Origin of the sequence: Kocuria sp. ZOR0020, assembly GCF_000800955.1 — a bacterium.
In the GTDB taxonomy this organism is placed as follows: Bacteria; Actinomycetota; Actinomycetes; order Actinomycetales; family Micrococcaceae; genus Kocuria; species Kocuria subflava.
Genome location: NZ_JROX01000047.1, coordinates 1 through 49,373, shown reverse-complemented (window position 1 = coordinate 49,373; position 49,373 = coordinate 1). Strand labels below are relative to the sequence as shown.

Genomic DNA, 49,373 nt, shown 5'->3' with positions numbered 1-49,373 from the left:
CCCTGTCGCGGACCGCGAGAATCCGCGACCACCTGGCGATCCTCGCCGGACGGTTCGCCGCCGATCGCCTCCGCGCTCTCGCCTTGGCGCAGGGCAAGATCGCGACAACCGTCCCGCAGGTGTTGTTCGTCTGCGTGCACAACGTCGGACGCTCCCAGATCGCCAGCGCCCTGCTGGCCCACTACGCCGGCGACCGGGTCGAGGTCCGCTCGGCCGGGTCGCGGCCCGGATCCGAGGTCCACCCCCTGGTGATCGACGCGCTGGCCGAACGCCACATCGACCTGTCCGGAGCCTTCCCCAAACCACTGACCGACGACGTCGTCCGCGCAGCCGACTACGTCATCACCATGGGCTGCGGCGACGCCTGCCCCATCTACCCCGGCAAACGCTACCTGGACTGGGAACTGGCCGACCCCGCCGAGGAGACACCGGAACGAATCCAGGAAATCGTCGACCAGATCGACGACCGCGTCCGCGCCCTGTGGACCGAGATCCAGAACTGACGACGGCCCACCGGGCAAGAACAGAAGCACTCGGAGCCGCCAAGCGAAACTGCGATCCCCGCCATCTCCCGCTAACAGTCACAGGCGTGGTGACTGTGCCGGGTGTGGTGGCTGTGCCTGTTGCTGTGCCAGGGGCGGTGATGACGCTGTCCACGTCATCGGGTGAGTGCGCCAGGAGGTTCGCCACCAATGGCGGGAGGAATGTGGTCTTGCCGCTGCCCGGTGGGGCTTGGACGACTGCCGAGCCGCCAATGAGGGCCCGTTCTGTCTCTGATTCGAGCTCGGCCACGGGCAAACCGGTGCCGATATGAGTCAGGTCGAATGGGAAATGGGCCATGGCTCCAGTGTGTCAGGGTGGCTGACTGCTCTTGGAGCTCTCAGCCCTGGGATTGCGCATCTGACGTTTGCTCACGTTCTGGTCACATTGGTGGCTTTTTCTCCGGTTTGAGGTCATCTGGAGCTTGTGTTGTCTGACTCCCACGGGAAACTTGAACCATGACTCACCACCAAGGACCTGAGAGGAACAAGACTCCAGGTCAGATGCCTCTTCCGTCACTGGATGCGGTGCTCCCGGATCCCGTGACTGGTGCTGGTGCTGGTGACTGCCCGACCACTGCTTTCACCCGGGCGGGCGATGCCCCCACGGGCATGGGACCGAATACTGGGATGGGGTCGAATACTGACTCGGCTGAGATTGCAGATCGACTTCTCGACTTGGGAGCACCGCAGACAGATCACCATCAGAAGGCCGCCGCGTTGGTTGCGGGCATCACGGCGGATGTTCGTCGGGAGGCCTCTGCCCGCGGTCGACTGCTCCGCCGGGTGGCATCTCTCCACTCAGTTGCCCTGCAAGCCACACGGCAGATCGCGCAGGATGACGCCACCGCCCTGGAGCAGCACAGTCAAGGCAAAAGCACCCGCGCCACGGACACGGCCACACCCGCAGAGCTGGAGCGCTGGGCGGAGGAGGACACTCGCCGATTGGTCACGGGTGAGCTGGAACTGGCCTTGAAACTTCCTCGGGGTTCGGCCATGGAGACTCTGCGGCAAGCTCTGGTCCTGGCCCATCACCTGCCCCACGTACTGGCGCAGCTGGAATCGGGAGAAATCCTGTGGACGCAAGCACGGGTGATCCTTCAGCAGTGGTCGGCGCTGACCAGCACGTATTTCCCATCAGTTGCTGCAGGTCTGTCATCAGAATCAGGCGATTCAGCTGATGGACAGGACACCGGCGCAGGGGACGAAACAAAGAGCGCCCCACCAACGCCCTCAACAGACCCACTCCAGGCCGCCGGGGACCGGTTGGTTCAGGAGATGTTGGAACGTGCCCAGCAGTGTGGTGCATCCAAGTTGAGGGCGTTTGGGCACCGTCGTCGTCATGGGTTGGGAGCGCCGGCCAGCGAACGCGCTCATGCGCATGCCCGGCGGCAACGCTCTGTGTGGGTGGAACCCGAGGAGGACGGCATGGCCCACCTCCATGCCCTGCTGGATGCACCCACCGCCATGGCGGTGTGTGACCGCATCGACCAATTGGCGCAGTCAAGCGGCCCTTCTGCTCACGCCTCACAGGCACATCGCATGTCGCCGGTACATCTGTCGTCACCGGCATCCTCTGCGGCAGAAACGCCATGCTCGCCGCCTGCACCAGCGGATTCAGCCCCGTCACGCACGGACCCGGTATTGCCCGCCACCCCGGATGTAGACAGTGGTGTCCCCTGTGACACCCGGGCCTTGCCGGAGCGTCGCGCTGACGTCCTTGCCGATCTGCTGTTGGAGGCTGAACCGTCTGTGGAGTCAGGGCTGCAACGAGGTGTCCGGGGCCAGGTGTCCGTGATCGTGCCGGTGGAGCACCTGGTGACGGCTGATCAGACACTCAAGCGCGCGGTGCACGAACGGGGGTCAAAGTTGGTTGCGGAATCGACGCCAGCCTCACCGGGGACGCCGTCGACTCCACCGGAGTCGACGTCCGCTCCGGAGTTGGTTGGATATGGTGCCATTTGCCCGTCCACCGCGGTTGAGATTGCCGCCGGCAGTTCGTCGTGGTCCAGGTTCCTCACTGACCCTGCCACAAGCCAGGTCACCCAATACAGTCGGGACACCTACACGGTTCCAGCCGGTTTGCGGCGCATGCTGCAGGTACGCGATGCCACGTGCAGATTCCCTGGATGTCGACGACCCGCCATGCGCTGCGACATCGACCACACAGTGGCCTGGGAAGACGGCGGTCTCACCGATGCCGAAAACCTCTCCCACCTGTGCCGCACCCACCACATGCTCAAACACCAAGGTAGTCCGTTCGGGAGCTGGGCCGTTGAGCACAGCGGGACCCCAGACCGGACCACGCCAGCCACAGGAGTTGGTGCTGGTGTTCCTCATGGGGCCGACGCCGGGGCGGGTGCTGGTGCTGGTGCTGGTGACATTGTGTTCACTTCGCCCTTGGGCACAAAGCGCGCCAGCAGCCCCGAGCACACACTGTTCCTGGATTCAGCCAAGGAACCTCCGCTCAGGGCACCCCTGAGTCCTGACAACTCGAGCACGGCAGACCCCACCCCTTCCCCACCCGACGACGATCCACCCCCTTTCTGAGGCAGAGTCACCCCAGAACCCACGCCAGGACGGGACACCTAACCCATTGGCATGGGCCACCCATGACAAAGCCCAGCCCCGAAAGAAGAGCTCACTCCGGCGGGTGTCCACGCTCGTATCTGCAAGAGGGCATCATGGTCTCTGTTCCGGCACCCCGCGCAGCCTCAGCACCCGCGTGAGTTACGGCACACCAGGCACACCCCGCCGCCCAGCTACACCCCGGCACCCCAGCACCCCTGGATGCTCCGGATCCCCAACGTAGGATCGGGGACGTGACTGATGCAGCCTCCAACTCCACCCAGCCCACTGACCCCACCGGCAGCAATTTCCCGGAGCAGGTCTCCGAAACCTTCGACCCCACCCAGTGGCGCGTGGTTGACGGTTTCGAGGACCTGACCGACATCACATACCACCGTGCCGTGGAACGTGACCATGCAGGCCGGGTGACAAGGGACCTCCCCTGGGTACGCATCGCCTTCCACCGTCCGGAGGTGCGCAACGCATTCCGCCCGGGGACGGTGGACGAGCTCTACCGCACCTTGGACCACGCCCGCATGTCCTCGGACGTCGGGGCGGTGCTGTTGACCGGCAACGGTCCGTCTGCCAAAGACGGCGGCTGGGCCTTCTGCTCCGGCGGTGACCAGCGGATCCGCGGTCGCGACGGTTACCACTACGCAGACGGTGAGACCGCCGAGTCCATCGACCCTGCCCGGGCTGGTCGCCTTCACATCCTGGAGGTGCAGCGTCTGATCCGCACCATGCCCAAACCCGTGATCGCCCTGGTCAACGGTTGGGCAGCCGGTGGTGGACACTCCCTCCACGTGGTCTGTGACCTGACCCTGGCCTCCCGTGAACACGGCAAGTTCAAGCAGACGGACGCCACCGTGGGGTCCTTTGACGCCGGCTACGGCTCCGCCCTCCTTGCCCGCCAGGTGGGGCAGAAGTTCGCCCGCGAAATCTTCTTCTTAGCCCGCGAATACTCAGCGGAAGACATGTTCCGCATGGGGGCCGTCAACGAGGTGGCCGATCACGCCGACTTGGAGAACCTTGGCATCGAGTGGGCCAAGATGATCTGCCGCCAGTCCCCCCAAGCCATGCGCATGCTCAAATACGCCTTCAACCTTCCCGACGACGGCATGGTCGGCCAACAGGTTTTTGCCGGCGAAGCCACCCGCATGGGCTACATGACCGATGAAGCAGTTGAGGGCCGGGACGCCTTCCTGGGCAAGCGCGACCCCGATTGGTCCAACTTCCCGTACTACTTCTGAGATGAGCATTCGCCCACCACTCACCAAGGACTTGCCACCGGACACCGTGAAGCTGGACGGCCCAGACTCGATCCGTCAGCTTGGCGGTGTCCCAGGCCTGGTCACTGCGCTGGAAGGTGTGCTGAGCAGGGAGGGGCCGGCCGTCGTCGTCGCAACGTCAGGCAGTACGGGGCGGCCCAAGAAGACTGTGCTGAGCACCCGCGCCTTGCGCGCCTCCGCCGAGGCCACAGCTGGACGCACCGGTGGCCACGGGCAGTGGCTGCTGTGCCTGCCGCCGCACTACGTGGCTGGGGTGCAGGTTCTGGTGCGTTCAGTCCTGGCGGGAACCACACCGGTGGTCATGGAGGAGGGCCCCTTCACCGCGCAGGCCTTTGCCCGCACCGCAGCGGCCATGGATCACCCCATCCGCTACGTGTCCCTGGTCCCCACACAACTCCAGCGTCTGGTGGATGCCGCCGACTCCCCTGGCGTCCTGGCGGCGTTGCGCTCCTTTCACGCCATCCTGCTGGGCGGGTCAGCCGCACCGCCCGCGCTCCTGGACGCAGCGCGGGCACTGGGCGCCCGTGTGGTCACCACCTACGGCATGTCCGAGACCGCCGGCGGCTGTGTCTACGACGGCGTCCCCCTCCCCGGGGTGCAGGTCCACCTTGAACGCACCCCGAATTCTGGGAATCCGCCATCTGATCCGAGAACAGCACAGGACCCCGAACAGACGTCAGTTCCTGAGGGGCACCTCACCCCCGGGCGCATCTGGTTGGGAGGCCCCATGGTGACCGACGGCTACCTGGATGACCCCCAGCAGACTCATAGTCATGTGTTCTCCAGCCTCCCGGACGCAACTGACACCGCCAACACCTTGAGTGCCACTGCCGCCATACGCGCGAACACCAACACCTCACCCAAGAGCACGGCCCCATCCCCCACCCCCATGCACTGGTACCGCACGGATGACCTGGGTGTCCTGAAAACAACAGAGGCCACAACCACCCCACGCCTTCGAGTGATCGGTCGCGCCGATGACGTCATCGTCACTGGCGGCCTCAAAGTTTCCGCCGCCGTCGTCCGCTCACGGATGCTGGAGCACCCCGGGGTGCGCGACGCCGTCGTGGTCCCGGTGGCTGATGACCAATGGGGGCAGAAGATCGTGGCAACCGTGGTGCCTGCAACCTCGGTGCCGGCTGCCGAATCCAGCACACTGCCGGACGAGCTACGCAGCATGGTCAAAGACGCCCTGGGCAGTGCGGCTGTCCCCAAACAGATGCTCCTGGTCTCCCACATCCCCCTGCTGCCCACGGGCAAACCAGACCGGTCCGCGGTGGCGGAGCTGTTCGTGGAAGAATGACTCGGTCCCTGCGGCGCGGCCACCACCGCCCACCCGCTGACGGGACTGCGGATCCGCCCCCATCACCGGCGAGCACCCCGGTCCGCACCCTCGTTTCAGGAAGGTCGCCCGTGGCAACTGCTGCCCAATGGATTGAAGGCGCACGGCTGCGCACCCTGCCCATGGCGTTGGCGCCCATCATCGCGGGTACCGCGGCGGCGCAGTCCACGTGGGGGGCCAACCTGGGCATGGCCTTCCTGGCGTTCCTGGTGGCGCTGTTCCTGCAGGTGGGCGTCAACTACGCCAACGACTACTCCGACGGCATCAAAGGCACCGACGACAACCGCGTTGGCCCCCTTCGCCTGGTCGGTTCCAAGGCCGCCACCCCCAAGCAGGTGCTCTACGCGGCCCTGGGGTGTTTTGCAGCGGCTGCCATCGCCGGCCTGGCGTTGATTGTGCTCTCCCGGCAGTGGTGGTTCATCGTGATCGGGATTTCTGCAGTGTTCGCGGCCTGGGGGTACACCGGCGGCAAACGTCCCTACGGCTACCGCGGCTGGGGCGATGTTGCAGTGTTCATCTACTTCGGCCTGGTGGCGGTCTTGGGGACCACCATCACCCAAGCCGGCAGGCTCAACATCGACGCCTGGATTGCAGCCATCGCCACCGGCCTGTTCGCCTGCGCGCTGCTGATGGTCAACAACATCCGGGACATCCCCGGTGACCGCGAAGTCGGCAAACGCACCCTGGCCGTTCGCTTGGGTGATCACCGTGCACGAGTGGTGTTCGCCGCCGAACTGGGCCTGGCCTTTGCCCTGCACCTGTTCCTGGTGCCGTTCAACGGTTTCATGCTCCTGGTGTTCCTGTCCGTCCCCATGGCCGTGATGGCGGCCCGCACCGTGCTGTTCACACAGGAGCGCAAGGCCCTGATCCCGGTGCTCAAGGAATGCGGCATCCTGAACTTGATCTGGTCCCTGCTCTTCCTGCTGGCCGTGCTGGCCCGTCAGTGGGTCTGAGGCTCACCTGAGCCACCTCACCGAACAGGCCGCACCGCGGTGTTCACAGCGCCTTCAGGAACGACGACGTTCGCCGGACTCCCCCGTGTTGATCTGCACCTGGTCGGTGGAATCCACGTAGCTGTCCTCAACGTCCGCGTCTTCATCCGCCAAGGTGTCCTTGCGGATCTTGGGTGAACGCGAAATCCAGCGCGTCAGGTCCCGGCTGGCGGCGATGTGCAACTTGGGGAAGAAGATGTAGCACACGGCAAACGCGATGATGATGGCCGCCAAACCGGCAAACAAGATGCCCAGGCGCAACCACAGCCCCAGGGCGAACACCAGAATCAACAGACCAAGACGCAATGCGGAGTACTTCAAAAAGTTCACGCCAGCAGTCTAGTGCCGGTCCCTGGACATCCCCCGGACGGGCCCGGAAGTGTGAGCCCGGCTGCTGCTGCGTTGAGTGGTCAGGATTCTGGCTCGTCAGCGCTGATGGACCAGGATCCTGACCACTCAACGCGACAAGTCCCAGAAGGGAGTGTTCAGCCAGACGGTTGTTGCAACGGCCAACGATCATCCCAGGCACCCGGTGCTTGGGACCAGGCCGCCACGGCGTCGGGAAAATGGCCCGTCAGGACATCCTCAATGGTGACCTCATCCAGCACACTGCGCAGGGCAGCACGCACGGCCACCCACACCACGGGCAGATGAGTGGCAGGCCCCGTGTATTCGGTGTCTGAGGGTCTCATGCCGCGCACCCCGGTCAGAGGCCCGTCCACGGTGCGGATCACGGCCCCCATGGTGATCTGATCTGCCGGCTCGGCCAACCGATAGCCACCGGAAGCACCGCGTTTGCTGACCACCAGGCCACCGCGGCGCAACTGACCCATGACCACTTCCAGGAACTTGGCCGGCAGGTCCTGCCGTTCGGCCAGGGTTGCCACGGGCACTCCGTCCACCCCTGCAGCATGCGCCTCAGCCAGCATGAGCAGGGCGCGAACGGCGTATTCGGAGCGCGCGGAAATCTCCATGTGACGATTGTTTCACGATCTTTGACCAGGAGTTCTCGGCCTGGTTGGCTCCTCTTGACTCAAACCCCACACATTCGATGGGAATTGTGGGAAAGCCCGCCCGGCACCGCCGGCGCACGTTCAAGGAGGTGCCCTGTGCGCACTCTGGTCCTGATTGCCCTGGTGGGCTTGGCCGCACAACTCGTGGACGGCGGGCTGGGCATGGCCTACGGCGTCACCACCTCCACGCTGCTGCTGATGATCGGCGCCAACCCTGCGGCTGCTTCCGCCACGGTGCACCTGGCAGAGGTGGGCACCACGCTGGCCTCAGGGCTCTCCCACTGGAAGTTCGGCAACGTGGACTGGCGTGTGGTGGCCAAGATCGGCTTCCCCGGCGCAGTGGGCGGATTCCTGGGCGCCACTGTGCTGTCCACCCTGGATGCCTCCGTGGCCCGCCCCGTGATGAGCAGTGTCCTGCTGGTGTTGGGCCTCTACATCCTCTACCGCTTCACCTTCAAGGGCCTGCGCAAGGATCGGCTGGGGCGCAAGATCCCGGCCAAGTTCCTGTCTCCGTTGGGGCTGTTCGCCGGGTTCATCGACGCCACCGGAGGCGGCGGATGGGGCCCTGTGGGAACACCAGCCCTACTGGCCGATGGCCGCCTGGAGCCCCGCAAGGTGGTGGGGTCGGTGAACACCGCGGAGTTCATGGTCACCCTGGCCGCGTCCCTGGGCTTCCTGCTGCATCTGGGTTCGCAAGGCATCAACTTTGCCTGGGTGGGCGCCCTGCTGATCGGCGGCGTGATCGCTGCCCCCATCGCCGCCGCCTTGGTCAAGGTCATCCCCGCCCGGGTCCTTGGTCCTGCCGTGGGTACGTTGATCGTGCTGACCAACACCCGCACCCTGCTCTCCGCTGATGCCTTGGCCGCCCCGGCACTGGCCAGCCGCATGGTGCTCCTTGCCATCGCCGTGATGGGCGCGGCTGCGGTCGTCTATGCCATCCGAGCGCATCGCGCCCAGGTGCGGGCCGACGTCGTGGCTGCCGGCGCCGGTGATCCAGGTACCCCGGCCGCCGATTCGCTGGTGGCTGACCAGCCCCGGCGCGGCAGGACACCCGTTGGGTAAGCAATATGATTGATGCATGATCCGAGCAATTGCAATCATCGGCGTGGCCGCGCTGGCAGTGGGCGTGATCATTTACTCGTTCTTCGACTGCCTGCGCTCCGACCCCCGGGACATCCGCGGCATCCGACGCGGTCCGTGGATCGCGGTGATCCTGCTGCTTCCGGTGATCGGCGGCATCCTCTGGTTGGCTCTGGGGCGCCCCCGCTACGCACCGGCCAGTTCACAGCCCGCCCGTGGCAAGGGGCCCGACGACGACCCCAACTTTCTGCGTCAACTCGATGAGAAGCGGCGCTCCGAACAGGCGGATGCTGAACTCGAGGAATGGGAACGGCGTCGTCGAGCAGGAGGGGTTGCACCGAATGGCTCAGACGACGCCGCCGCCTCCGGTGGCTCCGCGGAGGAAGGAACCGGCTCCCCCGGGACCGACGCGGCATCGGGCTCCAGCTCCACCACCCCGCACGACAGCCACGATCAGCCTGATGATGTCCCCGGGGACGAACACCCCGATGATCCACGGTAGTCGTAACAAGAACTTGGGCATGGAAAAGGGCCTCACCGCTGATCGGTGAGGCCCTTTTCCATGCCCAAGTTGCTGTGCAGCCTCAACTCACAGACCTGAGTAGGAGTGCAGACCGTCAAACAAAGTGTTGACCACAAAGTAGTTGAACAGGATGCACAGGAAGCCCACGATGGACAACCAGGCCGAACGCCGCCCCGTCCACCCACGGGTGGCGCGGGCGTGCAGGTAGGCCGCGTAGACCACCCAGATCACAAAGGTCCAGACTTCCTTGGGGTCCCAGCCCCAGTATCGACCCCATGCGTCACGGGCCCAGATGGCACCGGCCGCCAGGGTGAAGGTCCAGAAGACGAATCCCACGCTGTTGAGGCGGTAGGAGAAGTTCTCCAGGGTCTGCGCGGAGGGCACGATCTTCAGGAAGGCCCAACCGCTGGGCCCACCTTCCAGAATGCGCTTCTCCCGCCGATCCTGGATCAGCTGCAGGATGGCCAGGGCAAAGGTGATGGCAAAAATGCCCATGGCCGCCACCGCGATGGACACGTGGATCACCAGCCAGTAGGACTGCAGCGCCGGCTGCAGCGGTGACACGGGGGTGGGATAGGCGATGGTGGCTGCCGTGAGCATCAAGGTGACCAACCCGGAGATCAGCACGCCCACGAACCGCAGGTCCTTGATGATCAACATGACCAGGTAGACCGCCACGATCAGCAGGGCGCCCGTGGTGGAGAACTCGTACATGTTGGACCACGGCACGCGGTTGGCCGCAATGGCGCGCATGATCACGGCAGCCAGGTGGATCACGAAGGCCAAGACCATGAGCACCACGGCCACGCGTGCTGCCGGTCGGCGGTGATCGTTGTCCGCATAGGACATGCTGGAATCGGCAACCTGGCCCTCCAACGCCGAGGAGCGCTGTGCGCGCCACCCTGCGCGGGATCCGGACCCGGAATCGTTGCGCTCATCCCGGGACGTGGTTGACCACTGCGCTTCTGCGGCACCGTCAACTTCACCGGAGGATCCCGTCAGGGCGGAGGATCCGGAGCGAGCACCGGCACCGGCACCGGCACCCACCAGCGCCTCGGAACGCTGCTCGGCACGCTCTTCGCGCCGCTCAGCCTCCTTCAACGTCTTGGAGTGGGATGCCATGTCCCACGCAAAGGCGATGAACACAAACATGTACACCACCGCGGCCATGAGCATGAACAGCTCGGACCACGTCCCGAGTGTGGTGTCTACGGGTGTCATGGGGTCAGTCATGGGGTCATTCTCTCACTTTCGGTCCGGGCTGCGTGTGCTGTTCGGCAACGTCACTGCACGGATGCCTTCTGCCGTGCAGCGGTGGTGGTCAGATGGGAGTCACGGACGCCGATCTGCTCCCATTCGGCGGTGAAGAGCTCCACCAGGTTCTCGGCCTCGGCCTCCAGGCGCGGGTCCTCACCGCGTGCCAGCAAGCCGTACTCCAGGACAACCCGGGGGCCCGCTTCAGTCCCCACGGTGTTCACCCGCACCCACGCACGGCGTCGGACGATGAACAGGGACATGATCAACCCCAGGAAGGCCAGGCAGAAGGAGATGAACACACCACGGGTTCCGGGGTCGTAGTGCAGATCCAGTCCAACGTAGCGCTGGGTTTCCAGGTACTCCACTGTTCCCAAGCCATTGGGCAGTTCCACCCGCGGGTTGGCCTCGGAGAGCATGACCGGACCGTTGCTGGTCATGGGGGATGCAACCTCGTTCAGGTTGCTCACATCCAGCACGTACACATTCTGCGGGGTTCCGTCATCCAGTCCCAGGTCCCCGCTGTAGACGGAGAGCACCAGCGCAGGATTGCCCAGATCAGGGTCCGCAGAGGTCAGCTGACCGGTGGCCTCGTCCGTCCACGCGGTCGGCAGGAAGGTTCCGGTCAGCCCCAGCTGCTCAGGTGAGGAGTCCGGGACCTTGAGCGTGAAGGGGGAAATGTTGGAGGTGTCCTCCGGGACCGTCACCACGGGCCCCTCGTAGGCAATGTTGCCGTCCCCGTCCGTCACCCGGACCACCGGAGCGTAACCGTTGCCGATCAGGTAGGCACTCACGCCGTCGACGTCGATCGGCCGGTTCACGCTCAGCACCTCCTGGCGGGGTTCCTCCCCGGGTGCATCGGTGATGGTCACATCCGATTCGTAGTGCAGCGGGATGCCGTAGGAGGCAGGGTCTGAGGTGTCCCGGTTGTACTCCACCCGGAAGTCATCCACCCGGATGGTGAAGGGATCCAACCAGTCGGCGTTGAAGTTGGAGCCCGGTGTGAAGGAGTCGTAGCTGATCAGCGAGTTGGCAAAGGTGTCCCCCACGGTCAGGATCTTCTGCCCCATGAACCCGAACAGGGATCCGTAGGCCACAAAGATCAGAATGCCCACCATGGCCAGGTGGAACAGGATGTTGCCCACCTCTTTCCACATCCCACGCTCTGCCCCCAACGACGGCGCATTGGAACCCAGGTCCCGCACGTCCACCCGGTAGCGGCGCTTTTTGAGGATGGCGGCCACCCGCTCGATCACCTGGTCGGCCTCCGGGGCCGGTGCGCCGTCACGGCCTCCCAACTCCAGGGAACGGGCCACTGGCAAGCGCTGCAGGCGTGCCGGTGTGCGGGGTGGTTGTGCACGCCACGCCTGCCAGTGCTTGCGCGCGCGCGGGATCACGCAACCCACCAGGGAGATGAACAGCAGCAGATAGATGGCGGAGAACCAGACGGAGGAGAACACGTCGAAGAACTGCAGCCGGTCCAGGACGGGGCCGGTGGTGGGGTTGGCCTCGATGTAGGAGTTCACCGCTGCCACGTCCTGCACGCGCTGCGGGAAGATCGAACCGGGTACCGCGGCCACTGCCAACAGCAACAGCAGGAACAGGGCAGTGTTCATGCGCGTCAGCTGGGACCAGGCCCATCGCAACATGCCCACCACACCCAGGGCGGGGACAGCCACCTCGGAGGTGCCCGACGTCGACTCCGGGCCACTGCCGTGCGCCGTAACACCGCCCTGCTCGGCACCCGTACCGGATCCCTTGCGGCGGCCCCATTTCTTGGGTGCACCTGACGAGTCACCGGGTGCACCCAAGTCCTTGCGCGCATTGGAGTCCCTGTACGCACTGGAGTCTCTGTGCGCGGAAGACCCGGCGGGGGTCTGCGACTCATCGGGTTGCTCTGCTGGGCTCACGTCACTCCTGCGGGCCATTACCGCGTTCCTGAATCTGTGTGTGGGCGCAGGCCATGGGGCCCGCGGAAGCTGGGATGCTGCATCAAATCACCGGCACAAAATCTTGAACCATCTCCGCCTGGAACCAGGAGACGAATGCCGTCCACAGACCAGTCATCAACAAGATGCCGATCAGGATGAGCATGGCCCCGCCGATCCGCTGCAGCAGCACCCGGTGTTTGCGCATGAAAGTCAGTGCACCCATGCCACGCCGGAATGCCAGGGCAATCAGCAGGAACGGGACTCCCAACCCCAGACAGTACGCCAGGGTCAGCACAGTGGCTTTGCCAACGGAGGCACCACCGCTGTAGGCCAGCAACTGAACGGCGGCAAACGTGGGTCCGATGCAGGGCGCCCAACCCAAACCAAAGGTCACTCCCAACAGCGGGGCACCCCACAACCCGGGAGGTGGCTTGCGGTGAATCTTGCGCTCGCGCTGAAAGATTCCGAACCCACCCATGAACACCACGCCCATGAGCACCACCAGAGCGCCCAGGACAACCATCACCCAGTTCTGTCCGCGCAACCACGGCAAGGCACCCAACTGGGCCAGCACCACGGACATCAGCACGAACACCGTGGTGAAGCCTGCAATGAACAGGGCTACGCCGGCGAACATGCGCCCGCGCTTCTGCTGTTCCAGGTCCGCCCCGGTCAACCCGGTCACGTAGCCCAGGTAGCCGGGCACCAGCGGCAGCACGCACGGGGAGGCAAAGGAGACCAGCCCGGCCAGAACGGCCACTGGAAAAGCGGCCCACATGGAGCCGTCCAGGATCAGGGAGGCGAACTGATTGCCGTCCGTCACGCGCTCACCACGTCATCCAGCAGTGCCTTCAGAATGGACGGCTCCGCAATGCCCAGCACGCGTGAGGCCACCCGCCCTTCGGCATCCAAGATGATCGTGGTGGGAACAGCCTGCGGTGGGACGAACGTGGACAACGCCAGGAGGACGCCGCCGTCGCGGTCCTCAAAGGACGGGTAGGGGATCTCAAAGGTCCGCTCAAAGGCCTCCGCCGTGGCCTGTTCATCACGGACGTTGACCCCGTAGAAGGTGATGTCACCGTCGTGTTCATGGGCCATCTCCACCAGGTCCGGGGCTTCCTTGCGGCACGGGGCGCATCCCGCGTACCAGAAGTTCAACAACGCGGGTTTTCCGCGCAGGTCCTGGGCAGTGACCTCCGTGCCGTCAAACAGCGTGCCCGTGAACTCCACCGGCTCACCACGGTCGGAAGCGGCGTACTCGGTCACGGAGCCGTCCCCGGCAATGTAGCCGGTGTCCCCACCTGCATTCGCCTGCTCGGTGAGGTTCTCCTCCTCCGGGGTGCACGCAGCCAGCACCACAGCGGTCAACCCCGCACCCGCAGTGGTCAGAACAGCGCGTCGGCTCAGCCGCCACGACGACGACGCGGGAGAGTCGCCGGAGTCAGCGGACACGCCTGTGGAAGAAGGCACACCGGTTGAGGACGGAACACCCGCAGAACGCGGGGAAGTGCGTGGCACAGCAACATCACCTGAAAGATCGGCAGGGGGGTTTCAAGGGTATCATGAACCCGGAAGCTGGTTGATTCCTGGGTAAAGGTGGGCAGCGGGTTCGCTGTAGACCACACGCGGCGGCAGCCCGGCGTGGACGTCGTCAAAAACCATGGACGTCAAAGATGCCAAATTGCACTGGCGGGCGCGGGGATCATGCGGCAGGAACTTGCCCTCTGCGGAGCGACGCGCCATCCAGATGGGCAGCTGGTGGGACACCAGAACGGCCTCAGCGCCATCACCGCCGATCTCCACGGCACGCCGGGCAGCTTCCACCACCACTTCCGCCATGCGCGCCACCTGGCTGCGGTAGGTCTCACCCCAGGAAGGGCGCAGGGGGTTGACCATGTACGGCCAGTGGGCCACCCGGGCCAGCTGGCTGCCGTTGACGTGCAAGCCCTCAAAGTGGTTCTTGGGCTCGATCAGTCGTTCATCCGGGTGGATCTCCAACTCCAGCTCACGGGAGACCGGAGCCGCAGTTTCCAACGTCCGCGTCAGGGGTGAGGCCGCCAGATACACCAACTTGGCACCCTGCTCACGCCGCTGCGCCAGGGCCTGACCGGCAACTTCAGCCATCTGGTGCCCAAGATCGGAGAGGTGAAAATCCGGCAGACGTCCGTAGACAATGCGATCCGGATTGTGAACCTGTCCGTGGCGCAACAGGTGCACGGTTGCCGAGGACGGCGCGTTGAGTGAAGACATGAGGGTCATTCTCCCAGACCTCGCCGCCCTGCCCGAACCCGCGTCAGGGCCGGGCCCCTCCAGGGACGTATCGTGGATCACATGACAGAGACGTACAGGAAGTACCAGCGCTTGAGCTCCAAGCCCCTGGGCAAAAAGATCTTCAGTGTGGCTTTCGCCCAGTTCGCCCCGTACTTCTGGACGGTGCGTCCGCAGGTGCGTGAGGTCCGGCCAAACCATGCCGAGCTCAGCATCCGCAAGCGCCGGGCAGTGCAGAACCACATCGGCACGTTTCACGTGATTGCAGTGGCCAACGGGTTGGAGGCGGCCATGGGTCTTCTGGCGGAGGCCACCGTGCCGGAGACCAAGCGCTGGATTCCACGAGGCATGGAACTGTCCTACCCCGCCAAGGCCCACACGGACCTGCTGTGCGTTGCCGAATCGGATCCCGGGCACTGGGATGCCGGCGGAGACGTACCCGTGAAGGTCAGAGCCATGCGCACCGATGGCGTTGTGGTGGTGGAGGGAACCATCACGCTCTACGTGTCGGACAAGCCGCGCACGTGATCCGTGTGCGCACGTCCGGCGGCTCACCAGCCGTGGCTTCAGCCTTGGTTGCGTTCACGCAGCAGCCGCGTGAGTCTGCGCGGATCGATCTGCCAGAAGTCCCGTTGCACGCCGTCAATCAGCAGCACGGGAACTTCCACGGACCAGCGATCCCGCTCTGAGCCTTCCGGCAGGCTGGACAGCAGCAACTCCGCCCAGTCCACGCCGTGCTCCCCCGCCACACGTTCCACCACAGCCAAGCCGTCAATGCACAGGTGGCAGCCCGGCGTCGTGATGAGCTGAACGGGGACCGAGCCAATGGGTGAGGGCACAGGATCCGCTGGTGAGTTCATGCCCAGCATCCTAACCAGCCGCCCTGACCCGGTGCGCATCTGCCGCCAGAGGCCACCAGGGGCCTCCAGCCAGCAGTTAGGAGGGCAGCGCCGGTACGCACATGACCAAGAAACTCGGCTTCAAGCGGCTGTTTGCGTACCGGCGCTGTCTTTTGCGTGCTGCACGCCAACCCGGCCCTCAGCCGCACTCAAGCCGCACCTAAACCGGCAGCGCAAAAGCCGTGGGTGGGACACTCTTCAGGAGTGTCCCACCCACGGCTTTCACCGGCTGTAGCGGGAAGCGCAGACCCACAACAGATCTGCGCCCAAGATCACTTCTTGTTGCGGCGCTGGTGGCGGGTCTTGCGAAGCAACTTGCGGTGCTTCTTCTTGGACATACGCTTGCGGCGCTTCTTGATGACGGAGCCCATAGACGATCCTCACTTGTGTCTGGTCGGCCCGGCCCGCCATGGCAGTGTCACGTGCGTCTTCATGAGCTCAAACGGCTCACGACGGCGGTTCACCGGGTGGAACCGAAAGGCCACCGAATGGACCTTTCGAAGATTGGTTCCCCGGAAGTCTACCCGTTTCGGCTGCAACGGCGTTATTCGGGGGTCTCACCGCCCTCAGCCGGTTCGGCGTTCATCCCGCCCGGCAGCGAAATCCTCCGGGATGTCATCGTCAGCAGGTAATGACTGAACTGCTGCGGAATCACCGGGGGTGTCGACGTCGTGCCCGGAGTTGCGGGCCACCTGCAGGGCAACGGCCTCCTTGACCGGGCTCTGCTCCGCCGTGGAATCCGCAGGTTGCGCACCGTTGGACCACACGCGCCCGGAGGCCAGCGGCCCTGTGGTGGGACCAACGGTCTCCATGCCGTCGGTACGCGGGGCGCGCTCGGGGTCCACCCCGGCCTCCACGTACTGGTACTCGATGTGTTCCTCCACCAGACGCGCAGCCAAGGTGTTGTCCCCGGCCAGCACGGCGGAGAAAATCGCCTGGTGCTCGGCACGGATCCGGTCCACGGTTTTGGACCACAGCGGAACGTGGCCCACCAGCGCCATGGTGTATTCGTAGATCGAATCCCGCAGCGCGGACATCAAGGCTGCCACCAAGGTGTTGTCCGCGGATTTCACCAGGGCGATGTGGAAGCTCACGTAGAGGTGGTGGAACTCCTTGAGGGAGATGTCATCCCGCCCCATTTCACGCAGCAGAGTCCGCAATTCCGCCATGGCCGGGGAACGGTGATCCGCGTTGGTCAGCGCCCAGGTTTCCAGCAGGACACGCGTCTGCACAATGTCCCGTAACGGGTAGTCCGCGGTGGCCATGTGCAACTGGAGAGCGGGGCCCGCAGAGGCCGCGGGCTCCCGCACCAACATGGGCAGGATGGTCTTGCGGCTGCCTTCATACAGCCGCAAGACACCCTGCGCTTCCAGGATCTTGAGGGCTTCACGCATGGTGCCACGGTTCACGCCCAGAACTGAGGCGAGATCCTTGTCCGACGGGAGTTGCTGACCCAGTACCAGGTTCCCGTCAAACAGCTCGTTCTCCAACCATTGGAGGACTCTTCTATGCGTGGCCATGCCCTTTAGCCTACGTGCATCGCAGCAATCAGATGACTCCCTGCGCAAGCATTGCGTCAGCCACCTTCATGAATCCCGAAATATTTGCACCTGCAACGTAGTTCCCGGGCAAACCGTAGTCCTCAGCACTTGCAGCACAGTTGTCGTGGATGCCGCGCATGATTTCGCGCAGGCGGTCATAGGTGTAGTCAAAGCCCCACGAGTCACGGGAAGCGTTCTGCTGCATTTCCAGTGCTGACGTGGCCACGCCACCTGCGTTGGCCGCCTTGCCCGGGGCAAAGAGCACGTCTGCGTTCTGGAACAACCGGGTGGCCTCAGCCGTGGTGGGCATGTTGGCACCTTCAGCCACTGCCACCACACCGTTGCTCAGCAGCGCCTTGGCGTCCTTGCCGTGCAGCTCGTTCTGCGTGGCACAGGGCAGGGCGACGTCGGTGGAGACCTCCCACACGGAGCCCTTGCCGGAGGGGATGAACTTGGCGGAGCCGCCACGGCGCTCGACGTATTCGTTGATGCGCCCGCGCTCCACATCCTTGATCTGCTTGAGCAGATCAAGATCAATGCCCTTGGGATCGTGCACGTAGCCGCTGGAGTCAGAGGCGGTGACCACGTTGGCTCCGAACCGCTGCGCCAATTCGGTCGCGTAGATGGCCACATTGCCGGAACCGGAAACGGAGACAGTCTTGCCGTCCAAGGTGTCATTGCGGGAGGCCAGCATGTCCTGGACGAACATGACGGTGCCGTAACCCGTGGCCTCCGTGCGCACCAGGGAGCCACCCCAGGACAGACCCTTGCCGGTCAACACACCGGATTCGTAGCGGTTGGTGATGCGCTTGTACTGGCCGAACAGGTAACCGATTTCACGCCCACCCACGCCGATGTCACCGGCGGGAACGTCCGTGTACTCCCCGATGTGGCGGTAGAGCTCGGTCATGAAGGACTGGCAGAAGCGCATGACTTCCTCATCCGAGCGCCCGGCCGGGCTGAAGTCGGAACCACCCTTGCCGCCGCCAATCGGCATGCCGGTCAGGGAGTTCTTGAAGATCTGCTCAAAGCCCAGGAACTTGATGATGCCCAGGTACACCGAGGGGTGGAAACGCAGCCCGCCCTTGTACGGGCCGAGGGCGGAGTTGAACTCGACCCGGAAACCACGGTTGATCTGCACCTTGCCGGCATCATCAACCCACGGCACACGGAAGATGATCTGACGCTCGGGCTCGCAAATCCGCTCGATCACGGAGGCATCCAACAGCTCCGGACGCCGCGAGACCACCGGGCCCAAAGATTCCAGGACCTCGTCCACCGCCTGGATGAACTCCTTCTCACCGGGGTTGCGCTTGAGAACGGCATCGCGCACTGGCTGCAGTTTTTCGTCCACCTCAGACACCTTTCGTGGGGGTCAGCTCTGAATCAGGGTGGGGCAATCGAGCGCGTGACCCGCCGATGCACCCCCAGCAGTCTGGCAGACCAGCCGCCCGGGGGACAGTTGAGGGCTCAGGCCTGCTGCCGCAGGAGCGTCACACGGGTGACTTTGCGTGTCCGTTTCACCCGGATCGTCCACGACGACGACGCAGAACCTGCGCCAACAAACCCCTGCTGCGCGGTTGCTCATCAGACTGGAGCACCACGTGGGGATCAAGCACCGGCACGGACGGCGTGTGAGGTGCCCCGTCAGGCTGGAGAACAACCTTGGACGGGCCGGCTTCTGCCTCGCGTGGAACTGAACCTGTCTGGTCTGAAAGCGCACCTCTCTGGCCTGAAACCGCGCTTGATGGGCGCGGAACCACCCGTGTCTGAACCGGATTCGAGCCTGTTTGGTTGACCTGGTCAGCTGCCGTGAGTGCTGCGAACTGCTGCAGCCACTGCCGGATGGGCTCCAAACCTGCGGCATTGACCCGGTACAGGCGGCGCTGACCGTCCGCACGCTGCTCAACCAGTGCGGCTTCGCGCAGAATACGCAGATGTTTGGAGACCGTGGGCTGGGAGGCACCAACCTCCTCCACCAGATCCCCCACCGGGCGCTCACCCGTGGAGAGGGCCACCAACAGGGCACGACGCGTGGGATCGGCCAACACCGCAAAAATCTCAGATGACATCATGGCCAGACTATCGGCCGCACCCACTCGTCAGGGGCGACTCAACGGCATCCGGGGTGTCAGTCGTACCAGGGGTCCAAACCCCACTGGGGGAACACTTCACGGCGGGTGGCCATGACCACACGGTCGGTGTCGTCGTCGGGATCGAATCCGACCTCCCAGGACCGCCACCACAGATCCACCCGGTCCCCCATGTACTCCTGGGGCTTGCCGCCGTAGTTCTCTTTCACATAGTCCCGCCAGGTGGGCGGGATCGGAGTGGTCACGGGCAATGGTTTGCCACTGACCACCGCCACCAGGTGGGACCAGGACCGGGGGACGACGTCGTAGCAGTCGTAACCGCCACCGCCGGTGGCGATCCATCGGCCCTCACAGAACCGGTCTGCCATCTCCGCCACGTTCAACATGATCTCCCGCTGACCGTCAATGCTGACGCGCAAGTGCGTGAGGGGGTCGGACAGGTGGGAGTCACAACCGTGCTGGGAGACGATCACCTCCGGGCGGAACTGCTCAACCAACGCCGGCACCACAGCGTGATAGGCGCGCAACCATTGGGCATCCTCCGCCGTGGGCGGCATGGCGATGTTCACGGAGGTGCCCATGGCTTCCCCGGTGCCGATCTCATTGGCAAACCCCGTACCCGGGAACAGCGTGGTCCCGGATTCGTGGATGGAAATGGTCATCACGTTCGGGTTGTCAAAAAAGATGGACTGCGTGCCGTCCCCGTGGTGACCGTCCACATCCAAGTACAGCACCCGTTTGACGCCGTTGTTCAGCAGATGCTGAATGGCTACAGCGCAGTCGTTGTAGACACAGAAACCACTGGCCTTGTCCGCAAACGCATGGTGCATGCCACCACCAAAATTCACCGCCCGGACCACCGTCCCGTCCAAGATGGCTTGTGCACCCTGGAAAGAACCACCGGCCAATCTGGCGGAGGCCTCATGGATTCCGGCGTAACCAGGGGTGTCCTCAGTACCCAAACCGCTGTCCGGGCGGGACAGTGTGGGGTCCTGGCTGACCTCACGCACCGCGGTCACGTAATCCGCCGTGTGCGCCAACCTCAAGTGGTCATCCTCAGCCACCTCCGGGACCTCCACAGTCACCGAATCCCGACGATCCAAGCCGTACTCCTGGACCAGGCGCCACGTGGCATCAAGCCTGGAGGGGTGCATGGGGTGGTATGAGCCGAAGTCATAGTTCAGCAACTGTGGGCTCCAGAAGAGCCGAGTGGGCTGCGAGGCTACTGTTGGCTGGATCACACCTTTATTAGACCATCCGAGCCACCTTTGATGTGACAAAGTTCCCAGTTCTGCACACAGTTGACGCGCTTGCCTGGTCACTCGCAGGCCAGAACCGGTCACTCGCAGGCCAGAACCGGTCACATGCAGGCCAAAAGCAGTCACATGCAGGCCACATCCGACTCCCATGCCCTCATCCTGGGGTCATACTGTCACCCGTATCGTCACACGATCCGGTGGCAGGCACCGGTGACACCATCCGGTGCACGTCATCCGGACCACGCCAATCGGTGCGCACCACCCGGTGACCACCACCACGGCCACACCCCCACATCCTCCAAGGAGCCCAGGTGCCACAAACCCTGGGGGCCCGCGTCCCCTCCGCAGAAACCACACGAGTACGTGGCGCGCTGGGTGCTACCCGCGATCTGGTGGATCGTCTGGCCCAGTCCTCACCGGCACGACTGGCCGTGCTGGTGTTCGCAGGCGTCGTCGTGGTCTTCACCCTGCTGCTGTGGCTTCCGGCCTCCTCCCAAGGAGAGCGTGCCACCAGCTTCACAGACGCCCTGTTCACCGCCACCTCCGCCGTGACGGTGACCGGCCTGACCGTGGTGCCCACCGCGGAGCACTGGTCGCTGACCGGGCAGGTCATCATCCTGTTCGCCATCCAGATCGGCGGCCTGGGCACCCTGACCATGACCTCCATCCTGGCCATGGCCATCGGCCGCCAGCTGGGGCTGCGCTCCAAGCTGATCACGCAGGAAGCCCTGAACGTGGGCCGGCTCGGTGAAGTCGGCTCGCTGCTGCGCACCGTGGCCATCACCTCCGTGGTGATCGAAGGCACCCTGGCACTGATCTTGACCATCGGCTTCCTGGTGGCCGGTGAAAATCCCGCCACAGCCTTGTGGCACGGGGTCTTCTACTCCATCTCGGCTTTCAACAACGGTGGGTTCACGCCGCACTCGGACGGTCTGGTCCCGTACTTCGACACCGCTGCGCACACGTGGCTGATCCTGTTCCCCATCACCCTGGGGGTGCTGTTGGGTTCCTTGGGCTTTCCCGTGATCCTGGTGCTGCGGCAGGTGGGATGGTTGAAGTTCTCCCGCTGGAACCTCAACACCAAGCTCACCGTGGTCACCACGTTCATCCTGACCTTTGTGGGGTGGGTGCTGTGGACGGCGTTCGAGTGGAACAACTCCGCCACCATCCAAAACGAATCAGCCGGTCACAAGATCTTCCAAGGGTTCTTTGCCTCCACCATGATGCGTTCGGGTGGATTCAACCTGGTGGACATGAGCCAGGTGGAACCGGTCACCCTGCTGCTCACGGATGCCCTCATGTTCGCTGGTGGTGCTCCCGCTTCCACAGGCGGCGGCATCAAGGTGACCACTCTGGCCGTCGTCGTACTGGCCATCCTGGCCGAAGCCCGCGGTGAGCGGCATGTGATCGCCTTCCACCGCACCGTCCCCGAATCCGTGCTGCGTATTGCCATCTCCGTGATTGCCATGGGGGCCACCATTGTTCTGGTGGCTTCCGGGCTGCTGCTGGCCATCTCCGGGCAGCCGCTGGACCGTGTGGCGTTCGAGGTGATCTCCGCCTACGCCACCTGCGGCCTGTCCACCGGGCTCTCCGCGGAAATGGGGGCCGCAGGCAAGGGAGTCCTGGTGGTGGTGATGTTGGTGGGGCGCATCGGAACCACCACGGTGGCCACGGCCCTGGCACTGCGGTCACGGCGTAGGTTGTACCAGTACCCGGAAGAGAGGCCCATCATTGGGTGATCGTCACAGCAAGTCCCATGAAGTTCCCGTGCTGGTGATCGGCATGGGCCGGTTCGGCACGGCCACCGCCCTGCAGCTGGTCAACCAGGGCCGGGAGGTCATGGGCGTTGAACGTGATCCGTCCCTGGTGCAGAAACTGGTGGGGCACATGACGCACATCGTTCAGGCCGAGGCCACGGACATTGATGCCCTCCGGCAGCTCGGAGCGGCCGAGTTCCGCCACGCCGTGGTGGGTGTGGGCACCTCCGTGGAGTCATCCGTGCTGATCACCGCCAACCTGGTGGACCTGGGTGTGGAGCGGATCTGGGCCAAGGCCATCAGCAAGTCCCACGGCAAGATCCTCTCCCGGATCGGTGCCCATCACGTGATCTTCCCGGAGGCCGACGCCGGACGCCGCACCGCCCACCTGGTCTCCGGGCGGCTACTGGACTACATGGAGTTCGACGACGACTTTGCCATCGTCAAGATGCACCCACCCCGTGAAACCCAGGGCTTCACGCTGGCCGAATCGGATGTCCGGGCCAAGTACGGGGTCACCGTGGTGGGTGTGAAATCCCCCGGTGAAGAATTCAGTTACGCCACACCGGGGACCACCGTGACATCCAGGGATACGCTGATCGTTGCCGGGCACACTCAGTTGATCGAACGCTTCGCCGCCCGACCGTAGGTCAACACCGGCTTCGGTGCCAAGCCTGCGTCGGCAAGCAGGTTTGCAAGGGAGTTCGGCATGTCCGCTCGATCACGTCAGGTACTGGTGGTGTCCGTTGCGCTGGCCGCAGTCCTTCTCCTGTTGGCGCTGGTCCTCAACTGGGACCGGGTGCGCGGCTATGAGCAGCGTCTTGAGGAAAAGGTTGCGGTGGGCTCCGCCGCGGACAGCCCGGAGCCGGCAGCCACCGCGGTACCTCCGGCCGCAGTTCCCAGTTCTGGTCCGTTGGACATCACCGGCCAGGAGGCCTTGAGCGAACGCACGACCTTGTACTCCCTCTCAACACCCCTGGTGGCCACGCCCGAGACCACAGACGGCCCCACCGTGATGGTCACCTTGCCGGAGGGTTACGACCCTTCACAGAAGTACCCCGTGCTGTATCTGCTCACCGGCACCGCCGAGGGTGAATCTCCTTCCGGTTGGTACGACGAAGCCTCCGTGGAGGATGCCACCACCGGTTTGAACGCGATTGTGGTGGCACTGGATGACGGTTGGTACGGCTGATACACGGACTGGACCGTGCCCAGTGATGAGCCCCGTGCCTGGCGTACCTTCCACCTGGATCAGATGATCCCGTGGGTGGATGCCACGTTCCCCACCATCAACTCCCCCTCCGGTCGCGCCGTGGCAGGGGCCTCCGCTGGTGGGTTCGGGGCCATGACCTACGCGGAGGTGCGGCCAGATCTGTTCGGAGACTGCCAGCGCACCACCCAGGCCAATTGGGATGACCAGGACCCCTCCCTGAACACGGAGTCCCTGGCAGGCAAGCCCCTGTGGGTGTACTCGGGCTCCGGGGATTATTACGAGGCTCAGCTGCAGGAGACGTCACAGGAGTTTGCGCAGGCAGCCACGTCCTCCGGTGCGCAGGTCACCGAACGTACATACGCGCAACTCAACGACGACGGCGCCGACACTCCTGTCGGTGAGTGCACCGAAGGTCATGAGTGGAGCTGCTGGTCCATATCCTTGAAGGACTGGACTCCTGAGCTGCAAGCGTTCTTTGATCGCGGCTGACGCACTGCCCCGCTGGGGATGGTCTCCCCCGTTGTGAGGAGACAAGTCGGCACCATCGGCTGAGGTGGCGCCGACCGGGCCTCTCTACCGTGGACGGTGAGACCACCGGAATACGAGGAGCAACGTGACCACCTCCCCCGTTCATCCCCGCAACCACCCGCCGCGCCTGCCTGCGTGGGCACGGGTACTGATCCCGGTGGTGGTGTTCATGCCTCTGGCTGCCAGCCCTTTGCTGGCGTTGCAGCTACCTGCAGTGCGCCATGCAGCCGACCAACCCACACTGTGGGGTGCCGTCACACTCGTGGCTGCCTTTGGCATCGCGTTGACGGCATATCTGGTGGTTTCGATCCTTCTGGTGCGCTGGGTGGACCGCCGTCCTGCTGCGGCCCTGGGTTTGAAGGTCACCGTCCACGGCCTGACGGGCATGGGGGTTGGAGTGCTGGTGGCCCTGCTGGTGGGTGTCGGAGGCACGGTGGTGGCAGATGTCCTGGGCCTGGGCCGCGACGCCGCCCAGGCGGCTGACTCATTCCTGGAATACCCCGACCTTGCGTTGCTGGTTCTGCTGCTTGGGCAGGCTTTCGTGCTGCAGGGCATCGGGGAGGAAGTACTGTTCCGCGGCTACCTGTTGCAAACCCTGAACAAATCGCCCAGGGCGGCGGTGTTCATTGCTGCCGCGGCGTTCGCCGTGCCGCACCTGAGCTCCCAAGGCGGGCAGGAATCTGCAGTGGAGCACCTGATCTACCTCTGGATCCCGTTCGGCTTCTCCGTCAGTGCGGCGGCTCTGGCCATCAGGTTTCGTTCCGTGTGGGCGGCGGTGGGTGTCCACGGTGGGTTCCACGTGTCCACGTACCTGTGTTTTGCGCTGGGGCTCACCCTGGAAGGACCCGGACTGTGGTTGGTCTTGGGCACCCCGCACCTTGTGGTGGGAGTGATTCTGATGGCCCAGACACCGAGCGGGCGGTGGCGGGAGATCGCCACCTGTGGCACCTACACCCCATCCGCCATCTCTGAACCACGGAGTCGCCATTGAGTTTCTACCGCCCGTCACCGAGACCTCCGTTATGACCCGAATATCACGCGAATGTGGGCCTTATCGGAGGTCTCGGGGCGGGTGGAACGCCTCCGTGCTGATGAGTCACTTCCGATTCTCGCGCAGAAACTCATCGGTCATCGCTTGAGTTTCTGAAACCTTGCGTCGAATCTGCGCGTGGGCCATCCCTTGTTTCCACTGCTTGTCCCACAACAGGGCATGACCTACAGCAACAAATAGCGCGAGTGCTCCGAGAGAAAAGGCCCATGGACCATTCCACGCGCCCGGTGTGGCCAGTAATCCACCCACCAAAACGCCCGATGCGGCAGCGATAACCAGATCAACCAGAAGGAGGCCCACGCCGCCGGGACTCGGATGCCGCTGCACCCGAGTGAAGTGAGCAAAAACCAACGAGCCGACCAGAGTTTGTACCAGGACTAGGGCAACCACCAGCCCCGCGCACACAAGAAAACCCAAGCGCTCAAGAGGTAGGAGGAAAGGCAACAAGAGTCCGAGGGCGATCAACGGAAGCCCATAGGTGAAAATATCGAGCACGATGCGGCCAATAAAAATGTCACCGAAACTTGGTGGCTCCCAGGGCTCATCCAAGTCAATCCGACTGTTCAAGTATGGGTCTCCACCAAAACTAGTCACGCCACTTCCCCCTGACCATCAGAGCAACATCATTGACAGTCAATCACGATCGCAACTCGCGGACTGGTACCAGTGCCCATCACACCGGTTGCTGGACCCAGCCAACAGAAAGGTCGAGACCTCCGTTATGACCCGAAAATCAGGCAAATGTGGGCTGTAACGGAGGTCTCGGCAGGGGGTGGGGGTGGGGGTCAGCCGCAGAACTCCTGCTCCATGGCATCTCCCCTATTGGCCGATGCCGCCACGGCATCGGCCACCAGCTGCTCGATCCCTCCGTCCAGGAAGGTGTTGATGGCCTGTTCCGTGGTGCCGTTGGGACTGGTCACGGCTTTGCGCAGGGCCTCGGAGTCGGCGTCCTCCGGGGAGAGCAGCACCCCGGCGCCGCTGACCGTCTCCTTGGCCAGGACACGGGCCACCTCCGGGTCCAGGCCCAGCTTCTGGCCGGCCTTCTGCATCATCTCGGCCAGCAGGAACACATAGGCAGGTCCGGAACCGGAAACCCCGGTCACGGCACGGATCTGCTCCTCCGGGACGTTCACCACGGTGCCCACCTGGGAGAGAACACCGGACACTGTGTCCAGTTGCTCCTGCGATGTGTGCTCGCCTCCCGTCACGGAGAGCACACCGCGCCCCACGGAGGACGGCGTGTTGGGCATGCTCCGCACGATCGGCTGTCCTTGGGGCAGATGATCAGCCATGGCGGCCAGCGTGATGCCTGCTGCCACAGAAACCACCACAGTTCCTGGGCTCAAGGCCTCTGAGATCTCATCACACAGTTCCAGGATGGCGTAGGGCTTGACCCCCAGCAGCACCACGTCGGCGCCATCCACGGCACGCGTGTTGGCTGCTGCATCCGCATCCGAGGCGAACACCTGCACACCGGTTTCCTCCGCCAGCTTCTGTGCGGATTCCTCCGAGCGCGTGGTGGCCCGCATCCTGTCCGCGGAAACCCCGGAGGCCAGCACCCCGCGCAGGATGGAGCCGTTCATGGAGCCGGTGCCCAAGAAGGCGATCACAGGAGCCGTTGCGTCAGCGGTCTCCGCCGGGGCTGATGTGTCAGTCATGGAACGGTCCTTTCACAAACGCACGTCACGCGGGGGCCGTCCTGACCGTCAGGCTTCCGAGCTCTTGCGGAAATGGGTCCGGGCAAAGTCCAAGGACTCCGCCATCATGGCGTCCCGGTGGTCTTCGGACTTGGCGGAACGGGTGTTGATCTCCACGCCCAGAACGCCTTGCCAGTCGTGATCGGCCAGGTAGCGCAAGGTCTCTGCCACCGGCTGTTGGCCTTGGCCGGGGATCAGGTGTTCATCGGAGGTGCCGCCGTCGTTGCCGTCCGTCAAGTGGATGTGGCCCAGTCGCGAACGCAGCTCCCGGACGGCCTCCAAGGAGTTGACCTTGGCGATCGAGGCGTGGGAGAAGTCCCAGGTGACCCAGTCGTAGTCGAACTTCCGGGGATCCCAGTGGGGGCGGTACATCTGCATTTCGCGCCCACCCACCCGCCACGGGTACATGTTCTCCACGGCAATCTTCACGCCGGTCATGTCAAAGAGTTTGTGCACGCCTTCCACAAAGGAACGCCCGTACTTGGGTTGCCAGGCAAAGGGCGGGTGGGCCACCACCACGTCCGCGCCCACCTGTTCCACCATCTTGGCGGCCATCTGGATCTTGGTCCATGGTCTGCCCCACACCTGCTGGGTGAAGAACAGCGTGGGCGCGTGGATGGCGGAAATGGGCATCTGGTACTTCTGGGAAGCATCCAACAGCTGATGGGTCAGCTGGGTCATGCGCTGGTGGGTGACCAGCACCTCCACGGAGTCATAGCCAAGTTCTGAAGCCACCCGGAAGGTCTCCGGGGGCTCTGCCAGGAACAGGCAGCTGGTGGACAGCGCCACGTGCGGGGTGGGCCCGGCGGACTCCCCCGATGCACCGGCAACAGGGTTGGGGCCAGGATCTTGTGCAGCCGACTCAGCCATGTCAGCTCACCCGCCCGATGATCTCTGACGGGCGGTTCAGCACCACATCCGGGTCCACGTGCAAACGGTCCAGGCGTCGCAGGATCACACCTTCACGCAATGCCCACGGGCAGATCTGCACGGTCTCCACCCCCAACATGGACATGGCCGACTCAGCCACAATGCCTGCCGCCAACATCTGTGCGGCACGGTTGACGGAGACCCCGGGCAATTCCGCGCGTTCGGAGGCGGTCATGGCCTCCATGCGTCGGGTCCACAGGCGCAGGTCCTCAAGGTGCATGGGCCGCGGAACGTAGGGCCCCTCGCCCTTGGGTGCTGCACCGCAGATCCGGGCCAGAGAGCGGAAAGACTTGGAGGTCCCAGCCGTCAACGTTGGGGTTCCCACGGCGGAGATGGTCTCCACGGCAGGGGTCAACAGACGGGTCACGTGCTGCCGGAGGCGCTTGGTTTCCGAGGGCAGTGCGGCCTCCCCGTGGATGAACCGGCGGGTCAGACGCGCCGCCCCCAACGGCACGGACACGGCAGCAGCCGGCAACCCGTTGTCCCCGATGGCCATTTCAAAGGAACCGCCACCGATGTCCAGGTCAAGAATCCGCCCAGCACTCCACCCGAACCATCGGCGTACTGCGGAGAAGGTCACGGCAGCCTCTTGGTCGCCTGAGATCTCGATCAGGTTCACACCGGAGCGTGACTGCACGTGCTCCAGGACCTCGCCACCGTTGCCGGCCTCGCGGATGGCGGAGGTGGCAAAGGCCAGGAGGTCCTCGGCGTCGTTCTCCGCGGCAAAATCTCGGGCCTCGGTGACAAAGGAGGTCAGGGCATCCCGGCCCTCCGCACTGATGTTGCCCGCAGCATCCAGGTACCGCACCAACCGCAGATCCGTTTTGTGGGCTGCGTAGGGCACCGGTTGGGAGCCCGGATACACATCCAGCAGCAGCAGGTGAACGGTGTTGGACCCGACGTCCAGGACTCCCAAGCGCATGGTTCCGAGCCTACTTGGCCGCAGCCGTGGATCGCTTACGGGTGGTGGTTCCCGCCTTCTTGCGAGTCCCCGGGCTCGCGGACTTGGCCCGCGACGACGACGCCCGCCCCGTCTTCTTGGGAGCCGGTCCCTTGGCGCGCTTCTCCGAGAGCAGCTGGCTGGCCCGCTCCGGGGTCATCTGCTCCACGGTTTCTGAACGCGGCACGGTCACATTGGTTTCGCCATCGGTGATGTACTCGCCGAACCGGCCTTCCTTGATGATCATGGGCCGCTCCGTGATGGGATCCGTGCCCAGGTCCTTCAGTGGCGGCTTGGCGGCACCGCGGCCGCGCTGCTTGGGCAGTGCGTAGATCCGCTGGGCTTCCTCCAGCGTGATGCCGAAGATCTGATCTTCTGTGCTCAGCGAGCGTGAGTCCGAGCCCTTCTTGAGATACGGCCCGTAGCGCCCGTTCTGGGAAGTGATCATCTCCCCGTCCTTGTCCTCACCCACTTCGCGGGGCAGGGACAGCAGCTTCAGGGCATCGTCCAGGGTCAGTTCCTGCATGTCCATGGACTGGAACAACGACGCCGTCCGCGGCTTGGGTTTCTCGATCTTCTTGGGCTTGGGGTTGCCGTTCTTGTAGTACTCGGTGGGAATGGCATCCAGCTCTTCCTGAGTGGGTTCAGGAATGACCTCTGAAACGTAGGGGCCGTAGCGGCCGTCCTTGACCACAATGGTGCTCCCGGTCTGGGGGTCCGAGCCCAGTTCACGGCCATCGGCCCGGCCAATCTCCATGAGCTCGGTGACCTTCTCCGGCGTCAGCTCGTCCGGGGCCAGGGATTCGGGAACGTTGGCGCGCACCGGATCCGTGACCTCACCGGTTTCGGCATCCACCGATCCCCCTGATTCCAGGTAGGGCCCGTACTTACCCACACGCAGGGTGACGTCCTCGGTGAGCTTGATGGAGTTCAGCGCCCGGGCGTCAATGTCCCCCAGGTCATCCACGATCGGCTTGAGACCGTTCTCCGAGCCGTCCTCTCCGAAGTAAAAGCGCTGCAGCCACTCCTGACGGTCCTCCTCACCGCGAGAGATCCGGTCCAGGCCTTCTTCCATCTCTGCGGTGAAGTCATAGTCCACGTAGTCGGAGAAGTGTTCTTCCAGCAGACGGACCACGGAGAACGCCGTCCAGGACGGGATCAGTGCGGTGCCGCGGACCTTGACGTAGCCGCGGTCCACGATCGTGGAAATCACAGCCGCGTAGGTGGAGGGTCGGCCAATGCCCATCTCGTCCATGGCCGCCACCAGGGAGGCTTCCGTGTAGCGGGCCGGAGGACGGGTGGAGTGACCGTCCGCGGTGACCTCTGCGGCCTCCAGGGCATCGCCCTCTTCCATCTGCGGCAGGCGCTTGTCCGTAGCCTTGCCAGAATCCTGCGAGTCCTTGGAGGTGTCCTTGGCTTCCTGGTATGCGGAGAGGAAACCCGGGAAGGTGATCACGGTGCCGGAGGCCGTGAATTCGGCGGCGCGGCCATCCGTTGCGGTGGCGCCCAACCGGACCGTGGCAGTGAAACCCTTGGCATCAGCCATCTGGGAGGCCACGGTGCGCTGCCAGATCAGCTCGTAGAGCTTGAACTCATCGGCAGACAGGGACTTGCGCACCTGGTCCGGTGTGCGGAAGGAGTCCCCGGCGGGGCGGATGGCCTCGTGCGCCTCCTGGGCGTTCTTGGACTTGGAGGCATAGGTGCGCGGGGAATCCGGAACGTAGTCCGCCCCCCACAGCTCCTTGACCTGGCGCCGCGCTGCCGTGACGGCCTGCGTGGACAGGGCCACGGAGTCCGTACGCATGTAAGTGATGTAGCCGTTTTCGTACAACCGCTGCGCCACCTGCATGGTGGAACGTGCGGAGAAGTGCAGTTTGCGGGCGGCGTCCTGCTGCAACGTGGACGTGGTGAACGGGGCCTTGGGACGGGAGACGTAGGGCTTGGTCTCTTGGGACACGACCGTGAAGGCGGCCTCTGCCAAGCCCTTGGCCAAGGAGGTGGCTTCCTGCTCGCCCAGGTGGACCAGTGTGCCGGGCTTCTTCAGGGCGCCGTCGTCGTTGAAATCCTTGCCCCCGGCAACCTTTTTGCCGTCCACGGTGACCAACCGGGCGCCAAAGGTGGAACCGGCATCCGGGCCCGTGGTGCACGTGAACTGGCCATTGAGATCCCAGTAGTCGGCGGAGACAAACGCCATGCGCTCGCGTTCGCGCTGAACCACCATGCGGGTGGCCACGGACTGAACACGGCCTGCAGAAAGTCCGGAGGAGACCTTGCGCCACAGCACGGGAGAGATTTCGTAACCGTAGAGGCGGTCCAGCACACGCCGGGTTTCCTGGGCGTCCACCAGGTCCTGATCCAGGTCCCGCAACTCGCCAAAGGCGCGCTCAATGGCCTCCCGGGTGATTTCCGGGAAGGTGATCCGGTAGACGGGAACCTTGGGCTTGAGGACCTCGTACAGGTGCCAGGCGATGGCCTCACCTTCACGGTCACCATCCGTGGCCAGGTAAAGGGCGTCACATTCCTTGAGCTTGCGCTTGAGCTCTGTGACCTTTTTCTTCTTGTCCGGGTTGACCACGTAGTAGGGGTCAAAACCGGAGTCCACGTCCACGGCGAACTTGCCGTAGGAGCCCTTCTTCATCTCCGTGGGCAACTCGGAGGGCTGCGGAAGATCACGGATGTGGCCCATGGACGAATCCACCTCATAGGCATCACCCAAATACCCCGCAATGGTCTTGACCTTGGACGGGGACTCCACGATGAGCAGGCTCTTGCCTGTTCCCGTGTTCTTGTTGGCCACAGTCTCTCCTCAGCGCCTCTGCGCGGTTGTCTCTGCCGACTTCACACCGTAACTTCCCCACCTTAACCGCACGAACATTGGGCGCCGTCCGCGCGCCCAGCCCTGTGGATCGCGGGATCGGGCACTGTTCAAGGTGGGATCGCGGGCTAGGCAAGGCGGGATCAGGCACCCGAGCCAGGCTCGGTGCAGCACAGCAAAAGGCCGCGGAACCCTCCAAGGTTCCGCGGCCACAAGCGGTGATGTGATTCAGTCGTCCTGGTCTGGGGAATCCGTTGCGGTGTTGGCCGAGACGGGGAAGGCGCGCCCGGAGACCTGCTCAGGCTCGATCACCACAAAGTAGGGTTTGAAGGAACGGATCCAGGGGCGCAGGTTCAGACCTTCGGCCATCTCGAACTCAGGACCGTCCTCGATACGGCGAGCGCGTCCGTGGACCACTACGGAAGTGACTTCCTGGTGTTCGTCATCCAGACGCACCTTGCGGTCGGCTTCAAAGGCCACCTGGTTGTTGATCACCAGGGAGGCCAGCTTGGAACCCTGCGCGGTGCGAAACCACAGCTTGCGCTGGTGGACCACAAAGTTCACGGGGAAAATGTCCACCACTCCGGAGACCACCACGGCCAGGCGCCCGAAAGGCTCCGAATCCAGCAGTTCCCAGGCTTCATCACGGGTCAGTTCGCGGTATCGGTTCTCGGTGCTCATGCGGGCATTATTTCATCGCACGAGCCCCCAGTCAGCCCCGTGTCAGTCATCCGGGGCAAGGAATCCGTCCGTCAACAGGTGGCGGGCCTCCTCCAGAACGGCTTTGCCCTCCACGGATTCTTCCGCCGGTTGCTCCCAGCCCAACAGGGCACCCAGTGCGGTCACGATCTGATGCACGGACAGCTCACCGTCACAGGCCCCCACCAGTCCAGCCGTGTTGGAGGTCAGCACGTTGGTTCGCTGCAGTCCTGCCCCTTGGCGCAGCAGGATCACGGAGGGGTCCGCAGCGCCCGGCCGCAGGTGCCGCTCCTCGGTCACGTGCTCCGGCACCACCAGATGCAGATCCGTCCAGCGTTGCCCCAGTACGTCCAGGACGTCCTGACGCTGCACCGCCTCGGCCGTGACCGGGGCAATGGGCTGCTGGAATGGGTGGGTCAGTTCCTCAAAACGACGACGACGCTGCCTGGAACGCCCCGGTTTCTGCAACCGGACGTAGCCGAAACCAACGGCAGCCACATTCCGTGCGGCAAAGTCCTCCAAGTAGGCGCGATACGCGGACTCATAGCTGTCACGGTCCAGGTGTTCGGAGGCATCCCGCAACCAGGTTTCGGCGTAGGTTTCCGGACTCTGGGTTTCGCGTTGGATCACCCAGGCATCCAGTGCCTCCGGGATCCACGCGGCCACCCGGTCCTGCCAACCCTGCCCGTCCTGGCCGCCGGCTCCGTTCTGGAAGCTCGCGCCGTTCTGGCTGCCCGTCCCGTCGAATTCTTGCCGCGTGGCGGGGACCTCCCAGTTGGCCAGAAGATGCGCCACCGCACCTGTGGTCATCACGGTGTCCAGCTGCCCCACCAGATCCGCCACCAGACGGTCCCCGGGGCGGCCGCCGTCGCGGTAGATGTACCGCTCTGCTTCCGTCTCCCCTGGTGAGCGCGGGGTGATCACGAAGGGCGGGTTGGTGACCACCAGGTTGAACTGGTCACCGGCCACGGGCTCCAGCAGGGACCCTTGCCGCAGTTCCACCCGGTCTTCCAGATGCTCCGGATCCAACCCCAGCGCCGGCGCATTGAGCACCAGGTTGAATCGGGTGAACGCCAGCGCACGCTCGGATAGGTCCGTGGCCACCACGTGGCGGCAATGCTGCAGAAGATGGAAGAGCTGGACCCCACACCCGGTGCCGATGTCCAGAGCCCGCTGGACCTGTGGGCGTTCCGTGATCTGTGCCAATGTCAGGGAGGCTCCGCCGATGCCCAGCACGTAATCGTGGCGCAGTGCAGCACCCGGGCGCTGGAAGGCGGTCAGATCCGCAGCCACCCACAACTCCAGTCCGCTGTCTGCGGCATGCAGATCAAGATCCACCACGGAGCGGACCCAACCCTGGCTGACGTTCTGCGTCAGGCCACCGTCCTGGACGGTGTCTTCCCCCGGAGAACTCAGGCCCAAGACGGCCTCCACCAGGCCCAGGTCCATCCACTGGTCAAGCTCGATCTGCGGCAGAACACGCTTGACTTCCTGCACACTCACCGACCTGGCCAGGATGAACAGTTCAATCAGTGCGCAGACCCCGTCCCAGGTCCCTGTACTTCGGTGCCGGTCCAGAGCCAGCAGGGCCGGTGCTGCTTGATCGCGGCTGAGTGCCTCCACCGCGGAGTCACCCAGATGGCGCCGAACACCGTCGGCGGTGAAATCCGCTGATTCCAGGACTTCACGGAAAGCGCGGATGGCACTCAGGTCATCAGAGCGGGGCGCTCCGGCCACCTGGCTGAAGGCAGAAGTGGTTCTCATGCGTTGACCTCGGGGTGGGCGGGACGGCATCCGGTGGGGCAGCGCAGGCCGTCGTCGTCGTGAATCCGGACGTGCTCGGCACAGGCCAGGAGGCGGTGATGGCAGGTGGGGTCACTGCAGTTGACGAAGGTGTTGGCCGGCTTCCCGCAGACGTCGCAGGTCCCGATCACGGCAGCCTCCGGCGAGAAGTCGATGGCGCCGCGGGCGTCAAAAACGGCCAGCGATCCCTCCCACAAACCCGAGTCCTGGCGGGCCTCCCCGTAGCGGACGATTCCGCCGTCCAGCTGGTAGACCTCCTGGAAACCACGCTGGATCATCAGGGCGGAGAGGAACTCGCAGCGGATGCCACCCGTGCAGTAGGTGACCACAGGTTTGTCCTTGAGGTGGTCGTACTTGCCGGAATCCAGTTCCGTCACAAAGTCGTGAGTGGTCTCCACCTCCGGGACCACGGCGTCCTTGAACTTGCCGATCCGCGCTTCCCAGGCGTTACGGCCGTCAAAGAACACCAGGTCATCCCGGGAATCAGCCATGTGGTCCAGCTCCTGCGGGGAGATGTGGGTGCCACCGCCCACCACACCGTTCTGGTCCACGGTCACCTGACCGGGTGCACCGAATGCCACCAGCTCATCACGCACCTTCACGGACAGGCGCGGGAAATCCCCGGCCGATCCATCCGACCATTTCAGTTCCATGCCCCGGAATCCCGGATAGGAACGGGTGATCTTGGCGTACTGCTTCAGTGCGTTGACCTCACCACCCACGGTTCCGTTGAGACCCTCCAGGGAGACCAGGATGCGGCCGCGCAAACCCAGGCGTTCGCACAGTTCCCGTTGCCACAGCGCTATGGCCTGCGGATCGGGAAGCGGAGTGAGGCTGTAGTACAAGAGGATGCGATTCACGGACACGCAACAAGGGTAGTCGCGTGCCCGTGAACGGGGTGCCGGGTTGGATCAGCCCCGGCAAGCCAGGCGGGACTGCCTGCCTCAGACGTAGTGCGGACCTCAGCCCAGGCGGAAGCTGCGTCCGGTGACCCGGGTGGGTTCGATCTCCACGAACTCGATCTTCTCCGTGTCCAGCCACGGCTTGAGATCCAGGGACCGAGCGTGCTCCAGCTCCGCAGAATCCGTGAGCTGACGGGCGCTGCCACGCACCATCACGGACCAGGCGGTGTCACCGGCCACCCGATCGATCTCCAGTGCCACCTTGCCGGTCAGGGTCAGGCGGAAGAGCTTGGCGCCGCGGGCAGTGCGGAAGTACAGCTTCCGTTTGGAGGCCACAAAGTTGATGGGGGTGATCTCGATTTCCTGGTCGTCCATGGTGGCCAGACGCCCGAATCGCGCCGCCTCCAGGTACTCCCAGCACTGGTCCTCGGTCAGAGCCTCACTGGCCTTGGCCTGCTGGTGGGCCTGGCTGTCATCCGGCAAGGGGGCTGGGTTCATCATGCTTCCGGTGCTCATACCTAGATTCTTGCACCCGCCGTGGCGGGCATCACACAGGCTGGCAATTTCTTACACATCGGCAGTGGAGTCCATGCCTTGCGGCGGTGGGAGAATGCCGCCTGTGCCTGAATTCGATTCCCTCATCCCCTTGCTGGGCCGTGGTGCCGCCCCGGAGGAGATCCGGCACATCCGAAACCTGCCCGCCCGTGAGGCTGTGACCTCGCCGTGGCCGGATGCCATTCACCCGGACGTGGTGCAGGCCTACGCACTGGCAGGGGTTCATCATCCGTACCGGCACCAGGCAGAGGCCATGACTGCTGCCGGTCAGGGCCACACCGTGGTGGCCACGGGTACCGCCTCTGGCAAGTCCATGGCATACCAAGCACCCGTGCTGTCCACCATTCACGCGGGCCGTTTGATCGCCCAGGCCTCCCCCGGTGTCCTGCAGCACCCGGAGGAAGCCACTGCCCTCTACCTGTCACCCACCAAAGCCCTGGCTGCAGATCAGTTGACCGCGTTGCAGGCGCTGTCCCGGCACCTGAGCGCCCGGGTGCACAGCTACGACGGCGACACCCCGCAGCAACAGCGCCGCTGGATCAGGGACCATGCAGATCTGGTGCTGTGCAATCCGGACATGCTCCACACCGGGGTGCTGCCCAATCACCCTCAGTGGTCCAGGTTCCTGCGGCGGCTGCGCTACGTGATCGTGGACGAGGCCCACGTGTACCGGGGTGTGTTCGGCTCACACGTGGCCAACGTGCTGCGGCGGCTGCGCCGGGTGGCCGCCCTCTACGGCACCGATCCGGTGTTCATCGGGGCATCTGCGACTTCTGCTGCACCCCAGGACTCGTTCTCCCGGTTGATCGGTGTGAACCCGGATGCTGTCACGGCGGTGACCAGAGACGATTCCCCCCACGGTGCCGTGACCGTGGTGCTCTGGGAACCCGAACAGTCCGGCCCGGAGGGTGAGAACGGTGCCCCCACGCGCCGCAGTGTGTTGGCCGAGTCCGCGGACATGCTCACGGACCTGGCCCTGAAACAGGTCCGCACGCTGGCTTTCGTGGGGTCCCGCCGTGGTGCGGAAGCCGTGGCGCAGATGGCGCACCGGCAGCTGGATGAGGTGGAACCGGGGCTGGCTCACCGCGTGGCCGCCTACCGCGCCGGTTTCCTTCCGGAGGAACGCCGGGAGCTGGAGGAGCAGTTGCGCGACGGCCGTCTCCTGGGCCTGGCCTCCACATCAGCGCTAGAACTGGGGATCGATGTTGCCGGACTGGATGCAGTGTTGGTGGCCGGGTGGCCTGGAACACGGGCGTCGTTCTTCCAACAGGTGGGACGTGCGGGACGTGCAGGGCAGGACGCCCTGGCTGCGTTCATTGCCCGGGACGACCCCCTGGACACCTACCTGGTGAACCACCCGGAGGCCATTTTTGATGTGTCCGTGGAAGCCACCATCTTCGACCCCGGCAACCCGTACGTCCTGGCCCCGCACCTGTGCGCCGCCGCTGCCGAGCAGCCCCTCAAACCCTCGGATCTGGACCTGTTCGACCCCGCCGCACCCGGCATCCTGGAATCTTTGGTCAACGCCGGACAGTTACGACGACGCCCGGCCGGCTGGTTCTGGACCCGATCGGAAGATCCTGCGGCCATGATCTCCATCCGGGCAGAAGGTGGCGGCCCGCTGAACATCGTTGAGACCGACACCGGGCAGTTATTGGGATCCATTGGAACGGGTCAGGCCCACCAGCAGACTCACCCTGGTGCCATCTACGTGCATCAGGGCCGAACCTACGTGGTGGATGACCTTGACCTGGCACACCACGTGGTCACCGTGACCCGGGCTCACCCTGACTACTACACCCAGGCGCGGGACGTGACCTCTGTGAAGGTGATCCAGGAGGAACGTCACCAGACCTGGGGTCCCATCACCGTGCATTCGGGCCAGGTGCAGGTGACCTCCCAGGTGGTCTCCTACCAACGCAAGGCGATTCCGGGCAACGAGATCATTGGGGAGGAACCCTTGGAGTTGCCTCCCACGGATCTGTTCACCAAGTCCGTGTGGTTCACCGCACCAGGACCGGTGCTGGCCGCGGCAGGTGTTCAGGAGGCTGATTTCCCGGGTGCCTTGCACGCCGCCGAACACGCCATGATCGGCTTGCTGCCCCTGCTGGCCACGTGTGACCGCTGGGATGTGGGTGGCCTGTCCACGGCCCTGCATGCCGACACCCAACTGCCCACGATCTTTGTGCACGACGGCCACCCCGGAGGTGCCGGTTTTGCCGAACGAGGTTACGACATGGCGGCGTCCTGGCTTGCTGCCACCAAAGCGGCGATTGAGTCCTGCTCCTGCGAGTCCGGGTGTCCGTCCTGCGTGCAGTCGCCCAAGTGCGGCAACCGCAACAACCCGTTGGACAAGGCTGGTGCGATCGCACTGTTGGGAGCATTTCTGGACCACGCCCCCTCAACGGCCACGTCCGATACGCCGACAGATGGGGTCACTGGTCGCTGAAGGGGCTGTCCTGGGGAGGCCCTGCACGGCTGACACTTTCGGCTTGCCCCAGGGGCGCGAGCGCACCGGTGAGGTCGATCCCCACCGTCACGTCCACCGTGCTCAGTTCAGGTTCCACCAGGGTGCACTCCAGCAACTCGGCGTCGTTGTCCGCCGCCACCTGTGCGGCGATCTGGCATGGGTCCCCCGGCATGAGACCGCGGGCCACATCCGCGGCAGCCAACGCGGAGAGGTCAGCCACGTTCCCGGCTCGGTGTTTCAGCACAGCGGCTTGCCCCACCAGAAGCACCACGCCCAGCAGGAAGATGGCCACCAACACGGTGGTCAGGCCAAACACGGTGCCAGACCCGTCATCCACATCACGGTTGTCCATCGAGGACCACCCCTTCCGTGATGGTGGAAGCCGATGCCGAGAGATCCAGGGCACCCCAGTCCCCCAAGATCCCGGGTGCCGGCATGACCACCTCCGCCTCGGCTCGGCCGTCACGAATGGCCACCGTGACTTCTGCTCGTTCTCCAGCAATGGAGCGGGCTTCCTTGACCGCGGCGGTCTCGGTCTCTCCACGCGCCACCACCCGCGCGGCAGCCCCAGCGGCTTCTTCACACCGCACTTGGGTGGCAGCAGCTGCTCCTCCGGCCAGAACCACGGCAAGCACCAGCATGATGGCCGGCAGCACCACGGCGGTTTCGGCCGTCACGGCGCCGTCGTCGTTGTGTTTGGGCCTGTGGACGGGTGCGTGCGGCGGGTCTCCGAAAACCCTGCCGCACAGATGCCGCAGGCTGAACAGTGGGGTGGACATGCTGACCTCCTGATGAGGATCGGATGAAGCTGCCCGGGATTGACCCGGTGGGTGTGGAGGTGGGGAAGTCCTCAGGCCGCCGCAGAGGATTCCGCGGCGGCCCGAGTGCTCAGATGCCCAGGGCCTTGTTGATGATGGCCATGAGCAGTTCGCTCACGGCATCCGAGGCGATCACCGCTGCCATGACGCCGCCGAAGGCAGCAGCAGCCAGCAGGACAATGGCGTACTCGACCGTGGAGGCACCCAGATCGGGGTCGTGAGCCAGCAGCTGCGTTCCCGGTGCCATGACCTCGCCTTCCAGGGCCTGATCGGTGACCACGGCGTTGTTGTTGGTGGCGGCAGTGGCGGAGTTGTTGATGGTGGACATTGTTCTTCCTCTTTCTGTTGGCCCCTGATGGGGTTGGTGACCGGCCCAGCAGGTGCTGGGACGGGGTTTGTGGGCGGTGCCGCGGCACCGGTGGCCTAGCCGAAAAAATCCGGGACCAGACCGATCAGGACGGGGACAATTCCCCAGGCGATGAAGGCGGGCAGTGAACACAGCCCCAGCGGGACCACCAGGTGCACCGCGAGTTTTTCCGCAGCGGCTTCTGCCCGCCGGTGTTCGGCTCGGCGCACCTGTGCAGATGCGGCACGCAATGCCGAGGACGACGGCGCCCCGGAGACTGCCGCGAACGTCAGCGCAGAGCGCAGGTCCAGGACGGAGACCGGAGGTGAGGGCGCTGCCGCCCAGGCCTGACGCCACGGCAACCCCAGGGACAGACCTGCCCCGACGGTGCGCAGAGCACCACCTGCAGGACCCTCGATGCTCTGGCCCAGAACCACCAGGCTGCGGTCCACGGGGACACCGGCGTCCAACATGGAGGCCACCAGTTCCACCAGAACTCCCGCGGAAACCTGCTCGTGATCAGTGCCACGGTTGGTTCCGGAGGTGGTCCTCTCCGACTGCACTGCATGGGCCCCCGCCACCGACGTGGTCTGGGTGGCTCCCTCGCTGGCCAGGTGTTCCAGAGCGCGAACGCCTCCCTGGCGTACCGGCAACCACAGAAGGCCCAGGCCGGCACCCAGCAAGCAGGCCACCACGAGTCCCAAGATCACGGAGGTCACAACACTCATGACGCCACCGCCTGGGATGCTGGGGCGCTCACATCCCCAGGGCGGCGCCTGGTCGAACGGTTGGGCCGGCCTGATGCGCCCCGAGTCGGTTTGGCGTCGGCGGCGTGTTCGGCACGGTGGACAAGGCGCCCGGTCCAGATCCGCCCGATCACCGTGAGCACAGCCCCCACAAAACCTGCTGCCAGACCCCACGGGGTGGTCAGCAAGGTGCGTACGGGATCCGCGCCGATCAGCATGCCCAGCCCCAGGGCGAGCACCGGCAGGCACGTCAGGATGTTCACGGTGGCCCGCGATCCGGCCAGGGCTGTCTCTCGCGCGGCTGCCGCGTCCAGATCTGCCTCCGTGGCTTCCGCCAACCCCTCCAGCAGGGCGGCCAGGGGCGCACCGGTGCGTTCGGAAACTTCCCAACAGCGGGCCAGATCCGAGAGCACGGAAACCTCCACCCTGCGCAGCCGGGGGCTTTGCGCAGCGGGTTGGTGCGCCAGCGAACGCAACGTCACGGATGGCGCCCGTCCGATGGTGGTGGCCCGCGCCACGGTGGAGCACACCGCGTTGATCCGCCGGCCGGTGTGGGAGGGGTCCGTGGCCTCGGCCAGGGAGAGAGCTGCCACCTCGAAGGCGGAGCCGGAGGTCCTTCCCACCCTCAGCAGAGCTGCCAACTGGCGCATCCACACCACCCATTCGGCGGATTCGGCAGCGGCACGCCTGGCCTGCCCCGGGCGGATGCGCCGCAGGAGAACGATGATCGGCCCACCATCAGGGCCGGCATGACGAGGTTCCTGGGGCTCGCCGGTGCCTGCGGATCCGAGCTTCCGGAAGTCACGGGCCCCGCCCGATCCGTGCCGGTCAGTTCGCGCCACAGTGGTCAGCACCCGGCTGCGGGAACCGATGGGAAGCAGCAGCACCCCCAGTGCCAGAACGGTGCACAACACACCTGCGGTCACACTCAGCACGGTCATGACTGCTCACCCCGCTGAGCCAGCTGCGCCAAAGCGTCCCAACCAGGACCGGGTGTGTAGCCCTCCCCGTTGTAGGAACAGGCCGGATTCATGTGCAGGGCCCCGTGGGCTTCCTCCAGCAGGGACACGGCCTGCACCACGCGCCGGGAGCCACGCCGGTCCAGATGCACCACCAGATCCAGCGCGGATCCTGCCTGCAGGGCAACGGCCTGGCTGCTCATGCCACCCAATGCACCCAGTGCTGCCAGGCGGGCAGGAACGGCGTCTGCAGAGTTGGCGTGCACCGTGCCGGCTCCGGTGTGCCCGGTGTTCAATGCCGTGAGCAGTTCGCGGACCTCCGCTCCGCGGCACTCCCCCACCACAATGCGGTCCGGGCGCATCCGCAGTGACTGGCGGACCAGTTCTGCAAGCTCAATGGCTCCGGCTCCTTCCACGTTGGCGTGGCGGGCCTGCATCCCCACCACGTGTGGGTGGGCAGGCCTGAGTTCGGCGGCGTCCTCGATCAGCACGATGCGCTCATGCGCCGGACAGGCACTGAGCAAGGCGTTGAGAACAGTGGTTTTGCCGGCACCGGTGGAGCCCGTGACCAGCAGGTTGGCTCCACCGGCGGTGGCAGCCAACAGCAGGTCCAGGACCCGGCGGGTGACGGTGGCGCTGTCCACCAGGTCCTCCACGGTGATCACGTCTCTGTGCCGGAAGCGCACGGAGACCAGCGTTCCGCCGGTGGAGATGGGTGGCAGGACGGCATGGACTCGCATGCCGTCAGGGGTTTGTACGTCAACACACGGGTGGGCCTCGTCCAGGCGGCGGCCCGCAGCGGAGATCAGGCGCGTGGCCAGGGCGCGGACTTCGTCGTCGTTGGTGAACGGGGAGGCCACACGTACCGGGCCGTTGCCGGCCTCCCACCAGACCTCCCGTGCTCCGTTGATCCAGACATCGGTGAGCCCAGTGGCAGGAAGCATGTGTTGCAAGGGACCCAGGCCGGTCAGCTCTGCACGGATGCTGCGCACCGCGTGGAGGGTCCCGGCAGCACCCAGCACGTGACCGGAAGCCCGAACGGCGCGGGCAATGCGCTCATCCGTGACTGCTGCCCCGTCCAACAACAAGGCCTCCCGAACGGTCTCCAGGAGCACGGGGTCCACGGCGGCGACAGCATGGCTGGGAACTGTGGAGGTCATCGCGGGTCACCACCCAGCACACCTGTCAGAACACGTCCGGACCGGCCAGAAGCACCGGAAGTCAGGCTCTGTGAGAGCTCGTCCCACACCGCCGCCACGGTGTGCTGGTGGTGGCGCTTGCGCCCGCGCTCCAGCAGCCGGCCACTTTCCGCGGCCTCCGGCACACGGCCGTCAAAACGCACATGTCCCAGGGGCGTGCGCCCCAGGGCTTCCTGCACCAGGGTTTCGTCGACGTCAGCCACGTCCACACCGCACAGCACGTATTCGGCGCAACCCGAACTCAGGACGTTGGTGGCCTGGTGTGCCGCCAACACACCCCTGACGGTTCGCGGCATGGCCACCAGCACGACGTCGCACTGTGCCGCCAGTGACTCCAATCCGGCCCGGGCCCGCCCCAGATCCAGTACCACCGCCTGAGCCACGGTGCGCAGGGCAGCCAACACGTGGGTCAACGGGGCGTCCTGGCGCAACCAGGTCCCCCGGTCCCAGGACAGCCAGTGCAAGCCAGGTTGGTCCGGGTGCTGCGGCAAGAGTGGCAGCAGCTGTTCACCACGCAGGACCCCGCGGGCCCTGCACAGATCCGGCCACCGCATGGCTTCCACGGACTCCAGCCCCAGCAGCAGGTCCACTCCACAGCTGTCAGGATCGGCATCCACCAACACGCTCAACGCGCCATCGGCTGCGGCATCGGCAGCCAACCAACAGGCCAGGGTGGAGGCTCCGACTCCGCCCACGGCACCCACCACTCCCACCACCACCGCCGGGGTGGTGGTGGCGGCGGCGGTGCGCGGGGCCAGACGGTCCGCCAACCAGGATTCCGCCTCCGGCAACAACGCCACGGGGCACCCACCCAGCAGGGCCGCGGCATCCCACAGGCCGTTGTCCCCGGCCCGCCCCAGCAGAACGACGTCGCCGCCCTCCGGCCGCTGGCCCGATCCGTCAGTCAGGGCTTGGACGTCCAACAGGCAGACATCCACACCCGCCAACGCACCACCAACCTGGCTGATCTGCAGCTGAGCCCCGGCAGATGCGCAGATTCCGGCCACCATGTCCCGCAGAACGGAGTCGTGGCTGACCAAGCCCACACGCAGTCCGTCACCCTGGACCACATCCCCCACCCAGGCGGGGGAATCCGGACCGACCTGGGCGGCGTCGTCGTGGCTCCAGGTGAGGTCCTGGGTGCGGGTGAGAGCTTCCGGTTCACCGTCAGAGCCTGCGTGAGCGCTCGGCTGCGACTGCCACGGTGGGGCGCTGTGGGCGCCTCGTGGCCGGTGTGCGGAACGGGTTGGTGTGTTCATGACCACAACGTTGCCCCCGGTCAGCTGGGGTTTGCTGGGGCATGCTCACCAACTGTGCACAACGTCCAGAGGGCGAGTGGAAGTGATGGCACTGTGGATCACTGAACCCCAGCCCATCGCCCCCCAAGAACGGGGACCACCGCGTTCACCCGATCCACAACGGTCAGCGCACCAGCCAGTGCCCAGGCACAATGGCATGGTGTTCGTGATTGCCTCTCAGCAGACCCCCGGTGCCGCATCAGCCGGCGCCACGGAGGCATCGGCACAGACCTTCCTGCTTCAGGAGGTGGAGGCCTCCGGCTCTCCGGTCGGGACCGCCAACACCTTGGCCCTGCCGGAAGTCATCCAGTTCATTCATGACCAGGTACAGGCCGCCCACTCCAACGGCCGAACAGCCCCACGCTGGGTTTTTGAACGCGGCGCGGTCCTGCTGCCGCAGCTCTTGGACCAGGACCCCACCCTGCCGCTGACCCACCTGCATGACCTGCGTTTGGCCCAAACCATCCTGCACACAGCTGCTCAGGCGGAGGGCTCCGGGGTCACCTACCACCCCGTTCTGCCGCCACTGCCGCCCCATGAGCATCCTGGAATCGCACCCGCAGCCCCCGTGAGGTCCGCCTGGCACGGCCCCGGGGAGGGCCAATTGGGGTTGTTCGAAAACCCGCGGTCAGATCCCCAGGCCCCACAAGTACAGGAGCACCTGCAAGGCCTGGTGGCTGAACTGAGCGCACAGCTGGCAGCCATCAAGAACGCCCGTTCGCCTTCCAAGCTCGGCCTGTTGGTGGCCCTGGAATCCACCGGCGCGTTGCTGGCCGCGGACATGAATCGCGTGGGCATCGCCTGGGACACCCACGTCCACCGTGCATTGCTTGAGGACAGCCTGGGACCAGAACCCCACGGCACCCAGCGGCCCGCCAAGATGCAGACCGCAGCCGTGGCCGTGCAGAACGCCCTCAGCTCCCCCACCGTCAACCCGGATTCGCCGCAGTCCCTGCTGCGCGCCTTGAAAGATGCCGGGGTGCCGGTGGAATCCACCAGCCAGTGGTTGTTGACGGGCTGGGTTCAGGGGGCGCCGTCGTCGTCTGTTGGGGAACGCGAGCGGCGGGAGGCGTTGATCCAACCAGTGTTGGACTACAAGAAGCTCTCTCGCCTGCTCACTGCCAACGGTTGGCACTGGTTGGAGAACTGGGTGAGGGAGGACCGGTTTCACGCCGAGTACGTGGTGGGCGGAGTGGTCACCGGCCGATGGGCGGCCCGCGGTGGCGGTGCGCTGCAGATCCCCAAGGTGGTGCGCTCAGCAGTGCGTCCGGGGCCGGGGCGCAAGCTGGTGGTGGCCGATGCCGCCCAACTGGAACCGCGCGTATTGGCCGTCCTGGCACGGGATGACGCCCTGGCGGAGGCCTCGCGGGATCGGGATCTCTACCTGTCCATAGCAGAACAAGGCCGGGCCAGGAACACCGGGTTGACTGAGCGGGACCACGCCAAGGTGGCCCTGTTGGGGGCCATGTACGGGGCCACCACCGGGGACAGCGGCCGACTCATGCCACAACTGACCCGCGTGTTCCCCAAAGCCGTGGGCTACGTGGAGCACGCCGCCCGGGTGGGTGAACGCGGTGATCCGGTGTGCACGTGGCTGGGCCGCTGGTCACCACGCCCGGACGATCAGTGGTTCACCGCCACGGCGGACACCGCCACGGCCGCAGGTGAACGGCGAGCACAGTCCATGAGAAGAACGCAGGGGCGGTTCACCAGGAACTTTGTGGTCCAAGGCAGTGCCGCGGAATGGGCGATGGCGTGGATGGGCCGCGTGCGGGCAGGACTCAAGCAGGCCGAATTGGATGCAGACCTGGTGTTCTTCCTGCATGACGAAATCATGGTGGACACCAAAGAATCCCAGGCGGACACGGTGGAGGCCGTGGTGCGCTCGGCAGCATGGGAGGCCACCCAGGTCGTGTTCGGCAACGTTCCCGTTCAGTTCCCGGTCACGGTGGTCACCGTGGACAGCTACGACCAAGCCAAATGAGTCATCAGCGTGGAGCCGGGCGGACGTCCTCCGTGTTCCACGGCTGATGCCAGTGGGCTGCACTGAGCAGGTGATCCAACAGGATCCCGGTGAAACCCCACACCACAACGTCACCATCACCGCCTGCGGGATCCGTGATCTCCCGGGGGATCCGGAAGGCCGGTGACCGGTGACGCAGGCGCGGAAAGTCCGGGCCGGAGATCCGTACCTCCGCGTAGTGGCGCCGGGACGGGTCCACCAGGTCAAGAACGGGCGTTCGGAACACCAAGGAGGACTCCGCGTGGTCCACCACGTTCACGGACACCGGCTCTTTCCACCACCCCACCACAGGGGTCACCTGGTGACTGGAGACCGCCAACGGGGTACGCGGCAGCACACCCAGGACCTCCACACCGTCCGGGTCCAGCCCGGTCTCCTCCTGCGCTTCCCGTAGCGCAGCACGGACGTAGGCAGCCTGCGCGTCACCGGCGGGCAGCTTGATCCGATCGTCAGGATCGTGGGGATCTCCGTCCTCCGGATCCAACCGTCCTCCCGGGAAGGCAACCTGCCCGGGGTGGGCCCGCAGTGTGGCGGCGCGTTGAACCAACAGCAGATCAAGCTCCGCAGTCACGTGACCGGCGCACTCGCAGCGCACAGCAGGCACGTCGTCCAGGGTCCCCAGCAGGATCAACACTGCGGACTCCCGCATGTTCTCCCCGGCGGGGATGTCCTGGATGCGCAACGGTCCGCCCGCATTCAGCGTCTCAATGGCGTGGATCAGATCCGCCCGGGCCTGATCGGTTCGGCTCTGGTCGGTCCGACCGTGATCGACTCCGGCCTGATCAGTTCGGGCTTGATTCATGCCGACCTGCACCGTTGTGCTCGGGTCCCTGCTGGCCTCCCTCATGGTCACAGCTCCAGTCCGTGGCCGGCTGCGCGCAGTTCACGCCGGGTCAAGCCATCCATGTACCCCTGCAACAACTCCTCACGCCCGGCCCCGAATTCGTAAGTCATCAATGCCGCCGCCGTCTCCGTTTCAGTGGGTCCTGCCCCATAGGACGGGCACAGATCCGCCACGGGGCACACTCCACAGGCGGGTTTGCGAGCGTGGCAGATACGCCGCCCGTGATACACCAGCCTGTGGGAGAGGTCGGTCCAGTCCTTGGGTTCGAACAAGGCCATCACGTCCTGCTCCACCTTGACCGGGTCTTCCTGCTCGGTCCACTCGAACCTGCGGGCCAGCCGCCCGAAATGCGTGTCCACGGTGATACCCGGGGTGTCAAAGGCATTGCCCAACACCACGTTGGCGGTCTTGCGCCCCACCCCGGGAAGGGTCACCAACTCCTCCAGAGTCCCTGGGACATCGCCGTCGAAATCATCCTCCACCCGCTGAGCCAGTCCCTGAATGGACTTGGCCTTGGAGCGGTAAAAACCCAAGGGGCGCACCATCTCCTCAACGTCAGTTCGCTCCGCCTCCGCCAGCGCACGCGGCGTGGCCCACCGCCCAAACAAGGCCGGAGTGATGGCGTTGACCCGCACATCCGTGGTCTGGGCGGAGAGCACCGTGGCCACCAGCAGTTCCCACGCCGATCCAAAATCCAGTTCGGCCACAGCATAGGGGTAACTGCGACCCAGAACGGTGTTGATCTTGCGCGCCCGCCGTTTCCGGGCCAGCTCGGTTTCGATTCTCCCCGTACGACGACGCCGGGAAGCTCCCGCCCTGGCCTTGGCAGGATCCACCACGCGCAGATGATCTGGGACGGGGCCACCAACTGACCGGCGCAAAGGATGCGGGTGCGTGTCAGATCCGGGTGCGTGGGCGGCGTCGTCGGTGGTGGTCATGGTTCTGATGCTACGTGGTGCCATCCGGGCACCGCGTGAGCGGACCGGGCGGCACCAGCCCCGAATCCGCTCCGGCAGATACCTGCCGGAGCCGTAATGCGGGCCCCAAGTTAGACACGTGTGGAATCCGACCCCGCAAGTGCTCTAGTCTCAAACCGAACATGTGACGCCGGGCACAAACGCGCCGTCGTCCTCGCCGCCCGGGGCACCATCTCCGGGCGGCGAGCCACCTTGGTAAGGAGCACCAGCCGATGACCGAGCAGAGCAACGAGCAGCAGACCTACGCCCCGCCGCAGGCATTCGTGGATCAGGCCAACGGCGGCACTGACCTCTACGAGCGCGTCGAGGCAGAAGGCACCGAGTTCTGGGCCGCCCAGGCCCGGGAGCTGCTGACCTGGTCCAAGGACTTCACCACCACGCTGGACTGGTCCAACCCGCCGTTTGCCAAGTGGTTCGAGGACGGCACCCTCAATGCCGCCTACAACGCCGTGGACCGCCACGTGGAGGCCGGCAACGGAGACCGTGTGGCCCTGTTGTTCGAGGGTGAGCCCGGCGATTCCCGTTCCTACACCTATGCAGAACTCAAGGACGAGGTCTCCAAGGCAGCCAACGGCTTTGCCTCCCTGGGTGTGGGCAAGGGCGACCGGGTGGCCGTTTACATGCCCATGATTGCCGAAGCCGTGATCACCATGCTGGCCTGCGCCCGCCTGGGCGCCATCCACTCGGTGGTTTTTGGTGGCTTCTCCTCCGAAGCCGTGCGCTCCCGCGTGGAGGACGGCGAGGCCAAGTTGGTGGTGACCGCTGACGGCTCCTACCGCCGTGGCAAGCCCACCACCTTGAAGCCCGCCGTGGATGCCGCGCTGGAAAAGGGTGGGGACTCCGTCCAGCACGTGCTGGTGGTCAGGCGCAACGGCGTGGACACGGAGATGACAGAGGGCCGTGACGTGTGGTGGCACGACGTCGTGGACACGGCCTCCACCGAGCACACCCCGGAGGAGATGGGCGCGGAGGATCCGCTGTTCATCCTCTACACCTCCGGCACCACCGGTAAGCCCAAGGGCGTTCTGCACACCACGGGTGGTTACCTCACCCAGGGTGCTTCCTCCATGAAGTACACCTTTGACCTCAAGCCGGAGACGGACGTCTACTGGTGCACCGCCGACGTCGGTTGGGTCACCGGGCACTCCTACGTGGCCTACGGTCCGCTGGTCATGGGTGCCACCCAGGTCATTTACGAGGGCACCCCCGATTCCCCGCACCGCGGCCGGTTCTGGGAGATCGTCCAGAAGTACGGGGTGACCATCATGTACACCTCACCCACCGCCATCCGCACCATGATGAAGTGGGGCGAGGAGATCCCCGCCGAGTACGACCTCACCTCACTACGCCTTCTGGGCACCGTGGGCGAGGCCATCAACCCGGAGGCCTGGACATGGTTCCACCGCGTGATCGGCGGCGGCAACTGCCCGATCGTGGACACCTGGTGGCAGACCGAAACCGGCGCCCACATGATCACCCAGCTGCCCGGTGTGACCGTGGCCAAGCCCGGCTCCGCCCAGCGCCCGCTGGCCGGGGTCAAGGTGGACGTGGTGGATGAGATGGGCGAGTCCCTGGACAAGGGGCAGTCCGGCTTCCTGGTGGTCCGCGAGCCCTGGCCGTCCATGATGCGCACCATCTGGGGCGATGACGACCGTTTTGTCCAGACCTACTGGTCCCGCTTTGACGGCATGTATTTTGCCGGCGACGGCGCCCGGTTCGACGACGACGGCGACATCTGGATCCTGGGCCGCGTGGATGACGTCATGAACGTCTCCGGGCACCGCCTGTCCACCTCGGAGATCGAGTCCGCTCTGGTCTCCCACCCGACCGTGGCCGAGGCCGCCGTGGTGGGTGCTGAGGACGAGACCACCGGTCAGGCCGTGGTGGCGTTCGTGATCCTCACGGATGAGGCCGCTGCCGAGGGGCACGACAAGGCTGAGCTGGGTGGGAAGCTGCGGGCCCACGTGGGTCAGGAAATCTCCCCGATCGCCAAGCCCAAGCGTGTGTTGATCGTCCCGGAACTGCCCAAGACCCGTTCCGGCAAGATCATGCGCCGCCTGCTTAAGGACGTTGCGGAGGACCGCCCGGTCGGTGACGTGACCACGTTGGCCGATCAGACCGTGATGCAGCAGATCGTGGATTCACTGCAGGACTGAGCCTGCCTGCCGGGTTCTCCCCAGCCGAACAGTGGCTTGTGCCGCTCATCAGCTCC

Annotated in this window: 47 protein-coding genes; 16 read left to right on the top strand and 31 right to left on the bottom strand. The window is 65.1% G+C overall.

The annotated features are described in order from the left end of the window. From L979_RS03430 to L979_RS03410, 5 genes are all read left to right on the top strand, one after another. On the top strand, window positions 1–503 hold a 503-nt coding region (locus tag L979_RS03430; protein WP_047689256.1), incomplete at its 5' end, for an arsenate reductase ArsC. Between the two features lie 540 nt (window positions 504–1,043). After that, entirely contained in the window at window positions 1,044–3,089 is a 2,046-nt protein-coding gene (locus L979_RS03425) for an HNH endonuclease signature motif containing protein (protein ID WP_231559375.1), read from the top strand. Window positions 3,090–3,361: 272 nt separating this feature from the next. Beyond that, window positions 3,362–4,357, top strand: a complete 996-nt coding sequence (locus tag L979_RS03420; protein ID WP_047689217.1) for a 1,4-dihydroxy-2-naphthoyl-CoA synthase — start codon at window positions 3,362–3,364, stop codon at window positions 4,355–4,357. Window position 4,358: 1 nt separating this feature from the next. Beyond that, window positions 4,359–5,699 (top strand): AMP-binding protein, encoded by a 1,341-nt coding sequence (locus tag L979_RS03415; RefSeq protein WP_047689214.1) that lies wholly within the window; start codon window positions 4,359–4,361, stop codon window positions 5,697–5,699. A gap of 110 nt (window positions 5,700–5,809) precedes the next feature. Continuing rightward, on the top strand, window positions 5,810–6,691 hold the full coding sequence (locus L979_RS03410; protein ID WP_047689211.1) for a 1,4-dihydroxy-2-naphthoate polyprenyltransferase: 882 nt from the start codon (window positions 5,810–5,812) through the stop codon (window positions 6,689–6,691). 54 nt (window positions 6,692–6,745) lie between these two features. Here the strand turns inward: L979_RS03410 and L979_RS03405 are convergent, their stop codons facing one another. Both L979_RS03405 and L979_RS03400 read right to left on the bottom strand, forming a co-directional pair. Beyond that, window positions 6,746–7,060, bottom strand: a complete 315-nt coding sequence (locus L979_RS03405; RefSeq protein ID WP_047689208.1) for a DUF4229 domain-containing protein — start codon at window positions 7,058–7,060, stop codon at window positions 6,746–6,748. A 155-nt stretch (window positions 7,061–7,215) separates the two neighbouring features. Next, entirely contained in the window at window positions 7,216–7,704 is a 489-nt protein-coding gene (locus L979_RS03400; RefSeq protein ID WP_047689206.1) for an Rrf2 family transcriptional regulator, read from the bottom strand. 135 nt (window positions 7,705–7,839) lie between these two features. Between L979_RS03400 and L979_RS03395 the strand changes: the two genes are divergently transcribed. After that, entirely contained in the window at window positions 7,840–8,805 is a 966-nt protein-coding gene (locus tag L979_RS03395) for a sulfite exporter TauE/SafE family protein (RefSeq protein ID WP_081993691.1), read from the top strand. A 16-nt stretch (window positions 8,806–8,821) separates the two neighbouring features. Continuing rightward, complete coding sequence (locus L979_RS16630) at window positions 8,822–9,325, top strand: PLD nuclease N-terminal domain-containing protein (RefSeq protein ID WP_047689204.1); 504 nt, start codon at window positions 8,822–8,824, stop codon at window positions 9,323–9,325. An 87-nt stretch (window positions 9,326–9,412) separates the two neighbouring features. Here the strand turns inward: L979_RS16630 and ccsB are convergent, their stop codons facing one another. The 5 genes from ccsB to L979_RS03365 all read right to left on the bottom strand — a co-directional run bounded on the left by ccsB (window position 9,413) and on the right by L979_RS03365 (window position 14,781). After that, window positions 9,413–10,579, bottom strand: coding sequence for a c-type cytochrome biogenesis protein CcsB (gene ccsB / locus L979_RS03385; protein ID WP_231559374.1), 1,167 nt, complete (start codon window positions 10,577–10,579; stop codon window positions 9,413–9,415). A gap of 50 nt (window positions 10,580–10,629) precedes the next feature. Continuing rightward, window positions 10,630–12,510 (bottom strand): cytochrome c biogenesis protein ResB, encoded by a 1,881-nt coding sequence (locus tag L979_RS03380; RefSeq protein WP_231559373.1) that lies wholly within the window; start codon window positions 12,508–12,510, stop codon window positions 10,630–10,632. Window positions 12,511–12,592: 82 nt separating this feature from the next. Beyond that, entirely contained in the window at window positions 12,593–13,309 is a 717-nt protein-coding gene (locus L979_RS03375) for a cytochrome c biogenesis CcdA family protein (RefSeq protein ID WP_052209423.1), read from the bottom strand. A 41-nt stretch (window positions 13,310–13,350) separates the two neighbouring features. Further along, entirely contained in the window at window positions 13,351–13,983 is a 633-nt protein-coding gene (locus L979_RS03370) for a TlpA disulfide reductase family protein (protein WP_047689247.1), read from the bottom strand. 108 nt (window positions 13,984–14,091) lie between these two features. Beyond that, window positions 14,092–14,781: a histidine phosphatase family protein gene (locus L979_RS03365; RefSeq protein ID WP_047689200.1), complete on the bottom strand. Its 690-nt coding sequence runs from the start codon at window positions 14,779–14,781 to the stop codon at window positions 14,092–14,094. A gap of 81 nt (window positions 14,782–14,862) precedes the next feature. Here L979_RS03365 and L979_RS03360 point away from each other — a divergent pair, with 81 nt between their 5' ends. Next, a complete protein-coding gene (locus L979_RS03360) occupies window positions 14,863–15,327 on the top strand; it encodes a hotdog fold domain-containing protein (protein WP_047689245.1) in 465 nt (154 codons plus the stop codon). A gap of 38 nt (window positions 15,328–15,365) precedes the next feature. On the opposite strand, the gene L979_RS03355 is transcribed toward L979_RS03360, so the two are convergent. From L979_RS03355 to L979_RS03335, 6 genes are all read right to left on the bottom strand, one after another. Next, a complete protein-coding gene (locus tag L979_RS03355; protein ID WP_052209419.1) occupies window positions 15,366–15,659 on the bottom strand; it encodes a glutaredoxin family protein in 294 nt (97 codons plus the stop codon). 311 nt (window positions 15,660–15,970) lie between these two features. Then, a complete protein-coding gene (locus L979_RS14925; RefSeq protein WP_005504750.1) occupies window positions 15,971–16,069 on the bottom strand; it encodes a 30S ribosomal protein bS22 in 99 nt (32 codons plus the stop codon). Window positions 16,070–16,264: 195 nt separating this feature from the next. Next, a complete protein-coding gene (locus L979_RS03350) occupies window positions 16,265–17,218 on the bottom strand; it encodes a FadR/GntR family transcriptional regulator (RefSeq protein ID WP_081993689.1) in 954 nt (317 codons plus the stop codon). A gap of 28 nt (window positions 17,219–17,246) precedes the next feature. After that, a complete protein-coding gene (gene gdhA, locus L979_RS03345) occupies window positions 17,247–18,593 on the bottom strand; it encodes an NADP-specific glutamate dehydrogenase (protein WP_047689197.1) in 1,347 nt (448 codons plus the stop codon). Between the two features lie 166 nt (window positions 18,594–18,759). Next, window positions 18,760–19,314: a helix-turn-helix transcriptional regulator gene (locus tag L979_RS14325; RefSeq protein ID WP_119933194.1), complete on the bottom strand. Its 555-nt coding sequence runs from the start codon at window positions 19,312–19,314 to the stop codon at window positions 18,760–18,762. Window positions 19,315–19,370: 56 nt separating this feature from the next. Next, the gene (locus L979_RS03335) at window positions 19,371–20,519 is read right to left on the bottom strand and encodes an acetoin utilization protein AcuC (RefSeq protein ID WP_369792964.1); all 1,149 of its coding nucleotides are present in this window, start codon (window positions 20,517–20,519) and stop codon (window positions 19,371–19,373) included. 383 nt (window positions 20,520–20,902) lie between these two features. Between L979_RS03335 and L979_RS03330 the strand changes: the two genes are divergently transcribed. The 5 genes from L979_RS03330 (at window position 20,903) to L979_RS03315 (ending at window position 25,080) form a co-directional block, all read left to right on the top strand. Next, a complete protein-coding gene (locus tag L979_RS03330) occupies window positions 20,903–22,330 on the top strand; it encodes a potassium transporter TrkG (protein ID WP_047689193.1) in 1,428 nt (475 codons plus the stop codon). Then, window positions 22,323–22,997 (top strand): TrkA family potassium uptake protein, encoded by a 675-nt coding sequence (locus L979_RS03325; protein WP_255349590.1) that lies wholly within the window; start codon window positions 22,323–22,325, stop codon window positions 22,995–22,997. Before L979_RS03330 ends, L979_RS03325 begins: the two co-directional genes overlap by 8 nt. 60 nt (window positions 22,998–23,057) lie before the next feature. Beyond that, on the top strand, window positions 23,058–23,540 hold the full coding sequence (locus tag L979_RS17045) for an alpha/beta hydrolase-fold protein (protein ID WP_052209416.1): 483 nt from the start codon (window positions 23,058–23,060) through the stop codon (window positions 23,538–23,540). Window positions 23,541–23,555: 15 nt separating this feature from the next. Beyond that, complete coding sequence (locus L979_RS17040; RefSeq protein ID WP_052209415.1) at window positions 23,556–24,050, top strand: alpha/beta hydrolase-fold protein; 495 nt, start codon at window positions 23,556–23,558, stop codon at window positions 24,048–24,050. 124 nt (window positions 24,051–24,174) lie between these two features. Continuing rightward, a complete protein-coding gene (locus L979_RS03315) occupies window positions 24,175–25,080 on the top strand; it encodes a CPBP family intramembrane glutamic endopeptidase (RefSeq protein WP_047689189.1) in 906 nt (301 codons plus the stop codon). A gap of 105 nt (window positions 25,081–25,185) precedes the next feature. Here the strand turns inward: L979_RS03315 and L979_RS03310 are convergent, their stop codons facing one another. From L979_RS03310 to L979_RS03270, 9 genes are all read right to left on the bottom strand, one after another. Beyond that, on the bottom strand, window positions 25,186–25,707 hold the full coding sequence (locus L979_RS03310) for a hypothetical protein (RefSeq protein ID WP_156125354.1): 522 nt from the start codon (window positions 25,705–25,707) through the stop codon (window positions 25,186–25,188). A gap of 218 nt (window positions 25,708–25,925) precedes the next feature. Next, window positions 25,926–26,798: a pyrroline-5-carboxylate reductase gene (gene proC, locus L979_RS03305; RefSeq protein ID WP_052209414.1), complete on the bottom strand. Its 873-nt coding sequence runs from the start codon at window positions 26,796–26,798 to the stop codon at window positions 25,926–25,928. A 48-nt stretch (window positions 26,799–26,846) separates the two neighbouring features. Beyond that, window positions 26,847–27,707, bottom strand: coding sequence for a sugar phosphate isomerase/epimerase (locus L979_RS03300; protein WP_081993683.1), 861 nt, complete (start codon window positions 27,705–27,707; stop codon window positions 26,847–26,849). Between the two features lies 1 nt (window position 27,708). Then, on the bottom strand, window positions 27,709–28,689 hold the full coding sequence (locus L979_RS03295; protein WP_047689184.1) for an exopolyphosphatase: 981 nt from the start codon (window positions 28,687–28,689) through the stop codon (window positions 27,709–27,711). Window positions 28,690–28,699: 10 nt separating this feature from the next. Continuing rightward, window positions 28,700–31,504 (bottom strand): type I DNA topoisomerase, encoded by a 2,805-nt coding sequence (gene topA, locus L979_RS03290; protein WP_047689182.1) that lies wholly within the window; start codon window positions 31,502–31,504, stop codon window positions 28,700–28,702. A 246-nt stretch (window positions 31,505–31,750) separates the two neighbouring features. After that, a complete protein-coding gene (locus L979_RS03285) occupies window positions 31,751–32,203 on the bottom strand; it encodes a pyridoxamine 5'-phosphate oxidase family protein (RefSeq protein ID WP_047689180.1) in 453 nt (150 codons plus the stop codon). A 42-nt stretch (window positions 32,204–32,245) separates the two neighbouring features. After that, window positions 32,246–33,985, bottom strand: coding sequence for a methyltransferase (locus tag L979_RS03280; RefSeq protein WP_047689177.1), 1,740 nt, complete (start codon window positions 33,983–33,985; stop codon window positions 32,246–32,248). Then, window positions 33,982–34,890: a rhodanese-related sulfurtransferase gene (locus L979_RS03275; protein ID WP_047689174.1), complete on the bottom strand. Its 909-nt coding sequence runs from the start codon at window positions 34,888–34,890 to the stop codon at window positions 33,982–33,984. Before L979_RS03275 ends, L979_RS03280 begins: the two co-directional genes overlap by 4 nt. A gap of 96 nt (window positions 34,891–34,986) precedes the next feature. Beyond that, window positions 34,987–35,442: a pyridoxamine 5'-phosphate oxidase family protein gene (locus L979_RS03270; protein WP_047689172.1), complete on the bottom strand. Its 456-nt coding sequence runs from the start codon at window positions 35,440–35,442 to the stop codon at window positions 34,987–34,989. Between the two features lie 103 nt (window positions 35,443–35,545). Between L979_RS03270 and L979_RS03265 the strand changes: the two genes are divergently transcribed. Next, complete coding sequence (locus L979_RS03265; protein ID WP_231559372.1) at window positions 35,546–37,930, top strand: DEAD/DEAH box helicase; 2,385 nt, start codon at window positions 35,546–35,548, stop codon at window positions 37,928–37,930. Here L979_RS03265 and L979_RS03260 read toward each other — a convergent pair. From L979_RS03260 to ssd, 7 genes are all read right to left on the bottom strand, one after another. Then, complete coding sequence (locus L979_RS03260) at window positions 37,917–38,303, bottom strand: Rv3654c family TadE-like protein (RefSeq protein ID WP_047689167.1); 387 nt, start codon at window positions 38,301–38,303, stop codon at window positions 37,917–37,919. The genes L979_RS03265 and L979_RS03260 overlap by 14 nt on opposite strands. Then, window positions 38,290–38,730 carry a TadE family type IV pilus minor pilin gene (locus L979_RS03255; protein ID WP_304413458.1) on the bottom strand — a complete coding sequence of 147 codons (441 nt, stop codon included), beginning with the start codon at window positions 38,728–38,730 and terminating at the stop codon, window positions 38,290–38,292. Before L979_RS03255 ends, L979_RS03260 begins: the two co-directional genes overlap by 14 nt. A gap of 109 nt (window positions 38,731–38,839) precedes the next feature. Then, window positions 38,840–39,097, bottom strand: coding sequence for a DUF4244 domain-containing protein (locus tag L979_RS03250; protein ID WP_047689165.1), 258 nt, complete (start codon window positions 39,095–39,097; stop codon window positions 38,840–38,842). A 95-nt stretch (window positions 39,098–39,192) separates the two neighbouring features. Further along, window positions 39,193–39,843, bottom strand: coding sequence for a type II secretion system F family protein (locus tag L979_RS03245; protein WP_047689164.1), 651 nt, complete (start codon window positions 39,841–39,843; stop codon window positions 39,193–39,195). Further along, window positions 39,840–40,802 carry a type II secretion system F family protein gene (locus L979_RS03240; RefSeq protein ID WP_231559371.1) on the bottom strand — a complete coding sequence of 321 codons (963 nt, stop codon included), beginning with the start codon at window positions 40,800–40,802 and terminating at the stop codon, window positions 39,840–39,842. Before L979_RS03240 ends, L979_RS03245 begins: the two co-directional genes overlap by 4 nt. Further along, entirely contained in the window at window positions 40,799–41,980 is a 1,182-nt protein-coding gene (locus L979_RS03235; protein WP_047689162.1) for a TadA family conjugal transfer-associated ATPase, read from the bottom strand. Before L979_RS03235 ends, L979_RS03240 begins: the two co-directional genes overlap by 4 nt. Continuing rightward, complete coding sequence (ssd, locus tag L979_RS03230) at window positions 41,977–43,278, bottom strand: septum site-determining protein Ssd (protein WP_052209413.1); 1,302 nt, start codon at window positions 43,276–43,278, stop codon at window positions 41,977–41,979. Before ssd ends, L979_RS03235 begins: the two co-directional genes overlap by 4 nt. 196 nt (window positions 43,279–43,474) lie before the next feature. On the opposite strand from ssd, the gene L979_RS03225 reads away from it, so the two are divergent. After that, entirely contained in the window at window positions 43,475–45,301 is a 1,827-nt protein-coding gene (locus L979_RS03225) for a bifunctional 3'-5' exonuclease/DNA polymerase (protein ID WP_047689160.1), read from the top strand. Window positions 45,302–45,305: 4 nt separating this feature from the next. Here L979_RS03225 and L979_RS03220 read toward each other — a convergent pair whose 3' ends face one another. Further along, window positions 45,306–46,142 (bottom strand): CoA pyrophosphatase, encoded by an 837-nt coding sequence (locus tag L979_RS03220; RefSeq protein WP_081993697.1) that lies wholly within the window; start codon window positions 46,140–46,142, stop codon window positions 45,306–45,308. Between the two features lie 47 nt (window positions 46,143–46,189). After that, window positions 46,190–47,122 (bottom strand): endonuclease III, encoded by a 933-nt coding sequence (gene nth, locus L979_RS03215; protein WP_081993681.1) that lies wholly within the window; start codon window positions 47,120–47,122, stop codon window positions 46,190–46,192. Window positions 47,123–47,373: 251 nt separating this feature from the next. Here nth and acs point away from each other — a divergent pair, with 251 nt between their 5' ends. Beyond that, complete coding sequence (gene acs / locus L979_RS03210) at window positions 47,374–49,317, top strand: acetate--CoA ligase (protein WP_047689156.1); 1,944 nt, start codon at window positions 47,374–47,376, stop codon at window positions 49,315–49,317. Window positions 49,318–49,373: the final 56 nt, after the last annotated feature.

What these genes read in the sequence shown, in the direction of transcription:
- L979_RS03425 (WP_231559375.1), top strand. Translation starts at nt 1,044, where the DNA reads ATGCCTCTTCCGTCACTGGATGCGGTGCTCCCGGATCCCGTGACTGGT.
- L979_RS03350 (WP_081993689.1), bottom strand. Translation starts at nt 17,218, where the DNA reads ATGGCCACGCATAGAAGAGTCCTCCAATGGTTGGAGAACGAGCTGTTT.
- L979_RS03240 (WP_231559371.1), bottom strand. Translation starts at nt 40,802, where the DNA reads ATGACCGTGCTGAGTGTGACCGCAGGTGTGTTGTGCACCGTTCTGGCA.
- ssd (WP_052209413.1), bottom strand. Translation starts at nt 43,278, where the DNA reads ATGAACACACCAACCCGTTCCGCACACCGGCCACGAGGCGCCCACAGC.
- acs (WP_047689156.1), top strand. Translation starts at nt 47,374, where the DNA reads ATGACCGAGCAGAGCAACGAGCAGCAGACCTACGCCCCGCCGCAGGCA.
- L979_RS03225 (WP_047689160.1), top strand. Translation starts at nt 43,475, where the DNA reads ATGGTGTTCGTGATTGCCTCTCAGCAGACCCCCGGTGCCGCATCAGCC.
- L979_RS03375 (WP_052209423.1), bottom strand. Translation starts at nt 13,309, where the DNA reads ATGTGGGCCGCTTTTCCAGTGGCCGTTCTGGCCGGGCTGGTCTCCTTT.
- L979_RS03260 (WP_047689167.1), bottom strand. Translation starts at nt 38,303, where the DNA reads ATGGACAACCGTGATGTGGATGACGGGTCTGGCACCGTGTTTGGCCTG.
- L979_RS03235 (WP_047689162.1), bottom strand. Translation starts at nt 41,980, where the DNA reads ATGACCTCCACAGTTCCCAGCCATGCTGTCGCCGCCGTGGACCCCGTG.
- L979_RS03280 (WP_047689177.1), bottom strand. Translation starts at nt 33,985, where the DNA reads ATGAGAACCACTTCTGCCTTCAGCCAGGTGGCCGGAGCGCCCCGCTCT.
- ccsB (WP_231559374.1), bottom strand. Translation starts at nt 10,579, where the DNA reads ATGACTGACCCCATGACACCCGTAGACACCACACTCGGGACGTGGTCC.
- L979_RS03220 (WP_081993697.1), bottom strand. Translation starts at nt 46,142, where the DNA reads ATGAATCAAGCCCGAACTGATCAGGCCGGAGTCGATCACGGTCGGACC.
- L979_RS16630 (WP_047689204.1), top strand. Translation starts at nt 8,822, where the DNA reads ATGATCCGAGCAATTGCAATCATCGGCGTGGCCGCGCTGGCAGTGGGC.
- L979_RS03270 (WP_047689172.1), bottom strand. Translation starts at nt 35,442, where the DNA reads ATGAGCACCGGAAGCATGATGAACCCAGCCCCCTTGCCGGATGACAGC.
- L979_RS03415 (WP_047689214.1), top strand. Translation starts at nt 4,359, where the DNA reads ATGAGCATTCGCCCACCACTCACCAAGGACTTGCCACCGGACACCGTG.
- L979_RS03365 (WP_047689200.1), bottom strand. Translation starts at nt 14,781, where the DNA reads ATGTCTTCACTCAACGCGCCGTCCTCGGCAACCGTGCACCTGTTGCGC.
- L979_RS03400 (WP_047689206.1), bottom strand. Translation starts at nt 7,704, where the DNA reads ATGGAGATTTCCGCGCGCTCCGAATACGCCGTTCGCGCCCTGCTCATG.
- L979_RS03295 (WP_047689184.1), bottom strand. Translation starts at nt 28,689, where the DNA reads ATGCGCTTGGGAGTCCTGGACGTCGGGTCCAACACCGTTCACCTGCTG.
- nth (WP_081993681.1), bottom strand. Translation starts at nt 47,122, where the DNA reads ATGACCACCACCGACGACGCCGCCCACGCACCCGGATCTGACACGCAC.
- L979_RS03360 (WP_047689245.1), top strand. Translation starts at nt 14,863, where the DNA reads ATGACAGAGACGTACAGGAAGTACCAGCGCTTGAGCTCCAAGCCCCTG.
- L979_RS03300 (WP_081993683.1), bottom strand. Translation starts at nt 27,707, where the DNA reads ATGGCTGAGTCGGCTGCACAAGATCCTGGCCCCAACCCTGTTGCCGGT.
- L979_RS17045 (WP_052209416.1), top strand. Translation starts at nt 23,058, where the DNA reads ATGTCCGCTCGATCACGTCAGGTACTGGTGGTGTCCGTTGCGCTGGCC.
- L979_RS03285 (WP_047689180.1), bottom strand. Translation starts at nt 32,203, where the DNA reads ATGAGCACCGAGAACCGATACCGCGAACTGACCCGTGATGAAGCCTGG.
- L979_RS03250 (WP_047689165.1), bottom strand. Translation starts at nt 39,097, where the DNA reads ATGTCCACCATCAACAACTCCGCCACTGCCGCCACCAACAACAACGCC.
- L979_RS03255 (WP_304413458.1), bottom strand. Translation starts at nt 38,730, where the DNA reads ATGTCCACCCCACTGTTCAGCCTGCGGCATCTGTGCGGCAGGGTTTTC.
- L979_RS14325 (WP_119933194.1), bottom strand. Translation starts at nt 19,314, where the DNA reads ATGATGTCATCTGAGATTTTTGCGGTGTTGGCCGATCCCACGCGTCGT.
- L979_RS14925 (WP_005504750.1), bottom strand. Translation starts at nt 16,069, where the DNA reads ATGGGCTCCGTCATCAAGAAGCGCCGCAAGCGTATGTCCAAGAAGAAG.
- L979_RS03245 (WP_047689164.1), bottom strand. Translation starts at nt 39,843, where the DNA reads ATGAGTGTTGTGACCTCCGTGATCTTGGGACTCGTGGTGGCCTGCTTG.
- proC (WP_052209414.1), bottom strand. Translation starts at nt 26,798, where the DNA reads ATGACTGACACATCAGCCCCGGCGGAGACCGCTGACGCAACGGCTCCT.
- L979_RS03355 (WP_052209419.1), bottom strand. Translation starts at nt 15,659, where the DNA reads ATGAACTCACCAGCGGATCCTGTGCCCTCACCCATTGGCTCGGTCCCC.